We start from the raw sequence: 57,671 nt of genomic DNA, 5'->3' as shown, positions 1-57,671 counted from the left end.
ATCACGCTAAGCTTTAATGCCACTGATGGCGACTGAATTTAATCGCCGGCAATTTTTATTGTTAAGCGCCGCCGGCGTTTTAACACCTTCGTTGCTTTTAAATACCGCATTCGCGGATATTGCGCGCACCATTTTGTTAATCGGCGCTGCTAAAACGATTAATAACGATTTTTGTATTGCCGCCATTAATACGCAAGGTGAATTACGTTACAGCATCGCGCTGCCTGCACGCGCTCATGCCACTAGCGTACGCGCTGACGGCCAACATGCTATTTGCATGGCGCGCCGCCCAGGTTTTTATGCGGTGTTATTCAACCCGCACGATGGCAAAACGCTCAACATATTAACGCCACCCAAAAATCATCATTATTATGGACATGCGTGTTACAGCGCAGATGGTCAACATATTTTAATTACGGAAGGCAATATTAATAGCGAAGGCATTATTGGCATCTATCAAGCAAATGCCCCTTATCAACGCATTCATGAATGGCGCAATATCGGCATCGGTCCGCATGAATTATTATTAAATCCTACAACTCAGCATCTTGTAGTGGCCGTTGGCGGCATTCGTACCGAATGGCGTGAAAATATTAATATTGCTGATATGCAGCCGGCTTTATTATTTTTAAACTCACAAACAGGCGAACTGTTGAAACAACATACACTAAACAATTCGCAATTAAGCATACGGCATTTAGCCAGCACTAAAACCGGCGACATTATTATTGGAACCCAATATGAAGGAAGCGCGAGCGATAATCCCTCTCTCGTTTATCGCGCCAATTTACACACTCTGCAAGCACTACCCGCAACAACAACCCAATGGACAGACATGAATCATTATATTGGTTCGGTCGCAACAGCCGATTCACAGATTTTAGCTACCTCACCACGAGGCAATGCCGCGCTTTACTGGGCGGATGCAAATGCAGAACCTGAGCTAATTAATATGCGCGACGTCTGTGCGGCCTGTCCCGATCCGCAACAAGGTTTTTGGTTAGGCAGTGGCACGGGGCTTTACCGTCATCTTACGTCCACCTCAATTACAGCTTCTGAGCGATCCAACCATGAGCACCTTATTTGGGACAATCATTGGGTTAGTTTGCAAAGCACCACTGTTTAATCGCTAATTAATTACTTGCAAATAAGAATGGTTCTTATTAATATTCGTGAAGCATAACGTTTATGTGGCTCGCTCGCCCATCTCTTCTACGCATGCGTGAGCCCTTCCCGGATCATTCTATGAATGATCGGTATAACCCGAACCGAGAGATTAGCAATGAAAACACTGCGATATTTACTAATATCTATCACTGCCTTAAGTTGTACCACCAGCATCGCTGATGAGAATATATTCGGCTATGTAAAAGGCGCTGAAACCTTACCTGCCGAAAGCTGGGAAGTGTATCAATCGATTACCCAACGCACGGATAAAGGCATAGGCGATTACGAAGCACTCAATTTAAGCACAGAAGTAGAATATGGTTTTACGGATCGTTTAACCGGCGGCATAGCACTCAATGCGCAATCAATTGATACCCAAGGAATCATCATTGATGGTTATTTACCTAAAGATGAATCGTATAGTTTACGTACCTCAGGTGTCGAAGCTGCATTAAAATATAATTTTTTAAGTCCAGCAAAAGACGATTTTGGTTTAGCTGGCTATTTAGAATTTAGTAACAGTTGGTTAGATCCTCATTCCGGTCAAGATAAAGATACCTATTCAGTGGATTTAGCTTTACTGATGCAAAAATATTTCCTCGAAGGCCAATTAATTTGGGCAGGCAATGTTGCGATGGAAACAACTTATGCAAAACGCGATGAAATCGAAAATTTACCTGTCGGTTTTGAATGGCCAACAGAACCCGAAATGGAAATCGAACTCAGCGTTGGCACGGGCTTATCCTATCGCGTTGTTAGCAATTGGTTTATTGGTGCCGAAACTATTTATGAAACCGAATTTGAAACTGAAGTAGGACAAGAACGCTGGAGCTGGTTTGCCGGCCCAAGTATTCATTATGGCAGCGCCGATTGGTGGCTTACCTTAACTTACTTTAAACAGCTGGAAGGTGGTAAAGAACAATATCCTGATCAAGCTGACACCGACTTGCATTTAATCGAAAAAACCAAACAAGAAATTCGCGCCAAAATTGGCTTTAATTTCTAGGATAAAATGTAACATGAGCAATAATAGTTTTGGCAATTTCGTATTAATTCCGATGGTAGCACTCGCAACACCTGCGTTTGCGCAACAATATTTGCAAGCAGTGGATGCGCAAAAATTATTGTTTCCAGAAGCTGATACGTTTATTGATCAAAAAATATCGCTTAGCAAAGAACAAAGAGAAAAAATCAAAACGCTGGCGGGAGTCCGCCAGCGTTCTGCTGAACAACCCGTCTGGCGAGCAGAACGCAAAGGACAATTTTTAGGTTGGTTTATTATAGATAATGTAATCGGCAAACATGAATTTATTACGTATGCAACTGCGATTACACCTAGCGGCAGTGTTATCGGTATTGAAATTATGGAATATCGTGAAACTCATGGCAGCGCCGTACGAAATGCAGATTGGCGCAATCATTTTAAAGGCAAGAAATTACAAGACACGTTTAAACTTGATCAAGATGTCCCCAACATCAGCGGCGCTACTTTATCGTGCCGAAATGTATTGGATGGTGTGAAACGTCTATTAGCCTTACAAAAAGTCGCTTTAATGCATGAATGAAGTAAAACGTATGCAGCCTTTGCTGGGTACATTTGTTGAAATCAGCGTAATAAAAACCACTCAAAACCCAGATCATATACAAGCCTCTATCACGCAGGCTTTCCACATCATCAGCACTGTGCATACACTCATGAGTTTTCATGATCCCGACAGCGACTTATCACAGCTGAATCAAGCCAACGGAAAATCTATTGCACTGCATCCTTGGACCTTGCAAGTTTTACGCTTAGCTAAGTTAATCAGCATTCACTCACAACATTTATTTAATTGCACCGTCGGTGGCGCACTGATTCGTCAAGGCGCATTACCGGAGCATAAAAAATCGGCAATCACAGATTATGGCAATGCTGATGATATTATAATTAATAAAAAAACCGCTCAATTAAGCCGCAGCATCCACATTACGCTAGATGGCATCGCTAAAGGGTATGCCATCGATCGTGCAGTGAGCATGCTAAAAAAACACGGGCATCATACTGGCTGGATAAATGCGGGTGGAGATATCCGTGTTTTTGGCGACCTCTCATTACCCATTCAACGTCGACAAACGAATGGCGTTTTAACGACAGTGACCACCGTTAAAAACGCCGCGATTGCAACATCTTGCTGGCAAGCCAGTTATAATCCGCGTTTTCCAGCTCTCATTATTTCGACGGCCGCGCAAACACCGAGCATTAACATAGCAACTGTACAAGCTCACACGGCTTGGCGCGCCGATGCTTTGACTAAAGTTGCATTATTAGCAACTGATGCGCAACGCGCTGCTTTAATTATGACCTTAAAAGGTCAATTAATTTCTGAACACTAACGAGATATTGTATGCGCGGCTATCCAGCACTATTTAGCAACTTCATTACCTTAATCGTCGCATTATTATTTTTAAGCGGCTGTTTATTAATTCCTACCATGCTGGATATGCGACTAGAGTGGGAACTAGACTTATGGCGTCCCAGCAATAATTGGCGCTGGAGCATTGCCATCATTCATACATTGACCGCGATTGTGATGGCATTAATTTTAGGCGCATTGTGGAGCATTCATATACGCGTAGGCTTACGCCAAAAAAAGCACCATCGTAGCGGCTTATTGATGCTGGCACTTTTTACTGCGTTAATGTTAACAAGCGTGATTATTTTCTACTCAGGCAACGAACAAATTTCAGTTTATGCCAGCTTGATCCACACTCTAATAGGTGGCGCATTGCTTATGCTATTTTATTATCATCGCTCAACCGGGATTAGAATGCGCCATACACATCATCACGCCAAATAATTAATTATAAAATTCATAGAGCGTAATTTAACTCAGCGATCTATCATCTATTCTCTTGAAAAAACTATTGTTAATATCGGAAGTCCATTTTAATTATCCAGTCGTTTTAGCCTATCTATCCTAGAAATTTTGACTTAGAATCGAGCCATTCATACTACCAGCCGATTGCAAATCCGACATCGCCGTGAAAATATCGAACTCTCATAAACTATTCGCTTACTTCGCACTGGCACTCTGGCTGCTCTCCAGTTGGACCGGGGCGCATAAGCATTTATGTTTTGATGGCCAGGAAACACCGGTCTCATATCACGCCACGCTGTTAGGTGATCACCTCACGCATCATGCAGACGAACAACATCTAGATGAAGATGTTGAGCTACAACAACCTACGCTTATAAAAATCATTAAGTGGGATTCACTAATTGGACTTATAGCAGCATTTTTTGTGTTGGTTTTATGGATTCGTTCTCGCATCACTCCTACGTATTCTATTACTTTTCGCGCCACTCCTATATATCATTTACGTCCTCCCTCACACGCGCCTCCTGCAATTCCAGCCTAAGTTCTCTGTAATAACTTAGATTGCCGTTAACTACCACTTGGTAGTGCGGTCTTTTCGCTGGAGTTTTTATGAAATATATTTTTACTGCATTGCTTATCGTTGTTAACACGTGGTCGTTATCTACCCAGGCCGCTAGTGACGTCACTACTACGCCTCACAACATTACACTTGCCGACGCTATTCGCGCCACGCTACAACACAATCCTGAATTAATCGGCTATAAATTTCGTTCCAAAGTCATAGACGGCGAACGTCAAACCGCAAGATTAAGACCCGCTTGGCGAATCGGCGCAGAGATTGAAAATGCATATGGTTCCGATGCTTATGCAGATACTGATAATGCTGAGCTAACATTTTCACTGGCATCACTCATAGAACTCGGCGGTCAACGCGATGCGCGCATTAATGTAGTGAATGCGCGTCAACAACAACTAGCTTCTCAACAACGTGCCGCCACCTTAAAAGTACTTGGGGATGTCACTCAACATTTTATTATGTTGGTTGCCGCACAAGAAAAATTAGCTTTGGAATTAGAAGCCGAAAGCTTAGCACAGCAAACAGTGATCGCACTTAATATGCAAGTCCAAGCAGGACGCAGTGCCAATGCAGAATTATCGCGCGCACGAGCTGCGTTAGCCCATGCTGGTCTACAAATACAAAAAGCGCGGCAATCTGTTAATCAACAACGTTTGCAACTAAGTTTATATTGGGCAGATGCTGCCCCTGGTTTTAAAAACGCAGAAGCAAATCTTTTTTCGCTGCCTCCACCGCTTTCGTTAGCAGAATTGCAAAATAACTTAGCCTCAAATCCTGACGCTGAACTTCTTGAGCGCGAAGTAACATTACGTCAAGCGCAACGCCGACAGGCAGAAACAACCACAGCCGGCATTGAATGGAACGCGGGTTATCGCCGTTTTGAAGCGAACGAAGAAACGGCTTATGTGTTTGGTCTGAGCGTGCCACTGGGTCTTGGACGTCGCAATGCAGGTGCTATTGCTACCGCAACTGCAGAAGAAGAAAGCGCTTTGCTTTATCAACGCACGGCACAAATGCAGTTAGAAGCACAATTACTCGCTAGTTATGAAATTTATACTTTAGCTTCTGCCGAAGCAGAAAGTTTACAAACTCACATAGTGCCTTTACTGCAAACCGCTACTCGCACAACCTTTGACGCATTTCGTCAAGGACGCTACAGCTATTTAGAATTAAACCAAGCACAGCGCGAATTACTGTATGCAAAAAGCGCATTGATTGATGCTGCAGTTCGAGTACATCAAGCGCGAATTGAGATTGAACGCATGACGGGTTCACTACCCAATGACGCTAATGAAGCGACATCTACTAAATTTTTTCGTGAGGTAACACCATGAACTTATCCAAACCTATTCATATATTTTCAGTAATGCTTTTATTTTTATTCAGCAGTGTAATTTTTTTTAAAGTCTTTGCTGCGGGCGATCACGCAGAAAATTTAGAATCTGAAGAATTCACTAAAGGTCCGCACAATGGCCGCTTATTAATCGACGATGATTTCCAAGTAGAACTGGCTATTTTTGAAAAAGGCGTGCCGCCAGAATATCGTGCTTGGGCTAGCATAGACAACAAACCACTCGCACCTAAGGATTGGCAGCTCAGTGTAAAACTAACGCGCTTGGGTGGACAAATTGATAATTTTCGTTTTACGCAAGAACAAGATTTCCTGCGCGGGGACGCTGAAGTGACAGAACCTCATTCTTTTGATGTATCAGTAACCGCCACTTATAAAAATAAACAACATCACTGGACATTTGCATCCTATGAAGGACGTATTCAACTCAATGCAGATTTAGCAAAACGTTCCGGCATTGTCACCGCTAAAGCTAGCGCAGGAAGCTTAGCTGAAACGATACGTTTTTATGCGCAATTGAATCATGATCCCGCTGCCATCCGTCAACTCAGCGCACGTTATCCAGGGATTGTTAAACAAGTAAATATCAAGGTTGGTAAAAACGTCAAAGCAGGCGATATCTTAGCTACGATTGAAGCCAATGAAAGTTTACAACCTTACATCATTACCACGCCAATCAGCGGTGTCATAACAGCTCGACATGCTCACACGGGTGAAATCACTGGTGAACAACCATTGTTTACAGTCGTTGATTCCAGTCGTTTGCAATTAAGTTTTCCGGTATTTGCTCAAGATGCTGCGAAAATAAAAACTGGCCAAACCGTTCAACTAATGGTGGATTCACAAACGATATCCACCAAATTAGATTCAGTGAGTGCCGCGAATGATGGCACACCTGCACTACTGGCGCTGGCATCATTAGATAATCACAAAGCGCATTGGATAGCGGGAAGTCGTGTCCCTGTAACCGTCACAACTGAACACATCAATGTCGCATTACGCGTTGATAATCGAGCACTGCAATCTTTCCGTGATTGGCAAGTAGTGTTTATCCAGATTGGTGACACTTACGAAATTCGTCCACTCGAATTAGGACGTACTGATGGTCAATTCACCGAAGTATTAGCAGGACTAAACTCTGGTGATACTTATGTGGTGGGAAACAGTTATTTACTGAAGTCTGACCTGGAGAAATCCGGCGCCAGTCATGATCACTAAGAGGCCAATGACATGATTGAGTTTTGCTTAAGAACAGCTATCGATCGACGTTGGTTGGTGATGTGCGCAGTGCTAGGGTTAATTGTTTTAGGACTTTGGAATTATCAACAACTTCCCATTGATGCAGTGCCTGACATTACTAATGTACAAGTGCAAATTAATACCGAAGCACCCGGCTATTCACCACTTGAAATCGAACAACGCATCACGTACGCCGTCGAAACAGCTTTAGCGGGTTTACCAAAACTCGCTTATACACGCTCTATTTCTCGTTACGGTTTATCTCAAGTAACGGTCGTATTCGAAGAAGGTACCGATCTTTATTTCGCACGTAATCTCATCAATGAACGCTTAGGTCAAATCAAAAGCGAGCTACCTAATAATATAGAACCCGTAATGGGGCCTATTGCGACGGGGCTCGGCGAAATATTTATGTACACAGTACAAGCAGCTCCCGGTGCTAAACAAAGTAATGGGGCATCGATTGATGCTACTTATTTACGTGAAGTACAAGATTGGATTATTAGACCTCAATTAATGCAAGTAAAAGGTGTAATTGAAATAAATTCTATTGGTGGTTACACCAAGCAATATCACATCACACCGGATCCGGCCAAACTTCTGCAATGGAAGCTAAGCATGGACGATATAAAAAAAGCACTCGAACATAACAATAGCAATCGAGGCGCAGGTTATCTCGAGCGCGATGGCCAACAATTACTCGTGCGTTCACCCGGTCAACTTTTTAACCTAGATGACATTCGGAATGTCCCTGTTGTGCAACATCGTGGCATCACTATTCGCATTCACGATATTGCTGAAGTCGCTATCGGCAAAGAATTACGTACCGGTGCCGCCACTCAAAACGGGCAAGAAACCGTGCTGGGAACTGCGATGATGCTGGTGGGTGAAAATTCACGAGAAGTCGCACGCAGCATTGCAGCACGATTAATTGAAGTTAATCGTTCTTTACCAGCAGGCGTAACGGCAAAAACAGTTTATGACCGCACAACATTAGTAGATAAAGCCATCGCCACCGTACAAAAAAATCTTTTGGAAGGTGCACTACTCGTTATTATTGTGTTGTTTGCATTACTCGGTAACTTACGCGCCGCACTGATTACTGCTGCCGTTATTCCTATTACCATGTTGATGACAATTACCGGCATGGTGAAAGCCGGCGTCTCCGCGAACTTAATGAGTTTAGGAGCGTTAGATTTTGGATTAATTGTTGATGGTGCGGTAATTATTATTGAAAATTGCATTCGCCGTTTGGCAGAAGCACAGCGTGCCAATAACGGATTGTTAACACTAAAAGAACGCTTAACATTAGCTTTTGATGCAAGCAACGAAGTCATTCGACCGAGTTTATTTGGCGTAGGCATTATAACATTAGTGTACTTACCGATTTTTTCGCTCACTGGCGTTGAAGGTAAAATGTTTCACCCCATGGCCATCACGGTGGTTATCGCATTATCTGCGGCGTTATTACTGTCGCTTACTTTCGTACCAGCAGCCATTGCGTTATTCATGAACGGTAAAGTGTCCGAACATGAAAACCGCATTATGCTGATTGCAAAAAAATTTTATCGGCCGTGCTTATTGCTAGCCTTACAATGGCGCAAAACTATCATCGCTATTGCTGCATTACTCGTTATTCTTTGCAGTTGGCTTGCCACTACATTGGGGTCAGAATTCATTCCACAATTTGATGAAGGTGATATCGCATTACATGCTTTGCGCATTCCGGGCACAGGCTTAGAACAAGCCATCGCTATGCAATCGATATTAGAAGAACGTCTTAAAGAATTTCCCGAAGTCAAAAATGTATTTGCAAAAATGGGCACCGCGGATGTCGCAACCGATCCTATGCCCCCTTCTGTTGCTGACAATTTTGTGATTTTAAAACCGCGCGATCAATGGCCAGATCCTAGCCGCAGTAAAATCGATTTAATAAATGCCATGGAATCTGCTGTTCGTAAATTACCTGGGAACAACTATGAATTTACGCAACCCATTCAAATGCGTTTTAATGAGTTGATATCAGGTGTTCGTACTGATCTCGGGATCAAAGTCATGGGTGACGATCTCGATCAATTAGTACGTTCGGCTAATGAAATTCTAGAAGTGCTAGAAACACTAGAAGGCGTTGCAGATCCACGCGTTGAACAAGTCACTGGTTTACCCGTCCTTTCCATTATTCCTAAACGTGAAGCACTGGCACGCTATGGAATCAGCGTGTCGGATTTACAAGATTTAATTGCGACGGCTATTGCAGGAGAAAAAGCCGGTCAAATCTTTGAAGGTGATCGTCGATTTGAATTAGTCATTCGTTTACCTGAAAAACTGCGGAGCAACGTAAAAGAATTAGAACGTTTACCGATTCCTATTAGCTCTGCATTCTCAACTAACCGTAACCTCTCTCGCGAACATCATGGTTTTGTACCATTAGCAGAATTAGCCGCATTGACATTGGCACCTGCACCCAATCAAGTAAGCCGAGAAAATGGTAAACGATTAGTCGTCGTAACAGCTAATATACGTGGTCGTGACATCGGTTCATTTGTGGAAGAAGCACAAGCGTTGATTATAGAGCGCGTCAAATTGCCTGCGGGTTATTGGTTAGAGTACGGCGGCACTTTTGAACAAATTGAATCCGCAAGCAGCCGTTTAAGCTGGGTCGTTCCGTTAACACTTTTGATGGTGATTGGCTTATTGGTACTTGCTTTTGGCTCGCTTAAAGATGCGCTTATTATTTTTACCGGTGTACCGCTTGCATTAACCGGTGGTGTACTCGCACTCTGGTTGCGTGGCATGCCCATGTCTATTTCAGCGGGCATTGGATTTATTGCGCTATCAGGCATTGCGGTACTAAACGGTTTAGTGATGCTGACATTTATTCGCAATCTTTGGGAGAAAACTCGCGATTTACAACATGCTATTGTTGAAGGCGCACTTACCCGCTTACGCCCGGTATTAATGACCGCTTTAGTAGCAAGCTTAGGTTTTGTGCCAATGGCATTTAATATCGGAATAGGTGCTGAAGTGCAGCGTCCATTAGCAACAGTCGTAATAGGAGGAATTATTTCTTCAACACTACTTACGCTATTAGTGTTACCTGTACTTTATCGAATGATACATAACCATGATCGTCATCACCCAATATAATCTGTAACGCATACTCATAAAATAAGTTTTAGGGTTTAGCAATAAGTTAAACCCTAAAAACTTAGGTGAATTTATTTATTCAAAATCCAGCTAATCTTTATTTAAGATAAGTCAATTTAATCACCGTCGCAAATAAACAGCATACCAAAACAAACTATTAAACCAACAAATCATCAGAGTCCAAACATCATGTGAAATAAAATGCGCGCCTCTTAATTGCTGAGAAAAACCTAAGATCGTACCCAACAATAATGCACTGACTAAACCATGCCAACGATAACGTGACGCATACACTAAACAAAAAAAATAAATGCCTATCCATGCATAACCCGCACTAGCATGTGCGGCGGGAAAACAATGACCCATAACACCACCCCATTGCGACCACGCAAATGGAGAGATGTATTCATGTTGACCACCGTAACGCAATAAATCCCAAGGGCAATAAGCAGGATTAAATTTTTTCAATAATCCGATATACGCACTCGATAACAAACCCGCGATTAACAAATAAATAAATCCGCGCCGATAAGGTTTGAGTACAGCTACCACCGCGCCCGCAATCCACAATAATAAAACCAATAAACCGATACTCAGCGATAGATAACGTCCACCGTCATGAAAAATGGTTTTAAACCAATGAGCGCCACGCAAATTCCATTCTTGATCTTGCCACTGAAATAACGCATCCGCTAACGCAAAATCAATTTCAAAATAAATTATTAGCAATGAAAATATAGCAAACAATAAAATCGGTATGCCAGCATGTTGCCACCAGAAATGTGAGGTTTCGGTATCCCTATTATTCATAGCCCGGATCATCTCTTTTAATGAGTTGAAGGCTTAGCCTTAAGAGCATCATCTACCGGCCAAGCATTAAGTTTATTTCGATAGATAAAGCTAGCGCCTTGATAAAAAGCGATATTTTCTAACAATAAAGGATCATCATCAGCTGGTTTTGTCACAATAGGATCTTCGCTTAAGGCATCTTCTTGTTGCATAACTATTTTTTTCGGACCCAATATAGACATTTTCCCGTGCTGATAAAGTCCTAAATACTGGTAACTTCCTACTAAGGCGCGCTCTTCTGCTGGCGTCATTGTTAAAATATTTTTACCGAAAAAATTAGACTCATAACTCATACCTAATAATGCTAATAAAGTGGGAGCCACATCAATTTGACTAGCCACTTTATCCACTTTTGCAGCAGCAATATGTTTTGGGCTATAGATAATCAAAGGAATATGATAACGGTTAAGGGGTAATCGCACTTTTCCTTCACTGCGCGCGCAATGATCCGCAACAATCACAAAAATAGTATCAGCAAACCACGGCTTATACTTAGCGCGCTCTATAAAATTATTAATGGCCCAGTCAGTATATTTCACGGCACCATTCCGTCCGTGACCAGAAGGGATATCAATCCGGCGATCAGGATAGGTATAAGGCCGGTGATTTGAGGTGGTCATAATGTGGTGAAAAAATGGTCGATCCGCTTTGTAAGAAATATCTGCCTGTTTAATGGCTTGTGTAAAAGTAAATTCATCAGCCATCCCCCACGCATTTTCAAAACCAATTTCGTTATTGGCTACGCGACTTTGATCGACAATTTCATAGCCATTACCTGAAAAAAATTCATTCATATTGTCAAAATAACCGCGTCCTCCATAAATAAAGCGAGCGTCATAACCTTTCTTTCTTAAAACATTGCCTAACGACCACATGTTTTTTTCTTTGCCAATGCGTTTCACAATAGAACGACCCGGGGTTGGTGGAATCGATAAAGTAACCGCTTCCAAGCCACGATCAGTCCGAGTACCCGTAGAATAAAATTGCGTAAAAAATAAACTGTTATCGGCGAGTTTATCTAAATTCGGTGTAAGTCCTGCCTCATTTCCAAAATGCTGCATGAAATCGCCGCTCAAACTTTCGACCATAATCAACATGATGTTTAAACGCTTCTCAGGCCCAGTATTAACGACCTCGCGCCGAATCGAATACAGATCGTCATTTATAAAACGAGCATCTGGCTGAATTACTTCAGATTTCAAGGTTTTCGAAATTAGTTTGTCATCCAAGGACACGTAAAACTGACCGTAATCTATTTGATTATTACGCAAAGCTGCAAAAAATTGATAAGGACCATTACTGCCTAATTCATTCACATAAACGTTATTTGATATTTGACGAGCACCCTGACCTAAGCATAGAAAAATCACTATAGGAGCAATCAGAAATAAACTGCCAAGCTGAAAACGAGTAGACAATGGCGCATGAAAACTCAACGAACGCCGAACAGATCGTCTAATCACAAGATAGATAATCGTACTAAACACGAACATTGCCGAGAGCAAACCACCTAGCGGATATGACTCTTTAATATTGTCAAAAACTTCACGTTTATTAGCCAAATAATCAATCGCGATGAAGTTAAAGCGTGCGCCAAACTCATCCCAGAAAAGCCACTCCGCCACACCTATGAACCATAAAACATAGATACTCGCAAATACCAACACATGAATAAATATTTTATTAAAAGTAGACTGCCAAACACGGTTTGGCACCAACGCCACATATAAAGCCAACAATCCGAGCGCGTATGCAATAAAACCAATGTCATACACTAAGCCCACAAGCATAGCTAACAACACGTCAATAAAAGAAAAGTGCAGCTCCGGAAGATTAAAAACCAGAATTATCCGCGTAATAAAAAAGCTCGTTAAAGCCAGCAGCGCCATGCTGAAAAGAAGCAGAAAGCGGGAACGCACTAAGGCCCCAACACAACTTACTATTGCACGTAACCACAACATAACACTTCCTCTAGAAAAACAGAGGAAGAAAATAGCAGCTCTTGCGTTAACAAAACGTTAATAACTGCTTAGCTTAATACAGAGGATTAATGAGACGAATCAGACGGCCAAGTGATCGTAAATTCATGGCCGCCCACATGACATTGATAAGTAACTAGCCAGTGATGGTATTCACAGATGCGTTTCACAATAGACAAGCCGATCCCCGCGCCCGAAGAATCGGTAGCTTTAACGAAGCGCTCAAATATATGCGCGCTGATATCGGCAGGTAACGCATCCCCTGAACTCGTAATGCGCAGTGATTGCTTATCCACTACCACACTTATTGCGCCTTCGAGAGTATAAGCGAAAGCATTTTTAATTAAATTATTAATGACAACTGCAACTAAAGCTGGATTCGCCTGTACCTGCAATACCGCAAGCTGAATATATTCGATCTTCACATTAGGTCGCGCGCTATTCCTTAATTGTTCATCCAAACATTGCTCGACCATTTTATTAATCTCGCAGTTAGCCTGCTCAGCGCTGAAACCATCCATCGCGCGTGATAACTGTAAAAATGCCGCGACCATTTCAGCTGAGTCGTTTAAAGCACGCTGCAATCGCGCTAAAGCGGCTAACTCTTGATCATTTAAACGGTCACGCGCTAATGACATTACATCTACAGCACTTTGCATAACCATCAAAGGTGTTCTTAGCTCATGACTAATATCACCTGTAAATAAACGTTCGCGATTGAGAAATTCCTGTTGCTCGGTGAGTTTTTCTGCAAAAGCTAACGCTAAAAATCCAACCTCATCATCAGCATAAAAATTATTTTCTACAGAAATTAACTGATCATTCTTAACATCATTCGCCAAGGCAATAACCGGCGCAATAGCGCTGGCTGAAATACGACGCGCAGTCCAATACGCGAGCAAGGTAAGTGTTAATACGCTGAGCATTAAAGAAAATAAAATCCGTATTTCGCGAGTTTCAAAATCTGTTTGATCAAACGTAATGAAATACATCGATTGCGCGTGCGCTTTAACTAAGACAAAAAAATCGCGCTCAGGTAACTCAACCTCCCAAAATCCGGGCGGCATGTCTTTTAGAAAAGTGGGTTTATTAAGCGTTTTATCAGTATAAATTTTAATGCCCGCCGGCCAATTTTGGAAACTTCCGGCAGGTGAATACTCAATCAAGTTAATAGCCCAAATCGAAAAATTTTCTACGTAGTTGCGAAATAATTTATCTTCAATCGTATGTATTACAGAAAACATAGCAATTGAAAATAATAAACACGTAATAAAAACTAAACCGGTAAAATACAGCGTTATCCGTAACTGAAGTTTAAGACGCATCAAAGTTCACCATTTTGAATCCTATGCCCCGCACAGTATATAAAAAATTAGTGCCAAAGGGCTTATCAATCGCATCGCGCAAAGCATGAATATGCACTTTCAAAGCATCACTATCTGGTACATTGTCGCCCCATATATCGCGCTCTAACTGTTCACGAGGGACGACATTTGGCGAGGCTTGCATTAACGTTTGTAAAATACGAAATCCAATCGGGCTTAAAGTAATTTCCATACTTCTATGCGTGACACGATGTTGAGCAACATCACAGATCAGTTCGCCGACTTGTAACAAGCCCCATTGTTCGTTGACTCGGCTACGCCGATATTGCGCACGAATCCTAGCGTCTAATTCTACTAAGGAAAAAGGCTTTACCAAATAATCATCTGCGCCAACGTCCAAGCCTTGCACACGATCATCGACTTTATCGCGCGCCGTTAACATGATAACAGGTGTCGCATTATGTAAGTCTTCGCGTAAGCGCCGACAAATTTCAATACCATTAACACCCGGCAATAAAATATCCAAAACAATAACATCATAGGTTTCTTTGCCGAGCAGATGCATAGCCGTATTACCGTCCGCCGCAACGTCGACAACATGCGCCTGGCTTTCTAAATAAGCGCAAATGTTTTCTAAAATATCCCGATTATCTTCAACGATTAGAATTTTCATAAGCGACATCAGGCTTGAATATAATCAAAATCCAAAAGGTTTCAATGGGGCTTTTTTTGTTTTGCTCGATCAATAATAATCGAAACCAAAATAGAAGAACCAATGAGAGCACCGATAATTATCAATGACCAATTAATCGGAAACTTTCCACCAAAGGCCTCGTTGAGCCATACCATTTTTAACCCCACAAAGACTAATACTGACGCTAATCCATATTTTATGTAACCAAATCTGTCCATAACGCCTACCAACATGAAATACATCGATCTTAAACCTAAAATTGCGAAAATGTTTGACGTAAAAACAATCAATGGTTCTTTCGTCAGCGCAAAAATTGCTGGCACAGAATCTACCGCAAAAATAATATCGCTCAGCTCAAGAAAGATCAGCGCTAAAAATAGCGGCGTTACATATGTAAGGCCATTTTTTTTAAAGAAGAATTTCTGCCCTTCAATGTGAGGATGGACTCTAAATATTTTATTAATTATTTTAATAATGAAATTGTTTTCTAGGCTCTGAGGCTCAGTGCCAGCGAAAAACATTTTAACGCCGGTTAATATCAACAAACCGCCAAAGAAAATAACTACCCAGTGGTACTGCATGAGCACGGAACCTAAAGCAATAAAAATACCGCGGAACACCAGAGCGCCAAGAATCCCCCAGAACAACACTCGGTGTTGGTATTGTTTCGGAATTCCAAAATAAGCAAATACCACAGCAAAAATAAAGATATTGTCGATTGCGAGTGATTTCTCAACGACAAAACCAGTTAAAAACTCTAGTGCTGAAATTTTAGCCTGACCATCAGGATCAAACCCGGGAATCGATGTGTAAAACTCGTGTGTCGAGAAACGATATTGAGCATACAGATAGAACAAATAATTAAAGATGAGGGCAAGACTAATCCAAATCGTTGTCCAGATAGCCGCTTCTTTAAAACTAATTTCATGAGATTTTTTATGGAACACACCAAGATCTAGCGCGAGCATTACCAAAACAAAAGTAATAAATCCTAAATAAAACCACCAATAATCTGAAAATGGGAAAAGTATCATGTGGAAATTCCGTCCTCATTAATCGTTAATCGTTAATCGTTAATCGTTAATCGTTAATCGTTAATCGTTAATCGTTAATCGTTAATCCTGAATATTGACGATATTTCGCGGCAAAAACTACTTTTCTTTTTTTTGCATTTCCACCATCCCTAGTGGTCATCCAACTATTTAATTTCTCGGCTTCAAATTCCGCTATTTTATTTCAGCCATAAAAAAACACGCTTGCGCGTGTTGTTTTATAACTGGCGGAGAGAGAGGGATTCGAACCCTCGATACGCTATTAACGTATACACACTTTCCAGGCGTGCTCCTTCAACCACTCGGACACCTCTCCGGACACGAACATTTAGCGATAAAAAAATGCGGCTCGCTTAAAACGTAACGGAGCCCAAAGGCTCCGCTCGTTTTTTATACACACTTCGGATATCTCAACCCGAACCGCCACCAGTGGTCTGGTATCCGGTTAACGCTGTACATAATAAGCCACAACGCTGCGCTTTATAGCGCAAGCGCTGAGTAAATTCAACCGCTGCTGCGCAAAAGCGCTTTATGCCCAATGAATCGACAGTAAATATTTAAATCCAAATATCATCAGCACGGTAAACATCACGAGATTTAAGAACGCTATGCTCACAAACCGACATGCCGGATCACGCATCGCAAATATAGTCGCAGCAAGGGTCGCAGGCACACCCAGCGCACCCGCTAAAATGTAGCTAAACCAATAAAAATACGGACTTACTCGCCACGCGATGAGAAGCATAACAACAACGATCAGGGTCCAAACACACGCCAATAAAGTCCAACGATTACCACTATTCCATTAATTCATTTAAGCACCTGCATCACCGCGTGGCGTATAAATAGGTGTAGGGCCATTATTGATATGTTTGCCATCGATACTGGTGATTTTTGCCGTGCCTTGTTTTTCCACTTGATCAATGCGAATCACGGAATGCATCGGCACCATGGTCATTTTCACGGCGGCAAATTCAGTTTTTAAACGCTCTTGGCCCGGATCGACTAGCACGCCGGAGGTTTCATCAAACAAGATGTCTTCGATGATGACGAAACCATATAGATCACCTTGATACACATGACGTGCGTAAATTTCATAAACTTTGTCTTCATTTAAGAAGCGCACTTTGTATAACGTTTTTGTCATTTAAACCTCGATCAATGTGTAGACAACATCTTTAATACTTACGCAACTTAAGCAGCCCATCAACGCGGCTGCAACATGATAACGGCCATGCCCGTGAACGCGATTAAAACCCCTGCAACATCCCACTGTGTAGGGCGCACGCCATTAACCGCCCAAAGCCACAAAATAGCAATGCCGATGTAAACCCCGCCATAAGCCGCATACACCCGCCCCGCTGCGGTATCGTGCAAGGTTAATAGCCATACAAATAACGCCAGACTTAAGGCCGCCGGTAGCAGCAACCAAACAGAGCGTTGTTCTTTGAGCCATAAATAAGGTAAGTAGCATCCCACGATTTCTGCTAATGCAGTGGCTACATACAGAAAGAAAAATTTCATGCAGAGGTTTGTTGAAGCATGTCGTTCTCTTGGGAAATCAAATTCGCTGGGGAGATAAGACAGATGAGAATATATAAATGGCGGAGGGGGTGGGATTTGAACCCACGAGGGACGTGAATCCCTGCCGGTTTTCAAGACCGGTGCATTCAACCGCTCTGCCACCCCTCCGAACCAACTCAACACCGGCGCAAGGCCATGCGATGAGGGGCGCAATCATACCGAAAAACACCTCGGCATGACCAGCTGAAAATCGCGTTGGGCTTACGCTTTATTGTTTATGTTTAACACCTGCAAACCACCCATGTAAGGATGTAGCACTTTGGGAATGAACACCGAGCCATCGGCTTGCTGATAATTCTCTAGAATCGCCACCAGCGTACGCCCCACTGCCAAGCCGGAGCCATTCAGGGTATGCAGCAATTCGGGTTTGCCCGTTTCCGGATTGCGCCAACGCGCTTTCATACGCCGGGCCTGGAAGTCGACAAAATTACTACACGAAGAAATCTCGCGATATTTAGCTTGAGCAGGCAACCACACTTCTAAATCGTAAGTTTTGGCCGCCGAAAAACCCACATCACCCGCGCACAAGGCGAGCACGCGATAGGGCAATTCCAACGCTTGCAACACCGCTTCGGCATGTTGCGTTAACGCTTCTAATGCAGCCCATGAATCTTCGGGACGAACAAACTGCACCAACTCCACTTTTTCAAACTGATGTTGACGAATCATGCCGCGCGTATCTTTGCCATAAGAACCGGCTTCCGAACGAAAACAGGGTGTGTGCGCTACATACTGCAACGGCAAGGCACTGGCTTCGACAATTTCATCGCGCAACATATTAGTGACGGGGACTTCAGCGGTGGGAATCAAGTAATACGGCTGCTCACCTTTTAACGCGAACAAATCCGCTTCAAATTTGGGCAACTGGCCAGTGCCTTTCAAACTATCGGCATTGACGATGTAAGGCACATTCACTTCAACATAACCGTGTTGCCGTGTATGCAAATCCAACATGAACTGAATCAAAGCGCGATGCAAACGTGCGACACCACCCCGCATCACCGCAAAGCGCGTGCCGGTAATTTTTGCACCCAACTCAAAATCTAACTCGCCTAAGGCAGCGCCCACATCCACATGATCACGCGCGGCAAATGCTAATGGCGTCGGCTGACCCCAACGGCGGACTTCCACATTCTGCGTTTCATCACGGCCATCCGGCACCGACGCATCTAAAAGATTGGGAATACCCCACAAATGAGTTTCTAACTCCGCTTGCACACTTTCAAATTCTGTTTCGGTGGCTTTTAACGCATCACCCAGTTCAGCTACTTCTAAACGCAAAGGCTCAATATCCACACCCCTGGCTTTCGCTTGGCCAATTTCTTTAGAGCGGCTATTTCGTAAACTCTGCAATTCTTCCGTTTTCATCTGCAAGGTTTTGCGGCGTTCTTCTAAGTGCGCAAACAACGCAGTGTCCAACACAAAACCACGGCGCGCCAACTGCGTAGCCACTGCCATTAAATCGGTGCGTAATAATTTAGGGTCTAACATGGGAATAACTCGGGTTCAAAAGGAAAAATAACGGACATTATTCTAACGGATTCAGCTGCAGATGACATGCACTCCCTCGCTACTCATCATGCTTGCGGCCTTGCATAAATAGACTGTATTGCTCAATAGCAAAATACAAAATGGCGCCGAGTAAACCACTGTACAAACATAACTTATGCAGCGCTTCTACCGACATAATGCCCAACAAACCATTTGCAAATGAAAACGGTGATAAAGGTTCTATATCAACGTGCATAATACTGTCTAATATCACGTGACTATAAGTGCCAATAAAGGCACTGAGAAAAGCTACCCACCAGGTAATAACAATAAAACCTTGCTTGTCATTCGAAAAACATCGCAACAACCATTCAGCCAAATATTTACCGCTCAACGCAACAAACACCGCAAGCAAACTGGCGCCGACATACGTATGCGTAAAACCATGCAGATGTCCCTCGCCGCTTATCAACACAATCAACGGTTGAATATCCATCACAATCTGCGCCCAGCCAAACACCATTAAACTAAAACTGCTTTGCAACAAAGCTTTGATTAGTAAGCCGGGCCCCATATGCAATGGCGTAAATGGCACAATAAATTCCTACTCTTTAAAATACTTTCAGTTATTTAACTACTTTAGGAGGCATAGGCGCAACGTAACCCACACCTAACAACAAAGCACCGACCATCAAAAATGCCGTGATGCTATATAAAGTATCGCGTTCGTCTAGATCAACAAAAAACAATTTAACAATCACCAAGCCCATTAAAGCAGCGCCTATATTCCACCCATCGCGTTGTTGTTTGCGGCTGGCAAAAATCAACAATGCAATTGCGCTTAAGGCCCATGTAATCGTTAAAGTCGCTTGCAGTAGTTGCGAAGCCCACCAACTATCTAATGCATAAGGCAAATCATAAAAATGATAATGCACACGCGCAGCCGTGGCGCTTAACCAAACGAACAAGGTCAAACCTATTGCCATCAAACATTGGCGCGTTGTTAACGATGCCGGCAAATCTACATCCTTCATCACTACCTTTTGCCAGTGATATATCGCCCCTAACAAAGCCAGCACACTAAGATCAACAGGATTTAACAATGGAAAATACGGAAATGGCGCAACAATAACGGCATCAGTAACACTATTAATTAGCACGCATACTAAAGCCGCAATCACCAATAAAGACATGAGCTGAACTAAATACACCGCACGATAACGATTCAGAGGCCACACTCGCAAACAACTAGCCAACAGTAACAACGTTACAAAACCTAATAAAACAAATACCCACACCCAACTACTCGCGATGCCACTTGCTAACAATTGTTGTGAACCGCCCCACAACAACAAAGCACTTAACAAACACAAGAAAATAGCATGCGCATCATTTAAACTAACTGGCGAATTTTCCTGATCAAATGATTCGCGCAAATAAAAATACAGCAGCGTTAACATTGATCCTGCTGCCCACACAAAACCTAGACCATTTTCATAAGGCGCGAACTGCATTAATGTAATCCACGCTATGACCACCAAACCCAATAACAAAATCGGTAACTGCCCGGCTAACGTTAACCATTGACCTTTCTTTTCCCACAGTAATAAAATAAAACTCGTCGCCAGCAAGCTTATTAACCAAGCAGATAACTCATACGCTGCGTCTAAGCGATAATCAATTTCATCATGACACGTCCACAACCACCAAGCGGCAACCCATAACAATAAATATTTTTCTAGCTTTAATAACAAATTTTGGCGCACCACATTTTCCCAAACAGAGCGCATTACACTTTTGTATAAATGATAAGCGCTTAACAAACCTGCCAAGACCAACACAAAACGGGTCACAAACACATCGTTTAATACAAACAGACTGCTATCGGGTGTATGTATATTTAATAGCGCAATGCCCGCAGCCACTTGTAACAACACGCCAAAAATAACGCGGTAATAACGCGCTTGTCGGACGGACACCCATACCAATGCTGTCGCTTCAATCGCCCACACCGATGCCAATTCAACACCGCTAAAAATTAACGGCACCGCTAGAGTAATTAAACCCAAGGCGACGGCACTAAAACTTTCCATTAATAATTTAAATGCATCACGCCACCGATACCAACAAACAATCGCCAACATTGCATAATAACTACTACCACCGAATGCCCACGCGGCTAATACACGCGGTTGTTCATGCAACATGCCCGTCAATAAAGTAAATGCAGCTAACGGCACGCCAAAAACTAAGGTGCTATCAACCCAACCTAAACGGCTTAACGGTTGACGCAAAGCAAACAACACCGCAATGACACTATATATAATGGCAAACAAACCAATAAAAAATTGGCAACTCGCCAGATGCTCATTATCAAACCGCAACACACCCCACGCGGTTGCTACCACTAGCGTTAGCACAAAGGCCAATAAATTTAAAATACGCCAACTTTTGAACCACGCCACACTGCCTACGGCAATATTTAATAAAGCATAATAAGTAAATAACCCGATGTGATTACCTGAATCATTCGACACTAAAATAGGTGCTAACAAACCGCCACCTAAAGCGAGCACGGCTAAAGCTTGAATATTTTGCATGACGGCTAAAGCGACTGTTAAAGCCACTGCAAAAATCATTAAGCCAAAAACAATGGAGATCGTAAATAGACCGGCTAATTTCCAAGCGGCAAATAAACTTAAATATAAAACGGCTAAACCTGTGCCTTGCAATAAAGCGCCATAAGGTCTGCGTTCACGCAATCGCCAACCTGCTGCTAATAACACAGCGCCCGCAATTGCTGCGCCTAACAAACGCAACTCTATTGAGATCCAACCATGACTGGCGCTATAACGAATTAAAAATGCGAGGCCTAAAAAAAATACCAGCGCACCGATACGCACCAAACCATTTTCGCCGCCGAACCAAACCATTAATTTTTCTTTGATAAACGAAATTTTTTCTACGCTTAACAGAGTCGTTGCGTCAACATCATTTACTGACGCAGGCGCTTGCCATGCAGAATGCGGTTTTTGTGTTGCTGTGTCGGTTAATACAACATTTTGTGGCTCTTGCTTAATTGCCGCGCTGGCATGTTGATTGGCAGAAAACGTTTTATCAACAACAGGTGATGCAGCGCCATCCAAACGGCGGCGCATTAATACTAATTCTTCTTTAAGAATAGAAATCCGCGAATGCGCTGAAACCACCGCGACAATTAACCCCGCCAACAACAACCATTCCATGATGATACAGCCTCTTTTGCTTACCGTTTTTATACCACATCAATCGGCTAAATCGGCTCAACTCCGTCATCCAGCGACAACCTAACATCTGAATTTATACACGCGTATAACAAACTATCTGGCGGACATAACAAATATTTTTCAAAAAATCCGGCTATGAATTTTTTCCTGATTAACAACACTTGCTTCAAAATAAAATGCAGGATTCAATAAGCGCAGCGCATTGCACCAGGAAAACTCATCCAGCAAAATGCCAGTGGTCATTGTCACCTACGACTTTTAACATTCGGGGGTGCCGGTATCATTAATCCCACGCTTCAAATTTTCGCGCGCCGCGCTCGCCATCGCTTGGTATTTAATTTTATAGGCTTCCAATTCATTTTCATCGAGCTCCTCCAAATCCAGTAACACAATATGCGCACCTTCCGTAACACGAATTAGTTCATCAAGCTTTAACTGCAACGCTTCCGTATCGCGGTTTTGCGTATTTTGAATAATAAACACCATCAAGAATGTAATAATCGTAGTGCTGGTATTAATTACTAATTGCCAAGTATCACTGAAACCAAACAGTGGTCCTGAAATAGCCCACACTGCAATGATCATTACCGCAAGCACAAATACTTTAGGTCGACCACAAAAATGCGATGCTGCTTTTGCAAACTTTGTGTATGCACTTGTCTGAACCATAAAACTTCTCCATTAATAAAAAATTACTTGAGATAGTACGATTAATATTTACAAATCCAAAAGATGTAGAGCCTCAGATTCCAAATAAAATATAGGACGCCTTATAGCTGCATGTTCGCTGATTCAATTATTACCTCAGCTTTTTCAATTATTTTTTCCCAGGCAGTGCATGCGTAGTTGATATATTCAAAAGCATCACCAATATACTGATCGTCACAATTTAATATCGGCATCGAAAATATAATTCGCTCTATGTTTTTAGGAACCACATCAATAGTAGATTTAAAAAAAACGAGACTCAAAACTTCTGTCGGTATCGTGCACTTTAGAATTCCAAGCGTCGGAAAACTCCCTGACCTAGTTTTAGCGCGCCTATCCTTATCATAATCCCCATGTTTAATTTTATTAGCAATATCTGCACAAATTGCCAAATAAAGATCGTTATCAATTTCAGTTTCAACCCATTTTACTGATTGCTTTTTGCTCCTTAAACGTTCTTTAACATAATCTTTTAAGCCCCACAAAAAAAACAAATGCGCTAACCACATCATCATTCACGTCATCAAAATGTTTTACGCCCTTTATAGAGCAATTAAAAATATCCTCATTAAGTTTTACAGACCATTCTCCATCACCGCCTTTTTTTGTTTTTACTCTTTGATGGATACGCTGAACTCTACCAAAAGCCTCTTTAATAGAGTTATATTCCATAAAAATTATTTATCTATCCATATTTTTGAAAACGCAAAATCCAACGTCGTTAATATCACACCTTCCCCACTAATTGCATAAAACCGCACGGCATCAACATTTACATTGTCTGCTGCAGCCAAAGACAAGGCCAGCGCCACCGTAGTTTTGTGGCTGCCCGGAATTAAACGTACTTCGGTTTGGCTGATGCTGTTTTTAATTGCTTGACCTGCTTTTAAAAATTCGCTTTGTAGGAAAGTGGGGCCATTTCCTAATGCGACTGGATCGCCCGCCTTATACTGGTAATCAATTTCAAATACGGCAAGTTGTGGCGTTTGATAGATAACTTGGACTTTTTGTATTTGTAAAACCGAATCCAGTGCTTTTACTGGTTCAGCACTGCGTTTAGAAGCTGCGGTAATGGTTTTATCTAAAATCAGCGTTTCGCGTTTGCCGTTGATTAAAATAATGGCGCGGTCTTCATTGGCATTAATTAGTTTAATGCCTTCTTTGGTGTCGCCGTTGCTAAACATCATGAGCTTGCCGTTGATTCTCAAAATGGCTTTGCCTTCTAGCAAGCCATTGGCGCTGATTTCATCGAGCTCTACTGCGCTTATGTTTTGGTTAAAGCCCAGCAAGATTACAAAAAATAATATTCCTAATAAATTGCGCATACGTTTCCTAAAACACCACGGTGCGGTTATCGAAGACTAATAATTTGCGTTGCAGGTGCAGCCAGATAGCCCGCGCAAGTACAAGTTTTTCTAAGTCACGACCTAAACGCACTAAGTCTTCAATATCATCTTTGTGTGAGACCCGGACGATGTCTTGTTCAATGATGGGACCTGCATCTAAATCACTGGTGACGTAATGACTGGTGGCGCCAATAATTTTCACGCCGCGCTTATAAGCCGAGTGATACGGTCTTGCGCCTGGAAACGCTGGCAAAAATGAATGGTGAATATTAATAATGCGATGTGGGTACGCTTGAATAAAGTTTTCGCTCAAAATCTGCATGTAACGTGCGAGCACAATAAAATCTATTTTGTATTGTTTTAATAAGGCCAGTTGCGCGGCTTCTTGTTCAGCTTTGTTGTCAGCGGTGACGGACAATATATGACAATCAATTCCTAACCGTTGTGCGATAGGTTTTACTTCTGGATGATTACTAATGATGACAGGAATTTCGATATCCCATTCGCCGGTTTCATAACGCGCGAGCATATCGTGCAAACAGTGATGCAGTTTTGAAACAAAAATCGCCATGCGCGGTTTGTGATCGTTGAAATGTAATTCCCACTGCATATTGCGAGCGTTAGCGACTTGTTGCTCAAAACCATTGCCGATGTCATCACGTTTTAATTTAAAGCCAGCAAGATCCCACGCCACGCGCATAAAAAATTTGCCGTTAACTGCGTCGGTGTGTTGATCGAGATCAACAACATTGCCATCGTGGCGTGCGATAAAATCGGTTACGGCGGCAACCAAACCTTTTTGGTCATCGCAATGAATTAATAAAATAGCAGCAGTGGTCATTTTTTTCTGGCCTTGCGATCAAGGTCGCGCAGTTGTTGGAGTTTTTCAGCAATTTTTATTTCTAAACCACGATTAACGGGTGCATACAATATCGGCTGACCTAATTCATCAGGAAAATATTGTTGACCGGCCGCAAAAGCATCATCCTGATCGTGATCATAACGATAATCCGCGCCATGCCCCAAGGTTTTCATGAGTTTGGTCGGCGCATTGCGAATCGTTAGCGGCACTTCTAAGCTACCTGATTTTTGCGCCAGTTGCATGGCAGCTTTGTACGCGGTGTAAACCGCATTGCTTTTTGCGGCACAGGCTAAATACACAATCGCTTGCGCAATCACTAATTCGCCTTCGGGACTGCCCAACCGTTCATAACTATCCCAGGCTTGTAATGCGATCGTTAAACCACGCGGATCAGCATTGCCAATATCTTCGGTGGCCATGCGCACTACGCGACGCGCTATATATAAAGGATCACAACCACCATCAATCATGCGGCAAAACCAATACAACGCTGCATCAGGATTAGAACCGCGCACACACTTATGTAACGCAGATATTTGGTCATAAAAAATATCGCCGCCTTTATCAAAACGACGCGGACCTTGCGTTAATAATTCTGTCAACGTGGCTGCGCTAATAACACGTTCGCCTGCTGCATTTGATTCAGCCAAATCCGCAGCGACTTCTAATAAATTTAACGCACGGCGCGCATCGCCATCTGCGGCGTTTGCTAGTGCTAAAAGATTGTCAGTGGAAATAGTTAAAGACTGCGCGCCTAAACCGCGTTCTTTATCTTGCAAGGCGCGCTGCAAAAGTTGCTGCAATGCATCTGCATGAATAGGTTTAAAGACATAGACACGCAAACGTGATAACAAGGCGTTGTTTAACTCAAAGGAAGGATTTTCAGTCGTGGCGCCAATAAAATAAATCGTGCCGTCTTCTATAAAAGGCAAAAACGCATCTTGCTGACTTTTATTAAATCGATGCACTTCGTCGACAAATAATACTGTTGCTTGATTGCGCGTGGCGCGTGCTTCTCGCGCTTGCTCAACCGCGGCGCGAATATCTTTAATGCCCGCCATGATCGCTGACATGCTAATAAATTGTGCAGCGCAATAATGCGCGACCAATCTTGCTAATGTCGTTTTACCAATACCGGGCGGGCCCCAAAATACCATCGAATGCAAGTGGCCTTGTTCGATAGCTTCGCGTAACGGTTTGCCGATACTTAAAACATGTTCTTGCCCCGAGACTTCATCCAGCGTTTGCGGCCGCATGCGATCTGCTAAAGGTCGATAAGCAGCTGATGCAGACGCCGGTTTCATAACAGAACGTTATTAATAAAATTATTTAGCTTTATTAGCATTTTTTGATTTAGCCGCGGGCTTAGCAGTATCTGTTGTTTTAGCCTTTTGCTCGGGTTCATCACTGAGAATATCTGTGCCTTTAGGCGGCGTAAACATAAACTGTTTATCATCAATCGCTGCATTCACTATCGATTTGCGCAATTCAATGCGCGTGACTTGACCGAGCTTGTCTTTTAATTCCATTACTTCTAAACCATTTTTGCCTAAAGCTAACAACATAAAACCAAAATCAGTATCTTTGTTTTTAACTTCCAGTTGCAGCATTTGACGGCCATCAATTAAACCTAATTCAATCACGGTGAATTCTTGTTCTAACGGCACTTCCGAAGTTAACAATGCAATCGGCGCCGCACCTAAGCCACTGCTCATGTCTTTCACTGTTACTTGCGCGAGATCAGCGTCATATATCCATAATTTTTTACCATCAGCAACAATCAATTGTTGATAAGGCTGCGTATATTCCCAACGAAATTTACCGGGCTTTTGTAACGCGAGTTTGCCACTGGCGACATCGAGCTGTTTAGCATCTTGATCAAATACAGTTTGAGTAAATTCTGCGCTCAGTGTGCGCAATCCATTCTGGTATTGTTTTAATCGCTCCAAACCCTCACCTGCATACGCATTACCAAACAGACCCGCAATCAAACTGAGTGACACTATTTTTTTAATCAATGACATAACAACCTCGTAAGTAAAATATTATATTCTGATGAGCATATTTATAGAGTAGCGAGATCACTGCAAGTTCCTGCTCTCTTCTGCTCTATAGACGTGAATTAATTTTTAGGTGGCGGCGGCGCCAACACTTCTCGCGAACCGTTGGACTGTAAATTACTGACCACACCATTAGCTTCCATTTCTTCTAACATTCGCGCGGCGCGGTTATAACCAATACGCAAACGCCGTTGCACATAGGAAATAGATCCTTTGCGACTTTCGGTGACGATGGCCACTGCTTCATCATACAAACTATCTTTTTCATCGCCGCCTTGACGACCGCCGCCCATTTCACCAGAGAATCCCAACAACGGTTCAGAAGGACCTTCTAATAAACCGTCGATGTAATCAGGTTTACCCGCTTTCTTTAAATGCGCAACTACGCGATGCACTTCTGCATCATCAACAAATGCGCCGTGGACGCGCTCGGGAATGGAAGTACCGGGCGGCAGATATAACATATCACCATGACCTAATAATTGTTCCGCGCCCATTTGATCTAAAATCGTACGCGAATCAATTTTTGATGACACTTGAAACGCAATACGCGTGGGGATATTGGCTTTAATCAAACCTGTAATCACATCTACCGATGGCCGCTGCGTTGCTAAAATCAAATGAATCCCCGACGCACGCGCTTTTTGCGCTAAGCGTGCAATCAACTCTTCTACTTTTTTACCTACGACCATAATCATGTCGGCGTATTCATCAATGATGACGACGATGTACGGAAAATTATTTAAGGTAGGCGCTGGCGCACTAGGATCAAACGCTTCTTCACGTTTGTATAAAGGATCGGGGATCGGCTTGCCGGCTTCGTTGGCGTCTAATACTTTGCGATTAAAGCCGGCAATATTGCGCACGCCTAGTGCGGCCATCACTTTATAACGACGTTCCATTTCTGCTACACACCAACGCAGTGCGTTCGCGGCATCTTTCATATCGGTAACAACGGGTGATAACAAATGCGGAATGCCTTCATAGACATTTAATTCCAACATTTTTGGATCAACCAAAATCAAACGGATATCTCGCGGCGTGGCTTTATACAACAAGCTCAATAACATCGCGTTGATGCCGACGGATTTACCGGAGCCCGTAGTACCCGCCACTAACAAATGCGGCATGCGGCCAAGATCAGCAACCACCGGTTTACCGGCGATGTCTTTACCCAACGCTAATGCGAGTGGTGAACCTAATTTTTCATAATCAGCCGATTTAATCACTTCACTTAACATGACGATTTCGCGGACTTCATTGGGGATTTCTAAACCGACGGTTGATTTACCTGCAATCACTTCAACCACCCGCACACTGACGATGGACATGGCGCGCGCTAGATCTTTTGATAAGTTACTAATTTGGCTAACTTTCACACCTGGTGCGGGTTGTAATTCAAAACGAGTAACAACGGGGCCAGGATGCACTTCGACAACTTCAACACTAATACCAAAATCACTGAGTTTGCGTTCGACTAAACGCGACATCGCCTCTAATGCTTCTTTCGAATAACCACCTTTAGAAGGTTTAGCCGGTTCTAATAAATTTAACGGTGGTAATTCCGTATTAGGTGGTGCATCGAATAAGGTAATTTGTTTTTCTTTAAATTCGCGTTCGCTGGTTTCAGCAGGTTTAAATACCGGCTCAATACGCGGCACTTTGCGCGGTGGTTTCGCTAATTCTTGTTCGACTACTTTTTGATACGTTTCTTCTTTTTGAACTTTCGCTTGGCGTGCGCGGTATTGTTCAACCCAATGCGCAATTAAATGGCGCGTTAACGCAATCAGGCGCAACGTTAATGCGCCAACCCAGTCCATCACTTTGAACCACGAGATGCCGGTAAAAATCGTAATGCTGGCAAAAAACACGGCGAGTAATAAAATTTTAGTGCCAACGCTGCCAGCAATCGTCGCTAAACCTTGAATGCCAATGACCAAACCAAGAATGCCGCCCGCGCCTAGTTCTGCCTCGGGCAAACTATTGCGCGCCACCCAAATAAACGAACCTAAACCACAACCGGTAATCATCAACAACACAAAACCTGCCCAACGTAAGGCAAATTTGCGGCGATCAAAATGCCCCTCATCATCGGATTCGCGCATGATCAACCAACCGCTATAAGCCACCATGACCGGAAACAAATAAGCCATATAGCCAAACAGATAAAACACCACATCCGCAAACCACGCACCAAAAACGCCGGTGAGATTTTGCACTGGCGCGCCAGTGCCAGAATGCGACCACGCCGGATCCTCTGCGCTATAACCCAACAACGCCAAGAAAAAATACAGCGCCAACGCAGCTAATACGTATAAAGCGGATTCGCGCAGCACGCGCACGACATAATCGGCTGCTGGGCTGGCATCGGGTTTACGTTTTGCTTGTCCCAAAGTGGTCTCTCAAGGTGAAATTTAGTGCCGCGTCTACGCGAATTTTGTACGGTAACTTATTGAAAAGTATATTGAAAAGCCTTGCACAAAGATAGGCCAATAAGCTTAGTACGTTGCCGCACGTTGAGATTCGTAGCGCCGTGGTATTCTCCCTATCCTTATGCAAGTCCAATATTATGAATTCGCAGGATAATTTATCGACATGATGCGCTCTATGTTGGCTTCTATCGTTTCCTTTATTCATGCCTTTTTGCTGGGTTTTATAGCATTAGGCATTTACGATTTTAAGAATCAATGGCTGTGCATTCGAGTACTTGCCTGCTATCGACGTTCTTTTTTATGTTTATCAATAATGACCATGCTCGGAACTTTCGCATATGCAGCTGAGCCGACCAATAGCAATCAATCAAACTCATTAGACGCAACATCGGTTGAGCCGGCATCAAGCCCGGCTAAGCTTCCAATAAAGAAGTCGAAAAAAACTACACGCAAACCTAAACAAACACCGAAAGTTTTTATCTGCCCCGTGCCTGTAGACACGCTGTCAGTGGAACCGATCACACCGGAAAACCCAAACAATCCAGAACAGCCAGACAGTGCGCTATTAGAAAAAGCCCAGGAACAACGTGACAATATTGGTGAATATTTTATTGAGAAAGCCGAAGATTTGGATTACTTTTTTAGCCGAAGAGTATGGACGGAACCCAATGAATCAAAACTACAATTAGATATCGGAGAAATTTTTAGAAAAGACGGCGATCGTGAAACGATTGCACGCATTCGCGCCAAACTTGACTTACCCAGTACTCAATATCACTTGCGTCTGTTTTTCGACACTGACTCGGATGATCGCAAAACTCTCGAACAACAGAGCTTAGACACGTTGCGCCAAAATTCTATCGGCAAAGAAAGTTCGGAAGGGGGCCTAGAACTTTTAAGCAATGAAATTGATAGTTGGAAATTCCGCAATCGTCTGGGTCTAAAATCGGGGGGCTTAAAACCTTTTTATAAATTTACAGCCCGACGCGAACTTGATGTTGAAGAACCATGGAGTGGTCAATTTAAACAAGAGTTTATTTATTACGAAGAACAAGACTGGCGCTCTAATACTACATTTAACATAGGCGAAAATTTCCGCAAAAATAAATATCGCGGGGCTGTTTCGCAAATACAATTTTTTGACTTAGATGATACTTTCGCTTTTTCGCAAACATTTTCAATCTCTGAAGATAAAGGCGAGTTACGCAGTATCGTTTATAGCGTCGGTACTTTTGGCTCTAGTGAACCAAAAGTACAATTTAATGATTATTTTATATCAGTAGCTTATCGCCAACCTTTATATAAAAAATGGTGCTTTTTACGTCTTAGTCAAGACGTCGTATTTCCCCGTTACGATAGTCACAGACCTAATCCTGCATTTGCTGTACAAATGGAAATTTTATTCACTGAATAAATAGTTTGAAATTCGTTAATTAATCACTGTTCTTACACGGCCAGACTTAATAAAGCCGGATGCACAATTTTCCCCGCTTGCACATTCACGCCCGCTTTTAAATCCGCCGCTTGCTGCCAATTATTATTCGCTAACCTCAATACATAAGGCGTGATTGCAGCTGATAATGCTTGTGCGGCAGTACGCGGTACCGCGCCGGGCATATTCGTTACTGTGAAATGTTGTACGCCGTGCATGGTGTATAAAGGATCAGCGTACGTGGTGGGTCTGGTGGTGGCGATACACCCGCCTTGATCAACAGAAATATCTGCAATCACGCTACCGCTGCGCATGGTTTTCACCATCGCTTCACTGACAACAATCGGGGCGCGTGCACCGGGAATTAAGACCGCACCAATTAACAAATCGGCTTGCTGCACTAGCATTGCAATTTGTTGTTCATCCGCCAACACGGTTTGTACCGATAATTGTTGCGCAATGGCGCTTAATCGATCAGCACGTTTATCTAAGAGCGTGACATGTGCGCCTAAACCTATCGCCATTTGCGCGGCATGGTGTCCTGCGACACCGGCGCCTAATATCACGACATGTCCGGGTTCGGTACCATTTAATCCGCCGAGTAAAATTCCTCGACCACCTTGTGATTGATGCAAGGCATGCGCACCCACTTGCACCGCAACACGACCGGCAATTGCACTCATAGGTGCTAACAAAGGCAAGCTACCATCAGCGGCTGTCACTGTTTCAAACGCAATCGCAGTTAAACCAATGTTGCATAAATGCTGAGTAAGCGCGGGTTCCGCCGCAAGATGTAAATAACTGAATAACAAATGATCTGAGCGTAATAAAGCTAAATCACCGGAGATAGGTTCTTTGACTTTAACAATCAACGTGGCTTGTGCGTACAACTGCGCGGCATTGGCTGCAATCTGTACACCTATTGTCGAATATTCGCTGTCACTAAAACCACTGCTGACACCCGCGCCAGTCTCTATTGATACGGTATGCCCCGCTGCTAATAAACGTGCTGCATCCGTCGGAATAATCGCCACACGACCTTCGCGTAGCTTGGTTTCTTTGGGTATACCGATATGCATGTGAGTTCTACCTTATTTAACGTTTAGCGGTTTACGCTGTTACTTGCATTCCGTACTATTAGCGACCATAACACCGTGACATAAATACATTAAGATACAGTGTATACACATTCTGGATAGGAGTAGTTCCCCGTGAGCTCGACAAATAATAAATCTAACAAGCATGCCCGCTTATTAATTCTCGGTTCTGGCCCTGCCGGTTATACCGCCGCCGTGTATGCCGCTCGCGCGAATCTTAAACCCGTGCTAATTACCGGTTTAGCCATGGGTGGTCAATTAACGACCACGACAGAAGTTGATAACTGGCCAGGTGACGTAGAAGGTTTGCAAGGTCCTGATTTAATGGCGCGCATGCAAAAACATGCGGAACGTTTTGAAACCGAAATTATTTTCGATCATATTCACACTGCGAATTTAAAAAAATCACCTTTCACACTGATCGGTGATTCAGGCACTTACACCTGTGATGCATTAATTATTGCCACCGGTGCTAGCGCCAAATATTTAGGCTTACCTTCTGAAGAAGCATTTAAAGGCAAAGGTGTTTCAGCGTGCGCAACCTGTGATGGTTTTTTCTATCGTGGTAAAGAAGTCGCCGTCATCGGCGGTGGTAACACCGCGGTGGAAGAAGCGTTGTATTTATCTAACATCGCCAGCAAAGTCACGGTGATTCATCGTCGCGACAAATTCCGCTCAGAAAAAATTCTGTCTGATCGTTTATTAGAAAAAGCTAAAAATGGCAACGTAGTTGTCGAATGGCATCACGCACTTGATGAAGTACTCGGCGATAAATCAGGCGTTACTGGCATTCGCGTAAAACATGCCGAAACCGGTGTTAGCAAAGATATTAATTTAGCCGGTGTCTTTATTGCGATTGGGCATAATCCTAACAGTGATATTTTCCAAGACCAATTAGAAATGGCCGATGGTTACATCAAAGTGCACAGTGGCAGTAAAGGTAATGCTACCGCAACCAGTGTTAAAGGTGTGTTTGCTGCAGGTGATGTAATGGATCATATTTATCGTCAAGCAATTACTTCCGCTGGCACAGGTTGTATGGCGGCGTTAGATGCAGAAGCGTATCTTGAATCGTTAAATTAATCTTTCAATTATTCTAGACCCACAAAAACCTGTCGTGTTTATTTTTCAATAACACGGCAGGATTTTTTACAACTGCTACCCATCGATGAGATATGTCATTGCACACTGATACGTTGACCCATCTCGATACAACCGCCGCCCATGAATGGGATGCGCTACACACCCAAGACAATCCTTTTTTAAATCATGCGTTCTTAAACAATCTCGAACAACAACAATGTTTAGGCGCACGCATCGGTTGGTTGCCACAACACTTGCTGGTGCGTGATGCAGCAGAACATTTAGTCGGTGCATTGCCGCTGTATTTAAAAACTAATTATTTTGGTGAATTTGTGTTTGATGGAGCATGGGCTTCTGCCTATGAACAAAATGGATTAAATTATTATCCAAAATTGGTCAGCGCCATTCCGTTTTCACCTATTGCTAGTGCACGCTTTCTAACACATCAAAACATGGCGGCGACCGAACAAGAAACTATTAAACAAACTTTACACTCGGCATTAATTGAAAAACTAGAAACCCAACAACTCTCCTCTGCACATATTTTATTTGCACAAAACAGTGATATGGATTGGCTAGAGCAACAAGGTTACTTACGTCGTTTACAATATCAATATCAATGGAAAAACCACAGCTACAACAGCTTCGATGATTTTCTAGGCGAATTCCGCTCTCGCAAACGCAAAGATTTGCGCAAAGAACGTGAACGCTTACACAGCGATGGCATTAGCATTCAACGTTTTCATGGCAACGAACTACCTGAAGAACTATGGCCCACCGTGTATGCTTTTTATGCGAGCACTTTTCATAAAAAGGGCAACTACCCTGCGCTAACACTCGCGTTCTTTAAACAAACGGCGCTGCAAATGGGCGCACAAATGTTAATCCTGCTCGCGCAACATGAACAACGTTGGGTAGCTGGCGTGATTAATTTTATTGGCACACAAGCCATGTATGGTCGTTATTGGGGCTGCCTGGAAGACTATGATGCATTGCATTTTGAATTGTGTTTTTATCAAGGTATTGAATATTGCATAGAAAAAAATCTACAACGATTCGAACCCGGGGTACAAGGCGAACATAAAATTACGCGCGGCTTTATGCCGACCGAAACGTGGTCAGCGCATTGGATTCGACATGCCGATTTTAAACACGCCATTAGCCGATTTTTAAAACAAGAAACCGATTATCTAAAAACCTCTTTACCAGAACTAGAAGCCTTAGCGCCGTTTCGACGCGCAACGAGTGACAATGATTAACGAGTGGCAAGCCACTGTTATCGCGCTAAGATAAGTTCATGACAAATTTAATTTGGTTATCACCCGGTGATACTAAAATGCGCTTTCCGCATCCAGAAATGGCGCTGGATGAACCAGATGGTTTGCTGGCAGCAGGCGGTGATCTTTCGCCGCAACGCTTAGTCAGCGCTTATCGGCAAGGTATTTTTCCTTGGTACAATTCAGGCGAACCGATTTTATGGTGGTCACCGAGTCAACGTGCGGTCTTATTTCCAGAACGCTTTCATGTGTCGCGTAGTTTTCGGCGCTACTTAAATCAACACACTTTTAATATTACATGGAATCAAGATTTTAATGCGGTGATTGCGGCTTGTGCTGCGCCGCGTAGTTATGCGAATGACACGTGGATTACCGCAGAAATGCAAAATGCTTATAAACGTTTGCACATATTAGGTTATGCACATTCTTTAGAATGCTGGCAAGCAGATGAATTGATCGGTGGAATTTACGGCGTGCAATTAGGCTGCGTATTTTTTGGTGAATCGATGTTTAGTCGTATCAGCAATGGCTCTAAGTTAGCACTCTATGCATTAGCGCAACGCGCCGATATTCAATTAATTGATTGCCAGATACCTAATCCACATTTAATGTCTTTAGGTGTTGAACGCATGACGCGTACTGAATTTTTGCAGCGGCTAGAAAAGTTATTGCGGATATCGGCAGAGAAACCACTGTAAAAACAGTTTCTCTGCTGATTTAATGACTTTATTTTTTAAATAGGAAACACAAAATAAACTAAGCCTACAGGCACAGCTACTAAAATACTCGCAATACCTAAACCTAATGGCACCCAATAATTCCACAGTAAAGTGGTTGGTGTCTCACCGCTGTGCATATAACTCAGATAACCGCCGTATAAAGAAAAAACACTTGATGCGCAGGCGATTAAAGCAATCCAACCTTCTTGAGCGAAAAATCCCAACAATGGAATATTTTTAGGCAAGATGCCCACAGAAATGGTAATTAAGATAAGCGTTAAAGCCAGCAGTCCTCCACCAATTGAAATCATGGTTAAATAAAGCTGCTGAAAATCACGTTGTGCTGCTGTCAGCATAAAACTCTCCGTTATCCTAAAATGGTAAACCCAATATACCTGTGATGACAATATAAAGCAGTAACAAGGTCAACACAAATATCAAAGTAAAACACACTTGCCGCAAAAAATGCCAAGCGGGTTTATGAAAAACACGTCGTGCTAATAGATAAAAAACCGCAATCCAAAACAATATGACAATAATGTAACGCATGCTTAGAGGTTTTTGAGTATCGCACGTTTAACATCTAATAAAGTCGCGTCTACCGTTACAACATCGGCGGTACTTTGCTGCATCGCGGTATCGGGATCTTTAAGACCATGCCCGGTCAACGTACACACTATGCGACTACCCGCAGGAATTTTACCACGCTGCAAATCACGCAAGGCACCTGCAACAGAGGCGGCTGATGCCGGCTCACAAAAAACGCCTTCTTTTTCTGCTAATAATTTTTGCGCCGCTAAAATTTCAGCATCCGTTAATTCATCAAACCAACCATTCGATTCGGCTTGAACTTTCCAAGCGCGATCCCATGACTGCGGATGACCAATGCGAATCGCAGTAGCAACCGTTTCTGGATTATCGACCATATGACCACGCATAAAAGGCGCAGAACCTGCTGCTTGATAACCCACCATGCGCGGACGATTATTCACCAAAGGTTTGTGCTGATAACGACAATCACCATCGCAAAATGCGCAGCTTTCAGTTTTGTGGGCACCGCTACAAAATTCGGTATAACCAATCCAATGCGCAGTGATATTGCCCGCATTACCGACGGGTAAACAATGAAAATCCGGTGCACAACCTAGCTCTTCAACAATTTCAAATGCTGCTGTTTTTTGACCTTGCAAACGAAATGGATTAATTGAATTTACAATAGTTACCGGCGCTTCTTCTGCAACATCTTTGACGAGTTGCATGCCTGCATCAAAATTACCTTTGATTTGAATAACACGCGCACCATGCATCATGGCTTGCGCTAATTTACCCATCGCAATTTTGCCATCAGGAATTAATACAAATGCGCTAATGCCGGCGCGTGCCGCATACGCAGCCGCAGCAGCTGAAGTATTGCCAGTGGATGCACAAATAATCGCGCGACTACCCGCTTCCACCGCTTTGGTTACAGCCATAGTCATGCCGCGATCTTTAAAGGATCCCGTGGGATTTAAACCTTCAAACTTTACATATAACTCGCATTCAACACCGACTTCGCGTGGTACATTTTCCAAACGAATTAACGGTGTATTGCCTTCACCTAAGCTAATGAGTTGCGTAGTAGCGCTTACCGGTAAAAATTCGCGGTAACGTTCAATTAAACCGGTGTAACGAGAACCCAAAGTCATTGCGTAATCCTCTTTCGCTTTATATCGTGATGATTAAAAAATTTAAGCTAAATTTTCCATTCGAATGCGCGTTACTTTGCCGGTCAGCGCGGGTAACGCTTCTAACTCACGAATCGCTGCATTCATATAACGTTCTTTAATACGTTGCGTTAAAATAATAACCGGCACTGCGGTTTCATTAGCACGCGCTGGTTTTTGTAAAACGGCTTCAATACTAATACCGGCATTACCTAAAATCGTAGTGACTGCGGCCATCATGCCCGGCTCATCCACTAACAACAAACGTAAGTAATACGCTGTTTCAACTTCTTCCATCGGCAGTATGGGCAAGTCTGCTAATGCCGTGGGTTGAAATGCTAAATGCGGTACGCGATTTTCAGGATCGGTAGTTAATGAGCGCACTACATCGACCAAGTCAGCAACAACTGCTGAAGCCGTGGGTAATGCACCCGCACCGGGGCCGTAATATAAAGTGGGGCCAACGGCATCGCCGCGCACTAATACTGCATTCATGACGCCATCTACATTCGCAATCAAACGACGTTCTGGAATTAAAGTGGGATGTACGCGTAGTTCAATGCCATTCGCTGTACGGCGAGTAATACCTAAATGTTTAATGCGATAACCCAAACTTTCTGCATACATCACATCTTCGCGGCTGATTTGGGTAATGCCTTCGGTGTAAGCTTTTTCAAACTGCAATGGAATACCATACGCAATCGACGCTAAAATTGTTAACTTGTGTGCGGCATCAATCCCTTCAACATCAAAAGTAGGATCAGCTTCTGCATAGCCTAAGGCTTGCGCTTCTTTTAATACATCATCAAACGCACGACCTTTGTCGCGCATCTCCGTCAAAATAAAATTACCCGTACCATTAATAATACCGGCAATCCATTCAATATGATTCGCAGCCAAACCTTCGCGAATGGCTTTAATGACGGGAATACCACCCGCAACGGCTGCTTCAAATGCCACGACCACACCTTTGGCGCGCGCGGCTTTAAAAATTTCATTACCATGAATCGCGATCAAGGCTTTATTCGCCGTAATGACATGCTTACCATTTTCAATTGCTTGCATGACTAATTCACGCGCCGGTTGATAACCGCCGATGAGTTCAATCACAACATCAATTTCGGGATCATTAACGACTGCAAATAAATCGGTGGTTAGTTTAATATTTTGAGTATCAACTGATACGTTACTCAAGGTGCGCGTAGCCGCATGACTAATTACAATTTCGCGGCCAGCACGACGACTAATTTCTTTGGCATTTTGACGCAACACATTAACCGTGCCACTGCCGACGGTACCAACACCTAACAAACCAACTTTAACCGGCTTCATTACTAAACCTTATATAACGTGCATGATATTTATACATTGATTAAACCATCTTGCCGAAACATTTGCCGAATACCGCGAATAGCTTGGCGCGTGCGATGTTTGTTTTCAATCAAACCAAAACGGACATGATCATCGCCGTATTCACCAAACCCAATTCCGGGTGATACTGCAACTTTCGCATCTAATAATAATTTTTTGGTAAATTCCAAAGAACCCATTGCTTTATAGGCCTCGGGAATCGGTGCCCACACAAACATACTCGCTTTGGGTTTAACTACATCCCAACCGATGCTGCATAAACCTTCGCACAATACATCACGACGTTCTTTATACATTTCGCAAATTTCTGCAACACAACTTTGGTCACCTTCTAAGGCAGTGATCGCCGCCACTTGAATCGGCGTGAACATGCCGTAATCAAGATACGATTTCATGCGCGCTAACGCACCCACCAAAATCGGATTGCCCACCATAAAGCCCACTCGCCAACCGGGCATGTTGTAAGTTTTTGATAAAGTGTAAAACTCTACGGCCACATCTTTGGCGCCGGGCACTTGCAGAATAGAGGGTGCTTTATAACCATCAAATGCAATCGCGGCATACGCTAAATCATGCACTACCCAAATTTCGTGTTCACGCGCGAATTCCACAATGCGTTCAAAAAAATCCAATTCAACACATTGTGTCGTGGGATTGCCGGGGAAATTCAAAATAAGCATTTTAGGTTTAGGAAAAGAATTGCGCGTCGCGGCCTCTAATTCAGCAAAAAAATCCACGCCCTCTTTCAACGGCACATGACGAATATCGCCGCCGGCGATAACCACACTGTAGGGATGGATCGGATAAGCCGGATTCGGCACCAAGACCGCATCGCCGGGGCCAATCGTCGCCAACGCTAAATGCGCTAAACCTTCTTTAGAACCAATGGTGACAATGGCTTCTTTGTCTGCATCTAAATCCACGTCATAGGTGTTTTTGTACCAGCGACAAATCGCGCGCCGTAAGCGCGGAATACCTTTGGAAACGGAATAACGATGCGTATCGCCACGATGAGTGGCTTCGATCATTTTATCTACAATATGCTGCGGAGTCGGTTGATCGGGATTGCCCATGCCGAAATCGATAATATCTTCGCCCTGCGCACGCGCCTGCGCCTTCAATTCATTGACGATATTGAACACATACGGCGGCAAACGATTAATTCGCGGGAAATCAGTCTTCACATTAGGCCTATTGGGCGAGGGACGTGGATAAACGCGCTAAGTTACTGGCCAGACTGGCGGCTGTCAAATGGCAAAACTCATGAAAACGAAATTAAGGTGGGTAGCAAAAATCACGCATCAGGTCGTAGGCAGATAGATGCCGCTTGGTTAACCCATTAGCGCAATAAAGTATCGATTGAAAAACCTTTGCTTTCGAGGATTCGGCGCAGCCGTTTTAAGGTTTCCATCTGGATTTGACGGACGCGTTCGCGGGTCACGCCCAGCTCGACACCTACTTCTTCCAAGGTCGCACGCTCATAGCCAGATAAACCAAAACGTCGCAACACGACTTGGCGTTGTTTTTCATCCAACTCTGCCAACCAATCATGCAAATGTTCCAAAATTTCATTCGATTGCAGTAGTTCAAAAGGATCTGGATTTTGTTCGTCGGGAATAATATCCAACAAGGGACTATCGCCATCTTTACCCATGGGCACATCAACCGACGCTACACGTTCATTTAAACCAAACATGCGCTGCACATCTTCAATCGGTTTATCGAGTTTTTCTGCTACTTCTTCCGGCGTGGGCTCGCGTTCTAAATCTTGCTGCATTTTGCGGGCAGCACGCAGATACACATTTAATTCTTTGATGATATGAATCGGTAAACGAATCGTGCGCGTTTGATTCATTAAGCCGCGCTCAATGGTTTGACGTATCCACCACGTTGCATAAGTAGAAAAACGAAAACCACGCGTTGGATCAAATTTTTCTACTGCACGAATTAAACCTAAATTACCTTCTTCAATTAAATCCGCTAAGGCTAATCCTCGATTCATATAACGCCGCGCAATTTTCACCACTAAACGCAAATTACTTTCGATCATTTTTTGGCGAGCGGCTACATTACCCGCTTGCACCAAGGTACCGTAATGCACTTCTTGTTCGGCGGTTAATAAAGGCGAGAATTCAATTTCTTTAAGATACATGCGCGTTGCATCCACATCTTTAGTGGATATTTCGCCGGCAATGAATTTTTGAACTTCAGGTTCTTCAATTAATGCTTCGTCAATGTCGGCTTCAAGATCGTCATCACTATCGGGATCTGCATCAACTAATACGTCCTCGCTTAACTCTTCTAACGCAGCATCAAGCAATTCATCATCTTGCGGTTCGATAGCGTCATCGTTGGATGCGGCTTTTTTATCTTCCTTCTTCGCCATAACTGCCTCTATACATCAACCAAGTCTAATAGTGTGTTGCATGTGATTTATTACGGGGCTGGTAAATATTTCATAGGATCAACAGGAGTACCGTCTTTGCGAATTTCAAAATGAAGCAAGGCTTTATTGCCTTCTTTATATCCCATTTCGGCAATCGCTTGACCCATCTTAACGGAATCACCTTCCTTAAATAGGAGTTTCCGATTATGGGCATAGGCACTCAGATAAGTGTCGTTATGTTTCACAATAACTAAATTACCGTAACCCGCTAAACCATCACCACTATATACCACGCGACCACTTGCAGTTGCGACCACCGCTTGACCCAATGTTCCGCTAATATCGATGCCTTGTGCCGTGCTTTGCGCGCCTGCAAAACGTTGCACTACATTACCGCGCACCGGCCACTGCCAGTTTGCAGGTGGCGGCGCAGCTACTTTCGGCGCAACCTTAATAGGCGCGGGCATTTGTATTGGTGCTTTTACTGCGGTCTTAGGCACCGATTTAGTATTTGTTTTAGTTGGCACACTTAGCGGTTTATTATTGCGCGGCTCATTCAACGCCACTACCGCATTCGGATTTGTTTTTAAAACTAAGGTTTGCCCCGGTTTTAATGTGTATGGCGGTGATAAATTATTCCAGCGTGCAACATCACGATAATCCACTTGATACAACCACGAAATGCCATACAAGGTATCGCGCGGTTGCACGCGATAAGCGTGCGGATCCCACGCATCTAAAGTGGCGCAGCCAGTGATCAGCATTAACAACGCGCTGATGAATATACCAACACGCACTGATTTAAATAGTTGAATTGTTTTTCTAAAAATATTCCCGAGCATCATTTACACACGACCTTTTAAAAAAGGTACAAAGCTAACTAAATCTAATTCTTTTTTTTCAAAACCATCAGCGGTACGCGTAATGCACAACAAGCGTTGCGCTTCACCCATATTGCCTACCGGAATAACTAAACGCCCGCCTATCACTAATTGCTCCAACAAAGGTTGCGGCACTTCTTCAGGCGCGGCTGTTACGATGATGGCATCATAAGGACCATGTGCCGCCCAACCCCACGAACCATCGGAATGTTTTAAGCGCACATTACTTAAACGTAAACCACGAAGAATAGCTTGCGCACGTTCATGCAAACCTAAAATACGCTCAACACTATAAAACTGTGGCACTAACATCGCTAACACGGCGGCTTGATATCCGGAACCGGTGCCAACTTCTAAAACTTTTTTCGGATATTGCAGAGGATCGCTACCCAAAATAGTTTCTGTCATGCGCGCAACGGTATAAGGTTGCGATATTGTTTGACCATGACCTATCGGCAATGCGCAATCTTCATACGCGCGATTCGCCATCGCTTCATCAATAAACAAATGTCGCGGCATCGTGCGTATCACGCTTAATACACTTTCATTGCTCACACCTTTTTCACGCAAGCGCCGCACTAATTCATCACGTCGTCGTTGCGACGTCATGCCAATACCTAACAACGCTTGTTTGTTGAAAGATTTCACTTAGCCTTTAACCATTCGCGCAAAGAGTTGATGCTGTCGTAACGGGTAAGATCAACGCTCAAAGGTGTAATAGAAACGCAGTTATTATTAACCGCATGAAAATCAGTGCCCGGCCCCGCATCTGCTTCAGAACCTGCGGGTCCTATCCAATAGATAGGCAGATTTTTAGGATCGCGTTCTTTAATGACCGCTTCTGATTTATGTCGATTGCCAAGTCGTGTAACTTCCCAGCCCGCTAAATCTTCCCATGCGACATCTGGCACATTCACATTTAAAATAGTATCTGCAGGTAAAGCATGATGTTGTAAACGCTGTATTAAGTTTTGTACCACGCGACCCGCAGTTGCAAAGTTTTGTGGATCACGACTCGCCATCGATACTGCGATCGCAGGCAAACCTAAAAAACGACCTTCCATAGCCGCGGCAACGGTGCCAGAATAAATAACATCATCACCTAAATTAGCACCGGCATTAATGCCAGAAATAACCATGTCGGGTTCATAATCCCACAAACCCGTTAAAGCCAAATGCACGCAATCAGAAGGCGTGCCATTCACATAATAAAAACCGTTGTCGGCGAGATAAACACGTAAGGGGTCATAAAGCGTTAATGAATTACTGGCGCCACTGCGATTACGATCAGGCGCAATCACGGTTACTTCTTCTGCTATTTGCTTAACTGCTTCACTCAAGGCTTTTAAGCCTGGCGCTAAATATCCATCATCATTACTTAATAAAATACGCATGAATACAGCAATCACCTTTTGAATAACATACACTTACAAACAAGTAGGAGCCAGCCGCCATGTTACCGGAATTTTACGCAGGATCTCAGCGAAAATAACCGCTAATCATCACCTAAATGCTATGAGCAAAAAAATCATTAATGATGACGACAGCCAATTATTTCGCCAAGCAGTAGCCGATGCGAAACCGCTGTCGCATGACAAACACGTACCAGAACCGGTTCGACCTAAACCTATTCCCTTACAAAAACAAAAAGACGAACAACATATTCTAGAAAACTTATTATCCGATCATTACGATCCTAACGATCCGATGAATTTAGATAGCGGCGAGGAAATGAGTTATCACCGCCCCGGCATTCAACATAGCGCATTACGCAAATTACGTCGCGGCCAATATTCCATTCAAGCCGAATTAGATTTACACGGTTTAACCGTGAAAGAATCTCGCACCGTCTTACTCGAATTTCTTGATCATGCGCGTCATCATTCAATGCAATGCGTACGTATCATTCATGGTAAAGGACGTAAATCCGCCAACAAAGGCCCCGTGCTAAAACCGATGGTGGGCAAATGGCTCACCCAACTAGATTGTGTGCTGGCGTTTTGCACCGCACGTCCCGTCGATGGTGGTAGTGGCGCCGTCTACGTATTACTCAAACGCGGTTAAAAACTTTTATTCAAACGGTAAATCAGCGGCCGCATACAAACTTTGAACATCAGCGGCTTCTAATAAACGATGTTGGCCTTGACGCAAATGCGCTGCCAATTGAACGGTACCAAAACGAATGCGGATCAATCGACTCACTTGCAAGCCTTGCGATTCCCATAAACGTCGAACTTCACGTTTACGACCTTCACGTAACACGACGTTATACCAATGATTGCGACCTTCACCGCCACCATCTTCAATACTTAAAAATTTTGCGGGACCATCTTCCAAGGTCACACCAGCCAATAATTTATCTAAAATAGTTTTATCTACTGCGCCAAACACACGCACAGAATATTCACGCTCCACTTCATAAGACGGATGCGTCAAGCGATTAGCTAATTCGCCATCGGTGGTGAACAATAATAATCCTGAGGTATTTAAATCGAGTCTGCCGATATTAATCCAGCGTCCCGTTTTTAAACGAGGTAATGCAGCAAAAACCGTGGGTCGTTCTTCCGGATCACGACGCGTGCACACTTCGCCTTCAGGCTTGTGATACATCAACACTTTATGCGCCGTTTGAGTTTTACTCGGGGTCGCAATGCGCCGACCATTTAAACGAATGTCATCGGTCAATAACGCTTTATCACCGAGCTCAATCACTTTACCATTCACGGTAACACGACCTTCGCTGATGAGGCGCTCACATTCGCGACGGGATCCAAGACCCGCCGCCGCTAGAATTTTTTGCAAACGTTCGGCAGACATGTAAGGCTCAACATCCTATGATAGATAAAAGTAACGGATAAAAACTAATGTTAATACACAATCAAGCAGCGACCTTACCACGTCTACGCCAACTACTTTTTATCAGTAGTTTGAGCATGCTGTTAAGCGCGTGTGTAGCCACGCCATCCAATCCCAAACAAGGTCAACAAAACCAACAACGTCAGCAAGTAGTTCGCACGGCCCTGAGTTTACAAGGAAAACCTTATCACTACGGTGGACAAACTCCACAGCAAGGTTTTGATTGCAGTGGTTTGGTGCGTTACAGCTTTGCACAAAACGGTATTCAATTACCCCGTACATCTTATGAACAATATCGCCGCAGCGAAGCCATTAGTCGATCACGGTTAAAATTAGGTGATCTGGTATTTTTTCGACTCGGCGGCAAAACCGTTTCACACGTAGGTATTTATATTGGCAACAATGAATTTGTGCATGCGCCGGGTCGCGGCCGCGCAGTTACCACTGAAAATCTCGACGCGCCTTATTGGCAAACAACTTACGTGGGTGCTGGCAGCGTGCTGAATTAATGCACCGTGTTTATATTAACAACCGTGTCATCAACCGCCGGCGCAACTAATTCACCTGACTCTGTCAAGCTGCTCACCACTTCATTCAAAATAGCGGCGGGCTGACCTTCAAAATCTAATTGCGGATACAATTTGTCTAAATCTTTAATTTCCATCAGCGTGGGCAATTCATCCAAAGCGCGCAAATCAAAATAATCTAAAAATTCACGGGTGGTACCAAACATCGCAGGTTTACCAGGCACATCGCGATGCCCTACTACTTTAATCCATTCACGCTCTTGCAAGGTTTTGACAATATTCGTGCTGACCGCTACGCCGCGAATTTCTTCAATTTCGCCGCGCGTAATGGGTTGACGATACGCAATAATAACCAAGGTTTCTAATAAAGCACGTGAATAACGTGGCGCTTTTTCTTCCCACAAACGACCAATCCACGGCTCATATTCTTGACGCACTTGCATGCGATAACCACTGGCGACTTCTTTTAATTGCACACCGCGTTCAGCGTAATCTTGTTGCAGCTCACCCAAGGCTTTGCGCACATCATCACGCGAAGGCCGGGCTTGATCTTCTAAATTAAATAATTCATCCAGCTGATTAATGCTTAGCGGTTTAGCAGCAGCCAACAAAGCACCTTCTAAAATATTTTTGATTTTTTTTAAGTCCATAAATTACAACTCCTCAACAATCTGTGCATCCGATGGCAAACTAATTTCAGCGCCCATCGGTTTTAAATAAATAGGCGCATACGGCGCCGCTTGGACAAAATCAATTAATGATTCTTTAATCAATTCTAAAATCGCTAAAAAAGTAACCACTACACCCATGCGACCTTCTTGCAACGTAAATAAGCTATGGAATTCTACATAACGATCCGCTTGCATCGCTTCCAACACCCGCGTCATGCGTTCCCGTACAGATAAGACTTCACGATTAATTTGGTGGCTAGATAATATATCCGCGCGATGCAAAACGTCACGGAAAGCCAATAACAATTCTTTTAATGAGACATCGGGTTGCGGCTGTTGATGCGTAGACTCTGGCGGCTCCGCTTGTGCCTGAAAAATTTCGCGCTCCATGCGCGGCAATGCATCGATAGATTCGGCCGCTTGTTTGTAACGCTCGTATTCTTGCAAGCGGCGAATTAATTCTGCACGCGGATCGTCTTCATCTTCTACATCGTTTAAGCGTGGCAATAACATGCGCGATTTAATTTCCGCCAACATTGCGGCCATAACTAAATATTCCGCCGCTAATTCGAGCTTTAGAATCTCCATCATGTCAATATAATGCATGTACTGACGGGTAATTTCTGCAATCGGAATATTCAAAATATCTAAATTTTGACGTTTAATTAAATATAACAATAAATCCAACGGGCCTTCGAAAGCATCCAAAATAACTTCTAAAGCATCCGGCGGAATATATAAGTCTTTTGGCATAACCGTTAGCGGCTCACCTTGCACTAAAGCAAACGGCATTTCTTCTTGTTGAATAGCGCTGCTATTATCTTTCGGTAAAATTTCGCTCACTTCACTAATCCCATGGCTTTACGCACATCATCTAATGTATCGCGCGCAAGATCACGTGCGGCCTCACAACCATTGGCTAAAATAGTTTGTACTGCGCCAACATCTTTTACATATTCCAACGCCTGTTCTCGAATCGGCGCTAATTCTGCTTGCACGGTATCAATAATCGGTTGTTTGCATTCTATGCAACCGATGCCCGCGGTGGTGCAACCTTGCACTACCCACTGCTTAACATCATCATTCGAATAAACTTGATGCAGTTGCCACACGGGACAACGTTCTGGATTACCTGCATCGGTACGTCGCACCCGCGCAGGATCGGTTGGCATGGTGCGTAATTTTTTCTCGATCACGTCGGGTTCATCGCGCAAGCCGATGGTGTTGTTATAGGACTTAGACATTTTTTGTCCGTCCAAACCAATCATCTTCGATTGCGCGGTTAATAAAACCTGCGGTTCCGGCAAAATAATTCTGCTAGAACCTTCGAGATAACCAAACAAACGTTCGCGATCACCGATTGAAACATTTTGCTGCTCTTCTAATAAAGCACGCGCCACACTTAACGCTTCACCATCGCCTTGCTCGGTATAACGTTTGCGTAATTCTCGATAAAGTTTGGCATTTTTTTTACCCATTTTATCAATTGCGGCTTCCGCTTTTACTGCAAAGCCCGGCTCATTACCGTAAATATGATTAAAGCGCCGTGCGATTTCGCGCGTTAATTCCACATGTGCGACTTGATCTTCGCCCACCGGGACTAAACCCGCTTTATAAATTAAAATATCTGCACTTTGTAATAATGGGTAACCTAAAAAACCATAAGTACCTAAATCACGTTCTTTCAATTTTTCTTGTTGATCTTTATAAGTGGGTACGCGTTCTAACCAAGACAACGGTGTCACCATCGACAACAACAAATGTAATTCTGCGTGTTCAGGCACGCGCGATTGCACAAAGATATGCGCAGAGGTCGGCACGATCCCCACCGCTAACCAATCGATAACCATGTCCACGCTTTGTTGCGCCAACATGCCGGGCTCGTCGTAATGCGTCGTTAAAGCATGCCAATCGGCCACGAAGAATAAACATTCGTAGCTATGTTGCAGCTGCAACCAGTTTTTTAATACGCCGTGATAGTGCCCTAAATGCAGTGCGCCGGTAGGACGCATGCCAGACAACACCCGCTCATTCTTGCCAGGGTTCGCCACTGTGATCCTTCTTTAATTTCGAATATGTTGACGCCAAGGACGCCCGCAAGGGGGGCTATTGTAGGGCTTGGGCGGGGTGGGTGGAAGATTGACAATGCGGCCTTTTCAATCTTGCGGCAGTTCTTTTGATTAATCGGCCACTTAATTCCCAATTAATACTCAGCTCAATTCATCCGATTAATATGCAAACCTAGCTGAGCCAACTCACATCACCCGTCCCTACGCGGATCACTTCCGGCGTCTCGCCTGTTAAATCCAAGACGGTGGTCGGCGTGGTTATACAGTGCCCGCCATCAATGATCAGATCCAATTGCGTAGCCAATTGCTCCCGAATCAATTCGGGATCCGCCATGGGGAGCTCTTCCCCGGGTAAAATCAGGCTGCTACTCATCAAGGGCTGGCCCAAGGTTTCCAACAAGGCCAAGGCTACGGCATGATCCGGCACTCGAATCCCTACGGTTTTTTTCTTAGCATGCTGCAGACGTTTAGGGACTTCACGGGTCGCGTTCAATATAAAGGTATAAGGCCCCGGGGTATGGGCCTTTAATAAGCGGTAATCGCTATTTTCAACTTTCGCATACGTAGCAATTTCGGATAAATCGCGGCACATTAAGGTGAAATTATGGTTTTTATCCACTTCGCGAATGCGACAGACGCGTTCCAACGCATTTTTATCACCCAAGTGATAACCCAAGGCATAACCCGAATCGGTGGGATAAGCGATCACGCCTCCCTGCTCAATAATATCTACCGCACGCCTAATCAAACGGGTTTGCGGATGGGTCGCATGAATTTCAAAATACTGGCTCATAAACTAACCACTCTAAAAATCCGGATCATATCCACAACAGCTCGCCGAATAGACCCACATTCATCACAAATACGTTATGATGGGCGCCGCATCATACCGACAAACTTAGCTAACTCACCAGAAAACTCATGAAATTCTTGTTCGATATTCTGCCCATTGCCCTATTTTTTATCGTCTATAAGTCGCATGGCATTTATGCTGCGACCTTTACGGCGATTGCCGTCTCATTAATACAAATTGCTTACACGTGGTTTAAACATCATAAAGTTGAAAAATCCCACGCCGTCTCCGCCATCATGATTACCGTATTAGGCGGCTTAACGATTGCGCTCCATGATAAAAGTTTTATTTTATGGAAACCCACTATTGTCAGCTGGGTCATCGCAGGCGTATTACTTATTCAATTAATCTGGCGTCGTCAATCAATGATGCAAAAACTAATGGGCGATAAACTCGAACTACCTAATGCCATGTGGTTAAAACTAGATAGTTTTTGGATTACGTCTTTTTTATTAATCGGCTGTCTTAATGTGCCTTTTGCCATGTCTTATCTAAACGCAGAACGTGCTTTAAGAACACAATATCCAAACGTCACTGACAGCGAATTAGTTAATTGGTCCTGCGCTGAAACTTTTCCAGCGAATGCACAGTCTTTATGTGTCGATGCGCGTGATAAAGAACAGCTGTGGGTTAACGTAAAATTATTTGGTTCTTTAGGTATCACGCTACTGATGGGCATTGCCATGTTTTGGTATATGAGCCGCCACTTGAGCGAAACAGATTTAAAACGTTTATCCGATCCATCAACGTCATCAAAAAAAGACGCTGAGTAAATTATTGAATGACGATGTGGTACGCCATTATTGCGCATGATGTAAGCGACAGCTTAAGCAAGCGCCAAAGTGCACGCGCGGCGCATTTGGAACGTTTGCAAGCATTACAAGATGCAGGACGTTTATTAATAGCCGGACCGCATCCTGCTATTGATGCAATAGATTCAGGCACGGCAGGTTTTACCGGTAGTTTAATAGTTGCTGAATTTGCTTCATTACAAGCAGCGGAGCAATGGGCACAAACAGATCCCTATATGATGACTGGCGTATATAGTCATGTAGACATTAAACCTTTTAAGCGAGTGTTCTAATGAGTGAACGTGTTAATTCGATACGTGAACGTTTAAGCCAAACGTTTCAACCGCAACAACTCGACATTGTTGATGACAGCGCCGCGCACGCAGGACATGAAGGCGCTAAACACGGTGGGCACTTTAATGTTTATATAGTGTCCGATGCGTTTGATGGCAAAAATCCCATTCAACGTCATCGCATGGTCTACCATGCACTTAACGATTTAATGCAGGGCGAGATTCACGCTCTGAGTATTCAAGCCAAAACGATCCACGAAAGTAATGTATAAATTAATCAACCAAAAAGGACATACCATGCAATTTAGAACTGTGCTATTGGGCTTAAGCAGCGCATGCGCTCTCGCTTTTACCTTATCTGCTTGCAACAAAAACGATGATAGTAATGTTGGTCGCCCTATGCCGGTCAGCGGCAAAGTTATCGTGACTGTCAACGGCGTAGAAATTCGCGAGCAAGAAGTTAAACCTTTGCTGGAAGGCAACGGCGTGTATCAAGGTAAAGAAGTTACCGTTGAAATGTTAGAACCCGTTATTCAACAAGAATTGATGCGTCAAAAAGCCATTGCTGCAGGCTTAGGTAAAGATCCAGAAGTCGCAATGGATATTAATCGTGCGGCCACCAACACCTTAGTCAGCAAAATGGTGCGTCAAATTTTGAAAGACAATCCACCGACTCAAGAAGAAATTCAAGCCATTGCCCAATCGCAAAGTGCTGATGCTACTCAATATCATGCACGTCACATCTTAGTAAAAGATGAAGCGTTAGCAAAAAAACTGATTGGCGAATTAAAGAAAAAAGCTGATTTCGGTAAATTAGCAGCGCAACATTCCATTGACGGTAGTGCACGTCGTGGTGGTGATTTAGGTTGGTCAACACCTTCTATGTATGTACCAGAATTTGGTGCAGCTATGGCACAACTCAAACCCGGCAAAATTACCGAAACCCCAGTGAAATCACAATTCGGTTACCACATCATCAAACTAGATGAAATTCGTCAAGTTGATACCGAACAATTAGTGGGTATGGCACAACGTGCTTTAATCAATAAGCGCATTGAAGATTATTTAGCTAAACTAAAAGATGGCGCCAAAATTGAAATTGTCACCAGCAAACTAGAAGCGCCAAAAGAAGCCAAAGAAGAAAGCAAAGAAGAAAACAAAAAAGACGCAGCTGCTGCTGAAGAAAAGAAATAGTTTTTTTATTAAACTAAAACAGTAAACAAAAAAGAGCGGCCTAGCCGCTCTTTTTTTACCCATTTTTTAATTGTTTTTTAGTCACAGACGATATTAATCAACATTGTCACCATGTTCACGCGTAGCTAGGAATTGAATCTCTGGCCAACGTTCTTGTGTCATTTGTAAATTCACACGGGTAGGCGCGATATAGACTAAATCGTTGCCATGGTCCAAAGCTAAATTCGCGCTGTGCTTGTTTTTAAAGTCGGCTAATTTTTTAGCATCTTTACACAGCACCCACCGTGCGGTTGTCACATTAACGGCTTCAAAACTACACTCAACGCTGTATTCACTTTTTAATCGATGCGCCACTACGTCGAACTGCAAAACACCGACAGCGCCCAATATGTAATCGTTATTCAGCATCGGTTTAAATAACTGTGTAGCGCCCTCTTCACATAATTGACTCAAGCCTTTTTGCAAGGCTTTCGCTTTTAAGGGATCGCGTAAAACAACACGGCGAAATAATTCCGGCGCAAAATTCGGAATGCCGGTAAAGCGTAACGTTTCACCCACGGTAAAAGTATCACCAATCCGAATGGTGCCATGATTATGCAAACCGATAATATCGCCAGCATAAGCCGCATCGACATGTTCACGATCGGCGGCCATAAATGTCAATGCATCATTAAGTTTTAAATCTTTGCCGGTGCGCACTTGTTTAACTTTCATGCCTTTTTCAAACACGCCAGAACAAATTCGAAAAAATGCCATACGGTCATGGTGATTCGGATCCATATTGGCTTGGATTTTAAATACAAAGCCGGTAAATTTATTTTCAGCGGGTTCAACTACGCGTTGTTCCGCGAGCCTCGGACACGGTGGCGGTGCATTCTCAACAAAATCATCTAATAATTCAGTAATGCCGAAATTATTAATCGCCGAACCAAAAAACACCGGTGTTAAACGACCCGCCAAATAATCAGCTTTATTAAATTCGTGACTCGCACCTTTGACTAATTCAATTTGTTCGCGTAATTCCGCGGCTTGCATGCCCAATAATTCATCTAGTTTAGGATTATCTAAACCTTGAATCACATCACCCGCGACGATTTTTCCGCCATGTTGGGCGCTGAATAAATGAATAGCATCCCGATATAAATGAAAAACGCCTTTGAATTGTTTGCCCATACCAATCGGCCAGGTAATCGGCGCGCATTTTATTTTTAAAATGCTTTCTACCTCATCTAACAATTCCATAGGATCACGGCCTTCGCGATCCAATTTATTAACGAAGGTAAAAATAGGCGTGTCACGTAAGCGGCACACGTCCATTAATTTAATCGTGCGTTCTTCTACGCCTTTTGCGGCATCGATTACCATTAACGCGGAATCAACCGCGGTTAAAGTACGATAGGTATCTTCAGAAAAATCGGCGTGACCGGGCGTATCAAGCAAATTAATAATGCGATCTTTATACGGAAACTGCATAACAGAGGAAGTAATAGAAATACCGCGTTGCTTTTCCATCTCCATCCAATCAGACGTTGCATGCCGCGCAGCTTTACGACCTTTAACGGTACCCGCCAATTGAATCGCGCCGCCGAATAACAGCAGCTTTTCTGTGAGTGTGGTTTTACCCGCGTCAGGATGCGAAATAATAGCGAAGGTACGCCGACGTTGGATTTCTTCTTTCATGCTAAACATTGAGCTACTCAAAACGAACAAGGCGCGGCATTATACCCAAACCACGTCGCTTGCAAACAAAACTACCACTGCGGCGACATATTAAGCGCCATCACCCACGCATCTTCGCGGCCATTATCTGCAGGATAATAGTCTTTGCGCACACCAATCCGCTGAAATCCCAAAGAATGATACAAGCCAATGGCATGGGTATTGGTCGGACGAACTTCTAAATAAATAGTATTAAGTTGTAACCGAGTGGCTTGTTCTATTACATAACGTATTAATAAACGACCATTACCTTGATCGCGGGCATGATCCGCGACGCACACATTTAATATATGGCATTCTTGTACTGCAACACTCAACACCACATAACCCAAAATATGTTGTTGTTCGCATAACACTCGACAAACATAACCCACTCGCAAACATTCGGTGAAAATGCTCGTTGTCCAAGGATAAGGATACGACGCATTTTCAATGCTCATGATCTGCGTAACATCGTCCGCAGTCATGGCTCGAATATCTAGCGGTGATGATTGTATGACAGCAACCATGTGCAACTCCGCTGCGGCACCCTATTAAATTGAATTTAATTAAATTTACTGAGCTTGCTTATAAACGCTTAAAGCCAACTTCAAATCATCCCACGCTTTGCGTTTAGCTATTGGTTTGCGTAATAGATGATCAGGATGATAGGTAGCAATAACAGGAATGCCAAATTCCGACAGCGTATGCACTTGACCGCGTAAACGCTCAAGCGGTGTGTCGGTTTGCAATAATTGCTGCGCCGGAATGCGCCCTATCGCTAAAATAATTTTAGGTTGCAGTAAATTTATTTGTTGCAACAAATAAGGCTTACAACAAGCAGCTTCATCTGCTTTTGCATCGCGATTATTCGGCGGCTTACATTTTAAACTATTGGTCATATAAACTTGTGCGCGCGGCAAACCAATTGCCAGTAACATCGCATCCAATAACTGACCATTGATGCGATTTACAAAAGGCTCACCTTGCGCATCTTCATCAGGGCCCGGAGCTTCTCCAACTACCAACCAATCCGCTTGCTGATTACCGACACCAAACACGGTTTGCTTACGACTATTCGATAAATCACACAAACCACATTGCGCTATATTTTCGCGCAACGCCGTCCAATCGAATGCAGATAAATCGCGTGATACAAGTGCCGGTTTTTTTTGCGGTGCTGAGGTTTTATTTAATCCACGCGCTGCAGCGGAATGCATGAGTGCTGCACCACCGGCTTTAGTTTCAACAGCGGGTTCAATCAGCGCTGAGGTTTCAATAATTGGATTTACTGCCGGCGCGCGTATTACCCAACGAGTAATGCCGAGCGCATCCAAATACTGGTGTTGCACATTACTCATGCAGGCGTATCAGGCTTATCAGTGTGGCGCTGATGGCGACGCGCCCAACGCCAAATAGTTAATGCAGGACCAGACAACATATAAAGTACAAAAAACGTAAATAATACTTTAGGCGGATCAAAAGCAATACACACATACACAAAAACCACAGCCAACATCGCCGTCAGTGGTACGCGATTTTTAGAACCTAAATCTTTAAAACTATAATAAGAAAAATTACTCACCATCAACAAGCCAACGACAACAGTAGTAATGCACGCTAATCCGGCTAATTCACTGCCTTTATAACCTAAGTCATAACCTAGCCACACCAAACCCACCATAATGGCTGCCGCAGCAGGACTTGCGAGACCTTGAAAAAAACGTTTATCAGCTTTGCCTACTTGAGTATTAAAACGTGCTAAACGCAAAGCGGCGGCGGCAACATAAATAAATGCAGCGAGCCAACCTACTTTTGACCAATGTTGCCAACCCCAATCATGCATCGAGAATAAAGCCCATTCGTACATCACTAATGCGGGCGCTAAACCGAAAGACACCATATCAGCCAAGCTATCGTATTCAGCACCAAAATCACTGGTCGTATTGGTTAAACGCGCAACACGACCATCAATACCATCTAATATCATGGCCGCAAATATTGCGATCGCTGCCGCTTCAAAACGACCTTGGGTCGCAGCAACAATCGCATAAAAACCTGAAAACAAACCCGCGGTGGTAAATAAATTGGGTAGCAAATAAATGCCGTGTGAGCGTTTATCATCTTCGTCTGAGATATTCATACAGCACCTACTTTTAAAGTATTTAACAAGTTTACTTACAAACACGACCATCTAAAAAACGAACCCGCCAGCGGCGGGTTCAATTTCATACACTAATAAATGTTTAATTAATGCTTTGATCTACAATCTTATCTTTTTGAATCCATGACATCATGCTACGCAAACGCCCGCCAACTTCTTCGATCTGATGTTCGCGACCAATGCGACGCTTGGCTTTTAATGTTGCTGCGCCACCTTGATTTTCCAAAATAAATTCACGCGCAAACTCGCCATTTTGTATTTCTTTCAAAATTTTGCGCATTTCATTTTTGGTTTCTTCGGTAATGATACGCGGTCCACGGGTTAGATCGCCGTATTCTGCTGTATTCGAAATTGAATAACGCATGTTGGCAATGCCACCTTCATACATCAAATCTACAATCAATTTCAATTCATGCAAGCATTCAAAGTACGCCATTTCAGGCGCATAACCTGCTTCCACTAATACTTCAAAACCAGTTTGTACTAAGGCAGAAGCGCCGCCGCATAATACGGCTTGCTCACCAAATAAATCGGTTTCAGTTTCTTCGCGGAAATTAGTTTCAATAATACCTGCGCGTCCACCACCATTCGCAGAAGCATACGCCATGGCAATGCCACGCGCTTTACCCGATGCATCTTGATGAATCGCAATCAAACTTGGCACACCGCCACCTTGCGTATAAGTTGAACGCACTAAATGACCTGGGCCTTTTGGCGCAACCATGATCACATCTAAATCTTTACGTGGTTCAATTTGACCGAAGTGAATATTAAAACCGTGGGCAAAAGCTAATACGCCACCTTTTTTAATATTGGGTTCAATCACATCACGATACAATTTTGCCTGATGTTCGTCAGGCGCAAGAATCATAACTATATCTGCGCTCTTAACCGCATCGTCTACGGCTTTGACGGTTAAACCCGCTTTTTCTGCTTTAACAGCAGAAGCAGAACCAGCTCGCAAACCGACGACAACTTTGACGCCTGAGTCTTGCAGATTGTTTGCATGCGCATGACCTTGTGAACCATAACCAATAATGGCTACTGTCATGCCTTTAATTAAAGCTAAATTAGCGTCTTTGTCGTAGTACACATTCATGGGGTTTCTAATCTCCTGCCAATAACAATTTTAAGACTTAATGAATAACACTTTTAATACACTTACATCGCTTACATTCTAGCTATGCAAACTGCGTTCGCCGCGCGCGATGCCTAAGGGGCCAGAGCGCACAACTTCAACAATTTCCAAATGAGCTAAACTTTTTACGAACGCATCTAACTTTTCTGCGTCACCAGTTAATTCAATCGTGTACGTTGATTCCGATACATCGATCACATGACCACGAAAAATATCAGCCAACCGTTTTACTTCGTCGCCATCATCTTTAACGGCCACTTTCACTAACATCATTTCGCGTTCAATGTGCGTTGATTCCGTTAAATCAACCAACTTAATGACATCAATCAATTTATTTAATTGTTTAGTGATTTGCTCAATCACTTCATCAGTGCCAACAGTAACCACCGTCATACGTGAAATGGTAGGATCATCAGTGGGTGCTACACTCAGCGCTTCAATATTGTAACCCCGCGCTGAAAATAAGTTTGCTACACGCGATAAAGCACCAGCTTCATTTTCGAGCAACAGTGAAATAATATGTCTCATCGGTTTTCCTTCAGTCATGACAGCTGCTGACGACTCATCGTCAAAACGCCCGGCGGGCATTCTATCGCGAGTATGATCAAGCAAGCTCTCTATCCCCGGTTTGTGGCGATAAGTGCATTTCGTTATGCGCCTTACCATTCATAATCATGGGATAAACATTTTCAGTTTGATCGGTAATAAAATCCATAAATACTAATTTATCTTTCATCGCCAACGCTTCTTTAAACGCAGCCGCTACATCGCCTGGTTTTTCAATGCGCATACCCACGTGGCCATAGGCTTCAGCCAATTTTCCAAAATCTGGCAATGCATCCATATAAGACATCGCGTAACGGCCTTCATAGAAAAATTCCTGCCATTGCCGCACCATGCCCATATAACGATTGTTTAAGTTCACAATCTTAATCGGCAAACGATATTGCAAGGCGGTCGATAATTCTTGAATACACATTTGAATACTGGCTTCACCGGTTACACAGGCAACGGTGGCATCTCGATACGCTAATTGCGCGCCAATCGCGGCGGGCAAACCAAAACCCATGGTGCCTAAGCCACCGGAATTAATCCAACGATTGGGTTTATCAAATTTATAATACTGCGCTGCCCACATTTGATGTTGACCAACATCTGAAGTTACATAAGTGTCGCGATCTTTAGTGGCGGCATACAACTGTTCAATAACATATTGCGGCTTAATGATGTCGCTGCTACGGTCGTAGTGCAAACAATCCACTTTTTGCCATTCCGCTATTTGTTGCCACCACGATTTTAAACTCGCTTGATCAATTTTAATGGTGGGTTTTTTCAACAACTCCAACATTTCTTGTAAAACATTTTTTACTTGACCAACAATCGGCACATCAACACGAATGTTTTTCGAAATTGAAGAAGGATCAACATCGATATGAATAATCTTAGCGTAAGGACAGAATTTTTTAGTATCGCCCGTGACG

Annotated in this window: 59 protein-coding genes and 2 tRNA genes (1 of these 61 running past the window's edge); 20 read left to right on the top strand and 41 right to left on the bottom strand. The window is 43.4% G+C overall.

The annotated features are described in order from the left end of the window. From H0W44_07470 to H0W44_07425, 10 genes are all read left to right on the top strand, one after another. A protein-coding gene (locus tag H0W44_07470; protein ID MBA3582275.1) for a hypothetical protein crosses the window boundary here: on the top strand, positions 1 to 36 show its final stretch. 1,050 nt of this gene lie to the left of the window's left edge; only the last 36 of its 1,086 coding nucleotides appear in the window; its start codon lies off the left edge, out of view; it ends in the stop codon at positions 34 to 36. Further along, a complete protein-coding gene (locus H0W44_07465; protein ID MBA3582274.1) occupies positions 26 to 1,126 on the top strand; it encodes a DUF1513 domain-containing protein in 1,101 nt (366 codons plus the stop codon). The genes H0W44_07470 and H0W44_07465 overlap by 11 nt, the downstream gene beginning before the upstream one ends. 156 nt (positions 1,127 to 1,282) lie before the next feature. Beyond that, positions 1,283 to 2,173 carry a hypothetical protein gene (locus H0W44_07460; protein ID MBA3582273.1) on the top strand — a complete coding sequence of 297 codons (891 nt, stop codon included), beginning with the start codon at positions 1,283 to 1,285 and terminating at the stop codon, positions 2,171 to 2,173. A gap of 13 nt (positions 2,174 to 2,186) precedes the next feature. Beyond that, positions 2,187 to 2,732: an FMN-binding protein gene (locus tag H0W44_07455; GenBank protein ID MBA3582272.1), complete on the top strand. Its 546-nt coding sequence runs from the start codon at positions 2,187 to 2,189 to the stop codon at positions 2,730 to 2,732. Continuing rightward, a complete protein-coding gene (locus H0W44_07450; GenBank protein ID MBA3582271.1) occupies positions 2,725 to 3,540 on the top strand; it encodes an FAD:protein FMN transferase in 816 nt (271 codons plus the stop codon). Before H0W44_07455 ends, H0W44_07450 begins: the two co-directional genes overlap by 8 nt. Before the next feature lie 11 nt (positions 3,541 to 3,551). Then, positions 3,552 to 4,004 carry a hypothetical protein gene (locus H0W44_07445; protein MBA3582270.1) on the top strand — a complete coding sequence of 151 codons (453 nt, stop codon included), beginning with the start codon at positions 3,552 to 3,554 and terminating at the stop codon, positions 4,002 to 4,004. A gap of 184 nt (positions 4,005 to 4,188) precedes the next feature. Further along, entirely contained in the window at positions 4,189 to 4,566 is a 378-nt protein-coding gene (locus H0W44_07440) for a hypothetical protein (GenBank protein ID MBA3582269.1), read from the top strand. A gap of 68 nt (positions 4,567 to 4,634) precedes the next feature. Then, a complete protein-coding gene (locus tag H0W44_07435; GenBank protein ID MBA3582268.1) occupies positions 4,635 to 5,936 on the top strand; it encodes a TolC family protein in 1,302 nt (433 codons plus the stop codon). After that, entirely contained in the window at positions 5,933 to 7,171 is a 1,239-nt protein-coding gene (locus H0W44_07430) for an efflux RND transporter periplasmic adaptor subunit (GenBank protein MBA3582267.1), read from the top strand. Before H0W44_07435 ends, H0W44_07430 begins: the two co-directional genes overlap by 4 nt. A gap of 12 nt (positions 7,172 to 7,183) precedes the next feature. Next, positions 7,184 to 10,339: a CusA/CzcA family heavy metal efflux RND transporter gene (locus H0W44_07425; GenBank protein MBA3582266.1), complete on the top strand. Its 3,156-nt coding sequence runs from the start codon at positions 7,184 to 7,186 to the stop codon at positions 10,337 to 10,339. Positions 10,340 to 10,459: 120 nt separating this feature from the next. Here H0W44_07425 and H0W44_07420 read toward each other — a convergent pair whose 3' ends face one another. The 20 genes from H0W44_07420 to H0W44_07325 all read right to left on the bottom strand — a co-directional run bounded on the left by H0W44_07420 (position 10,460) and on the right by H0W44_07325 (position 29,948). Beyond that, the gene (locus H0W44_07420; protein ID MBA3582265.1) at positions 10,460 to 11,149 is read right to left on the bottom strand and encodes a phosphatase PAP2 family protein; all 690 of its coding nucleotides are present in this window, start codon (positions 11,147 to 11,149) and stop codon (positions 10,460 to 10,462) included. Positions 11,150 to 11,166: 17 nt separating this feature from the next. Continuing rightward, a complete protein-coding gene (locus H0W44_07415) occupies positions 11,167 to 13,149 on the bottom strand; it encodes a sulfatase-like hydrolase/transferase (GenBank protein ID MBA3582264.1) in 1,983 nt (660 codons plus the stop codon). Between the two features lie 86 nt (positions 13,150 to 13,235). Next, positions 13,236 to 14,492, bottom strand: a complete 1,257-nt coding sequence (locus H0W44_07410; protein MBA3582263.1) for a HAMP domain-containing histidine kinase — start codon at positions 14,490 to 14,492, stop codon at positions 13,236 to 13,238. Beyond that, positions 14,482 to 15,165, bottom strand: coding sequence for a response regulator transcription factor (locus H0W44_07405; GenBank protein ID MBA3582262.1), 684 nt, complete (start codon positions 15,163 to 15,165; stop codon positions 14,482 to 14,484). The genes H0W44_07410 and H0W44_07405 overlap by 11 nt, the downstream gene beginning before the upstream one ends. Before the next feature lie 41 nt (positions 15,166 to 15,206). Next, on the bottom strand, positions 15,207 to 16,220 hold the full coding sequence (locus tag H0W44_07400; GenBank protein MBA3582261.1) for a TerC family protein: 1,014 nt from the start codon (positions 16,218 to 16,220) through the stop codon (positions 15,207 to 15,209). 243 nt (positions 16,221 to 16,463) lie between these two features. Next, positions 16,464 to 16,554: transfer RNA gene (locus tag H0W44_07395), tRNA-Ser, on the bottom strand. 498 nt (positions 16,555 to 17,052) lie between these two features. Continuing rightward, a complete protein-coding gene (locus tag H0W44_07390; GenBank protein MBA3582260.1) occupies positions 17,053 to 17,385 on the bottom strand; it encodes a DUF1820 family protein in 333 nt (110 codons plus the stop codon). A 59-nt stretch (positions 17,386 to 17,444) separates the two neighbouring features. Continuing rightward, positions 17,445 to 17,762: a YnfA family protein gene (locus H0W44_07385; protein ID MBA3582259.1), complete on the bottom strand. Its 318-nt coding sequence runs from the start codon at positions 17,760 to 17,762 to the stop codon at positions 17,445 to 17,447. Positions 17,763 to 17,840: 78 nt separating this feature from the next. Further along, positions 17,841 to 17,930: transfer RNA gene (locus H0W44_07380), tRNA-Ser, on the bottom strand. Between the two features lie 93 nt (positions 17,931 to 18,023). Further along, positions 18,024 to 19,313 carry a serine--tRNA ligase gene (gene serS, locus H0W44_07375; protein ID MBA3582258.1) on the bottom strand — a complete coding sequence of 430 codons (1,290 nt, stop codon included), beginning with the start codon at positions 19,311 to 19,313 and terminating at the stop codon, positions 18,024 to 18,026. A gap of 79 nt (positions 19,314 to 19,392) precedes the next feature. Then, positions 19,393 to 19,908: a hypothetical protein gene (locus tag H0W44_07370; protein ID MBA3582257.1), complete on the bottom strand. Its 516-nt coding sequence runs from the start codon at positions 19,906 to 19,908 to the stop codon at positions 19,393 to 19,395. Between the two features lie 31 nt (positions 19,909 to 19,939). Further along, a complete protein-coding gene (locus tag H0W44_07365; protein ID MBA3582256.1) occupies positions 19,940 to 22,558 on the bottom strand; it encodes a DUF2339 domain-containing protein in 2,619 nt (872 codons plus the stop codon). A 279-nt stretch (positions 22,559 to 22,837) separates the two neighbouring features. After that, complete coding sequence (locus H0W44_07360; GenBank protein MBA3582255.1) at positions 22,838 to 23,248, bottom strand: low affinity iron permease family protein; 411 nt, start codon at positions 23,246 to 23,248, stop codon at positions 22,838 to 22,840. A gap of 101 nt (positions 23,249 to 23,349) precedes the next feature. Next, entirely contained in the window at positions 23,350 to 23,802 is a 453-nt protein-coding gene (locus tag H0W44_07355; protein ID MBA3582254.1) for a hypothetical protein, read from the bottom strand. After that, on the bottom strand, positions 23,747 to 23,959 hold the full coding sequence (locus tag H0W44_07350) for a hypothetical protein (GenBank protein MBA3582253.1): 213 nt from the start codon (positions 23,957 to 23,959) through the stop codon (positions 23,747 to 23,749). The genes H0W44_07355 and H0W44_07350 overlap by 56 nt, the downstream gene beginning before the upstream one ends. A gap of 5 nt (positions 23,960 to 23,964) precedes the next feature. After that, the gene (locus H0W44_07345) at positions 23,965 to 24,612 is read right to left on the bottom strand and encodes a hypothetical protein (GenBank protein MBA3582252.1); all 648 of its coding nucleotides are present in this window, start codon (positions 24,610 to 24,612) and stop codon (positions 23,965 to 23,967) included. A gap of 7 nt (positions 24,613 to 24,619) precedes the next feature. Then, positions 24,620 to 25,474 carry a formyltetrahydrofolate deformylase gene (purU, locus tag H0W44_07340; GenBank protein ID MBA3582251.1) on the bottom strand — a complete coding sequence of 285 codons (855 nt, stop codon included), beginning with the start codon at positions 25,472 to 25,474 and terminating at the stop codon, positions 24,620 to 24,622. After that, positions 25,471 to 26,799, bottom strand: coding sequence for a replication-associated recombination protein A (locus tag H0W44_07335; protein MBA3582250.1), 1,329 nt, complete (start codon positions 26,797 to 26,799; stop codon positions 25,471 to 25,473). Before H0W44_07335 ends, purU begins: the two co-directional genes overlap by 4 nt. A gap of 21 nt (positions 26,800 to 26,820) precedes the next feature. Then, entirely contained in the window at positions 26,821 to 27,519 is a 699-nt protein-coding gene (gene lolA, locus H0W44_07330) for an outer membrane lipoprotein chaperone LolA (protein ID MBA3582249.1), read from the bottom strand. A gap of 98 nt (positions 27,520 to 27,617) precedes the next feature. Beyond that, positions 27,618 to 29,948 carry a DNA translocase FtsK 4TM domain-containing protein gene (locus H0W44_07325; GenBank protein MBA3582248.1) on the bottom strand — a complete coding sequence of 777 codons (2,331 nt, stop codon included), beginning with the start codon at positions 29,946 to 29,948 and terminating at the stop codon, positions 27,618 to 27,620. A 214-nt stretch (positions 29,949 to 30,162) separates the two neighbouring features. Here H0W44_07325 and H0W44_07320 point away from each other — a divergent pair, with 214 nt between their 5' ends. Continuing rightward, positions 30,163 to 31,401 (top strand): hypothetical protein, encoded by a 1,239-nt coding sequence (locus tag H0W44_07320; protein MBA3582247.1) that lies wholly within the window; start codon positions 30,163 to 30,165, stop codon positions 31,399 to 31,401. A 32-nt stretch (positions 31,402 to 31,433) separates the two neighbouring features. Here the strand turns inward: H0W44_07320 and ald are convergent, their stop codons facing one another. Further along, positions 31,434 to 32,498 carry an alanine dehydrogenase gene (gene ald / locus H0W44_07315; GenBank protein ID MBA3582246.1) on the bottom strand — a complete coding sequence of 355 codons (1,065 nt, stop codon included), beginning with the start codon at positions 32,496 to 32,498 and terminating at the stop codon, positions 31,434 to 31,436. A gap of 132 nt (positions 32,499 to 32,630) precedes the next feature. Here ald and trxB point away from each other — a divergent pair, with 132 nt between their 5' ends. From trxB to H0W44_07300, 3 genes are all read left to right on the top strand, one after another. Further along, positions 32,631 to 33,599 (top strand): thioredoxin-disulfide reductase, encoded by a 969-nt coding sequence (gene trxB, locus H0W44_07310; GenBank protein ID MBA3582245.1) that lies wholly within the window; start codon positions 32,631 to 32,633, stop codon positions 33,597 to 33,599. A 92-nt stretch (positions 33,600 to 33,691) separates the two neighbouring features. After that, positions 33,692 to 34,858, top strand: a complete 1,167-nt coding sequence (locus tag H0W44_07305) for a GNAT family N-acetyltransferase (protein ID MBA3582244.1) — start codon at positions 33,692 to 33,694, stop codon at positions 34,856 to 34,858. Between the two features lie 77 nt (positions 34,859 to 34,935). After that, a complete protein-coding gene (locus H0W44_07300) occupies positions 34,936 to 35,574 on the top strand; it encodes a leucyl/phenylalanyl-tRNA--protein transferase (protein MBA3582243.1) in 639 nt (212 codons plus the stop codon). 35 nt (positions 35,575 to 35,609) lie between these two features. Here H0W44_07300 and H0W44_07295 read toward each other — a convergent pair whose 3' ends face one another. From H0W44_07295 to surE, 8 genes are all read right to left on the bottom strand, one after another. After that, a complete protein-coding gene (locus H0W44_07295) occupies positions 35,610 to 35,951 on the bottom strand; it encodes a hypothetical protein (GenBank protein MBA3582242.1) in 342 nt (113 codons plus the stop codon). Positions 35,952 to 36,146: 195 nt separating this feature from the next. Continuing rightward, positions 36,147 to 37,280, bottom strand: coding sequence for a threonine synthase (locus H0W44_07290; GenBank protein MBA3582241.1), 1,134 nt, complete (start codon positions 37,278 to 37,280; stop codon positions 36,147 to 36,149). 42 nt (positions 37,281 to 37,322) lie between these two features. Then, on the bottom strand, positions 37,323 to 38,630 hold the full coding sequence (locus H0W44_07285) for a homoserine dehydrogenase (GenBank protein ID MBA3582240.1): 1,308 nt from the start codon (positions 38,628 to 38,630) through the stop codon (positions 37,323 to 37,325). Between the two features lie 29 nt (positions 38,631 to 38,659). After that, positions 38,660 to 39,853: an alanine transaminase gene (gene alaC / locus H0W44_07280; GenBank protein ID MBA3582239.1), complete on the bottom strand. Its 1,194-nt coding sequence runs from the start codon at positions 39,851 to 39,853 to the stop codon at positions 38,660 to 38,662. A gap of 155 nt (positions 39,854 to 40,008) precedes the next feature. After that, complete coding sequence (rpoS, locus tag H0W44_07275; protein ID MBA3582238.1) at positions 40,009 to 41,055, bottom strand: RNA polymerase sigma factor RpoS; 1,047 nt, start codon at positions 41,053 to 41,055, stop codon at positions 40,009 to 40,011. Positions 41,056 to 41,105: 50 nt separating this feature from the next. After that, entirely contained in the window at positions 41,106 to 41,900 is a 795-nt protein-coding gene (locus H0W44_07270) for a peptidoglycan DD-metalloendopeptidase family protein (GenBank protein ID MBA3582237.1), read from the bottom strand. Continuing rightward, a complete protein-coding gene (locus H0W44_07265) occupies positions 41,901 to 42,545 on the bottom strand; it encodes a protein-L-isoaspartate(D-aspartate) O-methyltransferase (GenBank protein ID MBA3582236.1) in 645 nt (214 codons plus the stop codon). A 35-nt stretch (positions 42,546 to 42,580) separates the two neighbouring features. Then, complete coding sequence (surE, locus tag H0W44_07260) at positions 42,581 to 43,330, bottom strand: 5'/3'-nucleotidase SurE (GenBank protein MBA3582235.1); 750 nt, start codon at positions 43,328 to 43,330, stop codon at positions 42,581 to 42,583. A 121-nt stretch (positions 43,331 to 43,451) separates the two neighbouring features. On the opposite strand from surE, the gene H0W44_07255 reads away from it, so the two are divergent. Next, positions 43,452 to 44,000, top strand: a complete 549-nt coding sequence (locus tag H0W44_07255) for a Smr/MutS family protein (protein MBA3582234.1) — start codon at positions 43,452 to 43,454, stop codon at positions 43,998 to 44,000. 6 nt (positions 44,001 to 44,006) lie between these two features. Here H0W44_07255 and H0W44_07250 read toward each other — a convergent pair whose 3' ends face one another. Continuing rightward, positions 44,007 to 44,753, bottom strand: a complete 747-nt coding sequence (locus H0W44_07250; GenBank protein ID MBA3582233.1) for a pseudouridine synthase — start codon at positions 44,751 to 44,753, stop codon at positions 44,007 to 44,009. A 47-nt stretch (positions 44,754 to 44,800) separates the two neighbouring features. Between H0W44_07250 and H0W44_07245 the strand changes: the two genes are divergently transcribed. Continuing rightward, a complete protein-coding gene (locus H0W44_07245) occupies positions 44,801 to 45,301 on the top strand; it encodes a C40 family peptidase (GenBank protein ID MBA3582232.1) in 501 nt (166 codons plus the stop codon). Here H0W44_07245 and scpB read toward each other — a convergent pair. The 4 genes from scpB to H0W44_07225 all read right to left on the bottom strand — a co-directional run bounded on the left by scpB (position 45,298) and on the right by H0W44_07225 (position 48,852). Continuing rightward, positions 45,298 to 45,969 (bottom strand): SMC-Scp complex subunit ScpB, encoded by a 672-nt coding sequence (gene scpB / locus H0W44_07240; GenBank protein ID MBA3582231.1) that lies wholly within the window; start codon positions 45,967 to 45,969, stop codon positions 45,298 to 45,300. The genes H0W44_07245 and scpB overlap by 4 nt on opposite strands. Before the next feature lie 3 nt (positions 45,970 to 45,972). After that, positions 45,973 to 46,782 carry a segregation/condensation protein A gene (locus H0W44_07235; GenBank protein ID MBA3582230.1) on the bottom strand — a complete coding sequence of 270 codons (810 nt, stop codon included), beginning with the start codon at positions 46,780 to 46,782 and terminating at the stop codon, positions 45,973 to 45,975. Between the two features lie 47 nt (positions 46,783 to 46,829). Then, positions 46,830 to 48,014, bottom strand: a complete 1,185-nt coding sequence (locus H0W44_07230; protein ID MBA3582229.1) for a tryptophan--tRNA ligase — start codon at positions 48,012 to 48,014, stop codon at positions 46,830 to 46,832. Positions 48,015 to 48,231: 217 nt separating this feature from the next. Next, positions 48,232 to 48,852 (bottom strand): threonylcarbamoyl-AMP synthase, encoded by a 621-nt coding sequence (locus H0W44_07225; GenBank protein ID MBA3582228.1) that lies wholly within the window; start codon positions 48,850 to 48,852, stop codon positions 48,232 to 48,234. Positions 48,853 to 48,980: 128 nt separating this feature from the next. Between H0W44_07225 and H0W44_07220 the strand changes: the two genes are divergently transcribed. Genes H0W44_07220 through H0W44_07205 form a run of 4 tightly spaced genes read left to right on the top strand, consistent with a single transcriptional unit; the run spans position 48,981 to position 51,190 of the window. After that, positions 48,981 to 49,685 (top strand): septation protein IspZ, encoded by a 705-nt coding sequence (locus H0W44_07220; GenBank protein ID MBA3582227.1) that lies wholly within the window; start codon positions 48,981 to 48,983, stop codon positions 49,683 to 49,685. Positions 49,686 to 49,699: 14 nt separating this feature from the next. Next, on the top strand, positions 49,700 to 49,996 hold the full coding sequence (locus H0W44_07215) for a YciI family protein (GenBank protein ID MBA3582226.1): 297 nt from the start codon (positions 49,700 to 49,702) through the stop codon (positions 49,994 to 49,996). Then, positions 49,996 to 50,268 carry a BolA family transcriptional regulator gene (locus H0W44_07210; protein ID MBA3582225.1) on the top strand — a complete coding sequence of 91 codons (273 nt, stop codon included), beginning with the start codon at positions 49,996 to 49,998 and terminating at the stop codon, positions 50,266 to 50,268. Before H0W44_07215 ends, H0W44_07210 begins: the two co-directional genes overlap by 1 nt. Before the next feature lie 25 nt (positions 50,269 to 50,293). Then, positions 50,294 to 51,190 carry a peptidylprolyl isomerase gene (locus H0W44_07205; GenBank protein ID MBA3582224.1) on the top strand — a complete coding sequence of 299 codons (897 nt, stop codon included), beginning with the start codon at positions 50,294 to 50,296 and terminating at the stop codon, positions 51,188 to 51,190. A 93-nt stretch (positions 51,191 to 51,283) separates the two neighbouring features. On the opposite strand, the gene H0W44_07200 is transcribed toward H0W44_07205, so the two are convergent. The 7 genes from H0W44_07200 to H0W44_07170 form a co-directional block, all read right to left on the bottom strand. Continuing rightward, positions 51,284 to 52,870: a peptide chain release factor 3 gene (locus H0W44_07200; GenBank protein ID MBA3582223.1), complete on the bottom strand. Its 1,587-nt coding sequence runs from the start codon at positions 52,868 to 52,870 to the stop codon at positions 51,284 to 51,286. A gap of 71 nt (positions 52,871 to 52,941) precedes the next feature. Continuing rightward, complete coding sequence (gene rimI, locus H0W44_07195; protein ID MBA3582222.1) at positions 52,942 to 53,418, bottom strand: ribosomal protein S18-alanine N-acetyltransferase; 477 nt, start codon at positions 53,416 to 53,418, stop codon at positions 52,942 to 52,944. Between the two features lie 45 nt (positions 53,419 to 53,463). Further along, positions 53,464 to 54,249, bottom strand: a complete 786-nt coding sequence (locus H0W44_07190) for a uracil-DNA glycosylase (protein ID MBA3582221.1) — start codon at positions 54,247 to 54,249, stop codon at positions 53,464 to 53,466. Beyond that, a complete protein-coding gene (gene pssA, locus H0W44_07185) occupies positions 54,246 to 55,031 on the bottom strand; it encodes a CDP-diacylglycerol--serine O-phosphatidyltransferase (GenBank protein ID MBA3582220.1) in 786 nt (261 codons plus the stop codon). Before pssA ends, H0W44_07190 begins: the two co-directional genes overlap by 4 nt. 103 nt (positions 55,032 to 55,134) lie before the next feature. After that, positions 55,135 to 56,151, bottom strand: coding sequence for a ketol-acid reductoisomerase (gene ilvC, locus H0W44_07180; GenBank protein MBA3582219.1), 1,017 nt, complete (start codon positions 56,149 to 56,151; stop codon positions 55,135 to 55,137). A 78-nt stretch (positions 56,152 to 56,229) separates the two neighbouring features. Then, on the bottom strand, positions 56,230 to 56,718 hold the full coding sequence (gene ilvN, locus H0W44_07175) for an acetolactate synthase small subunit (protein ID MBA3582218.1): 489 nt from the start codon (positions 56,716 to 56,718) through the stop codon (positions 56,230 to 56,232). Positions 56,719 to 56,794: 76 nt separating this feature from the next. Next, positions 56,795 to 57,671, bottom strand: an 877-nt coding sequence (locus H0W44_07170; protein MBA3582217.1) for an acetolactate synthase 3 large subunit, incomplete at its 5' end; no start/stop codon positions are given.

This window comes from Gammaproteobacteria bacterium, assembly GCA_013817245.1.
Lineage (GTDB): Bacteria > Pseudomonadota > Gammaproteobacteria > HTCC5015 > HTCC5015 > JACDDA01.
Note: the sequence above shows the minus strand (reverse complement) of the source record. Positions and strands in the feature narration are given on the sequence as shown.

Excerpts from the sequence above, each read along its gene's own strand:
- H0W44_07465 (MBA3582274.1), top strand. The coding sequence starts at position 26 with ATGGCGACTGAATTTAATCGCCGGCAATTTTTATTGTTAAGCGCCGCC.
- H0W44_07460 (MBA3582273.1), top strand. The coding sequence starts at position 1,283 with ATGAAAACACTGCGATATTTACTAATATCTATCACTGCCTTAAGTTGT.
- H0W44_07455 (MBA3582272.1), top strand. The coding sequence starts at position 2,187 with ATGAGCAATAATAGTTTTGGCAATTTCGTATTAATTCCGATGGTAGCA.
- H0W44_07450 (MBA3582271.1), top strand. The coding sequence starts at position 2,725 with ATGAATGAAGTAAAACGTATGCAGCCTTTGCTGGGTACATTTGTTGAA.
- H0W44_07445 (MBA3582270.1), top strand. The coding sequence starts at position 3,552 with ATGCGCGGCTATCCAGCACTATTTAGCAACTTCATTACCTTAATCGTC.
- H0W44_07435 (MBA3582268.1), top strand. The coding sequence starts at position 4,635 with ATGAAATATATTTTTACTGCATTGCTTATCGTTGTTAACACGTGGTCG.
- H0W44_07430 (MBA3582267.1), top strand. The coding sequence starts at position 5,933 with ATGAACTTATCCAAACCTATTCATATATTTTCAGTAATGCTTTTATTT.
- H0W44_07425 (MBA3582266.1), top strand. The coding sequence starts at position 7,184 with ATGATTGAGTTTTGCTTAAGAACAGCTATCGATCGACGTTGGTTGGTG.
- H0W44_07420 (MBA3582265.1), bottom strand. The coding sequence starts at position 11,149 with ATGAATAATAGGGATACCGAAACCTCACATTTCTGGTGGCAACATGCT.
- H0W44_07415 (MBA3582264.1), bottom strand. The coding sequence starts at position 13,149 with ATGTTGTGGTTACGTGCAATAGTAAGTTGTGTTGGGGCCTTAGTGCGT.
- H0W44_07410 (MBA3582263.1), bottom strand. The coding sequence starts at position 14,492 with ATGCGTCTTAAACTTCAGTTACGGATAACGCTGTATTTTACCGGTTTA.
- H0W44_07405 (MBA3582262.1), bottom strand. The coding sequence starts at position 15,165 with ATGAAAATTCTAATCGTTGAAGATAATCGGGATATTTTAGAAAACATT.
- H0W44_07400 (MBA3582261.1), bottom strand. The coding sequence starts at position 16,220 with ATGATACTTTTCCCATTTTCAGATTATTGGTGGTTTTATTTAGGATTT.
- H0W44_07390 (MBA3582260.1), bottom strand. The coding sequence starts at position 17,385 with ATGACAAAAACGTTATACAAAGTGCGCTTCTTAAATGAAGACAAAGTT.
- H0W44_07385 (MBA3582259.1), bottom strand. The coding sequence starts at position 17,762 with ATGAAATTTTTCTTTCTGTATGTAGCCACTGCATTAGCAGAAATCGTG.
- serS (MBA3582258.1), bottom strand. The coding sequence starts at position 19,313 with ATGTTAGACCCTAAATTATTACGCACCGATTTAATGGCAGTGGCTACG.
- H0W44_07365 (MBA3582256.1), bottom strand. The coding sequence starts at position 22,558 with ATGGAATGGTTGTTGTTGGCGGGGTTAATTGTCGCGGTGGTTTCAGCG.
- H0W44_07360 (MBA3582255.1), bottom strand. The coding sequence starts at position 23,248 with ATGGTTCAGACAAGTGCATACACAAAGTTTGCAAAAGCAGCATCGCAT.
- H0W44_07355 (MBA3582254.1), bottom strand. The coding sequence starts at position 23,802 with ATGATGATGTGGTTAGCGCATTTGTTTTTTTTGTGGGGCTTAAAAGAT.
- H0W44_07350 (MBA3582253.1), bottom strand. The coding sequence starts at position 23,959 with ATGGAATATAACTCTATTAAAGAGGCTTTTGGTAGAGTTCAGCGTATC.
- H0W44_07345 (MBA3582252.1), bottom strand. The coding sequence starts at position 24,612 with ATGCGCAATTTATTAGGAATATTATTTTTTGTAATCTTGCTGGGCTTT.
- purU (MBA3582251.1), bottom strand. The coding sequence starts at position 25,474 with ATGACCACTGCTGCTATTTTATTAATTCATTGCGATGACCAAAAAGGT.
- H0W44_07335 (MBA3582250.1), bottom strand. The coding sequence starts at position 26,799 with ATGAAACCGGCGTCTGCATCAGCTGCTTATCGACCTTTAGCAGATCGC.
- lolA (MBA3582249.1), bottom strand. The coding sequence starts at position 27,519 with ATGTCATTGATTAAAAAAATAGTGTCACTCAGTTTGATTGCGGGTCTG.
- H0W44_07320 (MBA3582247.1), top strand. The coding sequence starts at position 30,163 with ATGTTGGCTTCTATCGTTTCCTTTATTCATGCCTTTTTGCTGGGTTTT.
- ald (MBA3582246.1), bottom strand. The coding sequence starts at position 32,498 with ATGCATATCGGTATACCCAAAGAAACCAAGCTACGCGAAGGTCGTGTG.
- H0W44_07305 (MBA3582244.1), top strand. The coding sequence starts at position 33,692 with ATGTCATTGCACACTGATACGTTGACCCATCTCGATACAACCGCCGCC.
- H0W44_07300 (MBA3582243.1), top strand. The coding sequence starts at position 34,936 with ATGCGCTTTCCGCATCCAGAAATGGCGCTGGATGAACCAGATGGTTTG.
- H0W44_07295 (MBA3582242.1), bottom strand. The coding sequence starts at position 35,951 with ATGCTGACAGCAGCACAACGTGATTTTCAGCAGCTTTATTTAACCATG.
- H0W44_07290 (MBA3582241.1), bottom strand. The coding sequence starts at position 37,280 with ATGACTTTGGGTTCTCGTTACACCGGTTTAATTGAACGTTACCGCGAA.
- H0W44_07285 (MBA3582240.1), bottom strand. The coding sequence starts at position 38,630 with ATGAAGCCGGTTAAAGTTGGTTTGTTAGGTGTTGGTACCGTCGGCAGT.
- rpoS (MBA3582238.1), bottom strand. The coding sequence starts at position 41,055 with ATGGCGAAGAAGGAAGATAAAAAAGCCGCATCCAACGATGACGCTATC.
- H0W44_07270 (MBA3582237.1), bottom strand. The coding sequence starts at position 41,900 with ATGATGCTCGGGAATATTTTTAGAAAAACAATTCAACTATTTAAATCA.
- H0W44_07265 (MBA3582236.1), bottom strand. The coding sequence starts at position 42,545 with ATGACGTCGCAACGACGACGTGATGAATTAGTGCGGCGCTTGCGTGAA.
- surE (MBA3582235.1), bottom strand. The coding sequence starts at position 43,330 with ATGCGTATTTTATTAAGTAATGATGATGGATATTTAGCGCCAGGCTTA.
- H0W44_07255 (MBA3582234.1), top strand. The coding sequence starts at position 43,452 with ATGAGCAAAAAAATCATTAATGATGACGACAGCCAATTATTTCGCCAA.
- H0W44_07250 (MBA3582233.1), bottom strand. The coding sequence starts at position 44,753 with ATGTCTGCCGAACGTTTGCAAAAAATTCTAGCGGCGGCGGGTCTTGGA.
- H0W44_07245 (MBA3582232.1), top strand. The coding sequence starts at position 44,801 with ATGTTAATACACAATCAAGCAGCGACCTTACCACGTCTACGCCAACTA.
- scpB (MBA3582231.1), bottom strand. The coding sequence starts at position 45,969 with ATGGACTTAAAAAAAATCAAAAATATTTTAGAAGGTGCTTTGTTGGCT.
- H0W44_07235 (MBA3582230.1), bottom strand. The coding sequence starts at position 46,782 with ATGCCGTTTGCTTTAGTGCAAGGTGAGCCGCTAACGGTTATGCCAAAA.
- H0W44_07225 (MBA3582228.1), bottom strand. The coding sequence starts at position 48,852 with ATGAGCCAGTATTTTGAAATTCATGCGACCCATCCGCAAACCCGTTTG.
- H0W44_07220 (MBA3582227.1), top strand. The coding sequence starts at position 48,981 with ATGAAATTCTTGTTCGATATTCTGCCCATTGCCCTATTTTTTATCGTC.
- H0W44_07215 (MBA3582226.1), top strand. The coding sequence starts at position 49,700 with ATGTGGTACGCCATTATTGCGCATGATGTAAGCGACAGCTTAAGCAAG.
- H0W44_07210 (MBA3582225.1), top strand. The coding sequence starts at position 49,996 with ATGAGTGAACGTGTTAATTCGATACGTGAACGTTTAAGCCAAACGTTT.
- H0W44_07205 (MBA3582224.1), top strand. The coding sequence starts at position 50,294 with ATGCAATTTAGAACTGTGCTATTGGGCTTAAGCAGCGCATGCGCTCTC.
- H0W44_07200 (MBA3582223.1), bottom strand. The coding sequence starts at position 52,870 with ATGAAAGAAGAAATCCAACGTCGGCGTACCTTCGCTATTATTTCGCAT.
- rimI (MBA3582222.1), bottom strand. The coding sequence starts at position 53,418 with ATGGTTGCTGTCATACAATCATCACCGCTAGATATTCGAGCCATGACT.
- H0W44_07190 (MBA3582221.1), bottom strand. The coding sequence starts at position 54,249 with ATGAGTAATGTGCAACACCAGTATTTGGATGCGCTCGGCATTACTCGT.
- pssA (MBA3582220.1), bottom strand. The coding sequence starts at position 55,031 with ATGAATATCTCAGACGAAGATGATAAACGCTCACACGGCATTTATTTG.
- ilvC (MBA3582219.1), bottom strand. The coding sequence starts at position 56,151 with ATGAATGTGTACTACGACAAAGACGCTAATTTAGCTTTAATTAAAGGC.
- ilvN (MBA3582218.1), bottom strand. The coding sequence starts at position 56,718 with ATGAGACATATTATTTCACTGTTGCTCGAAAATGAAGCTGGTGCTTTA.